Source organism: Psychrobacillus sp. AK 1817 (assembly GCF_008807035.1).
GTDB classification, from domain to species: domain Bacteria; phylum Bacillota; class Bacilli; order Bacillales_A; family Planococcaceae; genus Psychrobacillus; species Psychrobacillus faecigallinarum.
In genome coordinates, this window is record NZ_CP031739.1 from 2,710,558 (window position 1) to 2,768,228 (window position 57,671).

Annotated in this window: 62 protein-coding genes (2 of these 62 only partly in view); 51 read left to right on the forward strand and 11 right to left on the reverse strand. The window is 34.1% G+C overall.

All coding sequences use genetic code 11. From position 1 onward, the window contains the following. Nucleotides 1-367, reverse strand: the 5' portion of a protein-coding gene (locus D0S48_RS13545) for a hypothetical protein (protein WP_151112092.1). 143 nt of this gene lie to the left of the window's left edge; 367 of the gene's 510 nt are visible here — the first part of the coding sequence; it begins with the start codon at nt 365-367; the stop codon falls past the left edge of the window. 243 nt (nt 368-610) lie between these two features. On the opposite strand from D0S48_RS13545, the gene D0S48_RS13550 reads away from it, so the two are divergent. Both D0S48_RS13550 and D0S48_RS13555 read left to right on the forward strand, forming a co-directional pair. Beyond that, nucleotides 611-1,120: a Holliday junction resolvase RecU gene (locus D0S48_RS13550; protein WP_191963803.1), complete on the forward strand. Its 510-nt coding sequence runs from the start codon at nt 611-613 to the stop codon at nt 1,118-1,120. A 35-nt stretch (nt 1,121-1,155) separates the two neighbouring features. Continuing rightward, the gene (locus D0S48_RS13555) at nt 1,156-1,437 is read left to right on the forward strand and encodes a hypothetical protein (protein WP_151112096.1); all 282 of its coding nucleotides are present in this window, start codon (nt 1,156-1,158) and stop codon (nt 1,435-1,437) included. Between the two features lie 35 nt (nt 1,438-1,472). On the opposite strand, the gene D0S48_RS13560 is transcribed toward D0S48_RS13555, so the two are convergent. Continuing rightward, nucleotides 1,473-1,658: a hypothetical protein gene (locus tag D0S48_RS13560; RefSeq protein ID WP_151112098.1), complete on the reverse strand. Its 186-nt coding sequence runs from the start codon at nt 1,656-1,658 to the stop codon at nt 1,473-1,475. Nucleotides 1,659-1,922: 264 nt separating this feature from the next. Between D0S48_RS13560 and D0S48_RS13565 the strand changes: the two genes are divergently transcribed. The 3 genes from D0S48_RS13565 (at nt 1,923) to D0S48_RS13575 (ending at nt 3,920) form a co-directional block, all read left to right on the forward strand. Beyond that, entirely contained in the window at nt 1,923-2,351 is a 429-nt protein-coding gene (locus D0S48_RS13565) for an NUDIX hydrolase (RefSeq protein ID WP_151112100.1), read from the forward strand. Nucleotides 2,352-2,428: 77 nt separating this feature from the next. After that, nucleotides 2,429-3,343, forward strand: a complete 915-nt coding sequence (locus D0S48_RS13570; RefSeq protein WP_151112102.1) for a tetratricopeptide repeat protein — start codon at nt 2,429-2,431, stop codon at nt 3,341-3,343. 121 nt (nt 3,344-3,464) lie between these two features. Next, nucleotides 3,465-3,920 (forward strand): hypothetical protein, encoded by a 456-nt coding sequence (locus D0S48_RS13575; protein ID WP_151112104.1) that lies wholly within the window; start codon nt 3,465-3,467, stop codon nt 3,918-3,920. A 118-nt stretch (nt 3,921-4,038) separates the two neighbouring features. On the opposite strand, the gene D0S48_RS13580 is transcribed toward D0S48_RS13575, so the two are convergent. Beyond that, on the reverse strand, nt 4,039-4,353 hold the full coding sequence (locus D0S48_RS13580) for a hypothetical protein (protein ID WP_151112106.1): 315 nt from the start codon (nt 4,351-4,353) through the stop codon (nt 4,039-4,041). A gap of 335 nt (nt 4,354-4,688) precedes the next feature. Here D0S48_RS13580 and D0S48_RS13585 point away from each other — a divergent pair, with 335 nt between their 5' ends. Both D0S48_RS13585 and D0S48_RS13590 read left to right on the forward strand, forming a co-directional pair. Beyond that, a complete protein-coding gene (locus tag D0S48_RS13585; RefSeq protein WP_151112108.1) occupies nt 4,689-6,245 on the forward strand; it encodes a restriction endonuclease FokI C-terminal domain-containing protein in 1,557 nt (518 codons plus the stop codon). Between the two features lie 111 nt (nt 6,246-6,356). Beyond that, on the forward strand, nt 6,357-7,544 hold the full coding sequence (locus D0S48_RS13590) for a DNA cytosine methyltransferase (protein WP_151112110.1): 1,188 nt from the start codon (nt 6,357-6,359) through the stop codon (nt 7,542-7,544). Nucleotides 7,545-7,588: 44 nt separating this feature from the next. Here the strand turns inward: D0S48_RS13590 and D0S48_RS13595 are convergent, their stop codons facing one another. Then, on the reverse strand, nt 7,589-8,008 hold the full coding sequence (locus D0S48_RS13595; RefSeq protein WP_151112112.1) for a very short patch repair endonuclease: 420 nt from the start codon (nt 8,006-8,008) through the stop codon (nt 7,589-7,591). Between the two features lie 175 nt (nt 8,009-8,183). On the opposite strand from D0S48_RS13595, the gene D0S48_RS13600 reads away from it, so the two are divergent. From D0S48_RS13600 to D0S48_RS13620, 5 genes are read left to right on the forward strand one after another with little or no spacing between them, the layout of a single operon-like run. After that, a complete protein-coding gene (locus tag D0S48_RS13600; RefSeq protein WP_151112114.1) occupies nt 8,184-10,061 on the forward strand; it encodes a KAP family P-loop NTPase fold protein in 1,878 nt (625 codons plus the stop codon). Between the two features lie 7 nt (nt 10,062-10,068). Next, on the forward strand, nt 10,069-10,782 hold the full coding sequence (locus D0S48_RS13605; RefSeq protein ID WP_151112116.1) for a hypothetical protein: 714 nt from the start codon (nt 10,069-10,071) through the stop codon (nt 10,780-10,782). Next, nucleotides 10,775-12,229, forward strand: coding sequence for a Qat anti-phage system QueC-like protein QatC (gene qatC / locus D0S48_RS13610; RefSeq protein WP_151112118.1), 1,455 nt, complete (start codon nt 10,775-10,777; stop codon nt 12,227-12,229). Before D0S48_RS13605 ends, qatC begins: the two co-directional genes overlap by 8 nt. Further along, nucleotides 12,213-12,968 (forward strand): TatD family hydrolase, encoded by a 756-nt coding sequence (locus tag D0S48_RS13615; RefSeq protein ID WP_151112120.1) that lies wholly within the window; start codon nt 12,213-12,215, stop codon nt 12,966-12,968. The genes qatC and D0S48_RS13615 overlap by 17 nt, the downstream gene beginning before the upstream one ends. Nucleotides 12,969-12,993: 25 nt before the next feature. After that, complete coding sequence (locus D0S48_RS13620; protein ID WP_151112122.1) at nt 12,994-13,806, forward strand: hypothetical protein; 813 nt, start codon at nt 12,994-12,996, stop codon at nt 13,804-13,806. 65 nt (nt 13,807-13,871) lie between these two features. Here D0S48_RS13620 and D0S48_RS13625 read toward each other — a convergent pair whose 3' ends face one another. Continuing rightward, nucleotides 13,872-14,108 carry a hypothetical protein gene (locus D0S48_RS13625; RefSeq protein ID WP_151112124.1) on the reverse strand — a complete coding sequence of 79 codons (237 nt, stop codon included), beginning with the start codon at nt 14,106-14,108 and terminating at the stop codon, nt 13,872-13,874. An 850-nt stretch (nt 14,109-14,958) separates the two neighbouring features. Between D0S48_RS13625 and D0S48_RS13630 the strand changes: the two genes are divergently transcribed. From D0S48_RS13630 to merA, 28 genes are all read left to right on the forward strand, one after another. After that, entirely contained in the window at nt 14,959-16,659 is a 1,701-nt protein-coding gene (locus tag D0S48_RS13630) for a hypothetical protein (RefSeq protein ID WP_151112126.1), read from the forward strand. A 1,176-nt stretch (nt 16,660-17,835) separates the two neighbouring features. Then, nucleotides 17,836-18,129 (forward strand): hypothetical protein, encoded by a 294-nt coding sequence (locus tag D0S48_RS13635; RefSeq protein WP_151112128.1) that lies wholly within the window; start codon nt 17,836-17,838, stop codon nt 18,127-18,129. Between the two features lie 24 nt (nt 18,130-18,153). After that, complete coding sequence (locus D0S48_RS13640; RefSeq protein ID WP_151112130.1) at nt 18,154-18,555, forward strand: four helix bundle protein; 402 nt, start codon at nt 18,154-18,156, stop codon at nt 18,553-18,555. Nucleotides 18,556-18,919: 364 nt separating this feature from the next. Further along, on the forward strand, nt 18,920-19,174 hold the full coding sequence (locus D0S48_RS13645) for a hypothetical protein (RefSeq protein WP_151112132.1): 255 nt from the start codon (nt 18,920-18,922) through the stop codon (nt 19,172-19,174). Nucleotides 19,175-19,237: 63 nt separating this feature from the next. Then, nucleotides 19,238-19,735 carry a hypothetical protein gene (locus D0S48_RS13650; RefSeq protein ID WP_151112134.1) on the forward strand — a complete coding sequence of 166 codons (498 nt, stop codon included), beginning with the start codon at nt 19,238-19,240 and terminating at the stop codon, nt 19,733-19,735. 232 nt (nt 19,736-19,967) lie between these two features. Beyond that, nucleotides 19,968-20,348 carry a hypothetical protein gene (locus D0S48_RS13655; protein WP_151112136.1) on the forward strand — a complete coding sequence of 127 codons (381 nt, stop codon included), beginning with the start codon at nt 19,968-19,970 and terminating at the stop codon, nt 20,346-20,348. Between the two features lie 206 nt (nt 20,349-20,554). Next, entirely contained in the window at nt 20,555-21,133 is a 579-nt protein-coding gene (locus D0S48_RS13660; RefSeq protein ID WP_151112138.1) for a DUF2442 domain-containing protein, read from the forward strand. Then, entirely contained in the window at nt 21,120-22,121 is a 1,002-nt protein-coding gene (locus D0S48_RS13665) for a hypothetical protein (RefSeq protein ID WP_151112140.1), read from the forward strand. Before D0S48_RS13660 ends, D0S48_RS13665 begins: the two co-directional genes overlap by 14 nt. A 38-nt stretch (nt 22,122-22,159) precedes the next feature. After that, on the forward strand, nt 22,160-22,342 hold the full coding sequence (locus D0S48_RS13670; RefSeq protein ID WP_151112142.1) for a hypothetical protein: 183 nt from the start codon (nt 22,160-22,162) through the stop codon (nt 22,340-22,342). 101 nt (nt 22,343-22,443) lie between these two features. After that, nucleotides 22,444-22,716, forward strand: a complete 273-nt coding sequence (locus D0S48_RS13675; RefSeq protein WP_151112144.1) for a hypothetical protein — start codon at nt 22,444-22,446, stop codon at nt 22,714-22,716. 209 nt (nt 22,717-22,925) lie between these two features. Continuing rightward, nucleotides 22,926-23,126 (forward strand): hypothetical protein, encoded by a 201-nt coding sequence (locus D0S48_RS13680; protein ID WP_151112145.1) that lies wholly within the window; start codon nt 22,926-22,928, stop codon nt 23,124-23,126. A gap of 408 nt (nt 23,127-23,534) precedes the next feature. Further along, on the forward strand, nt 23,535-24,344 hold the full coding sequence (locus D0S48_RS13685; RefSeq protein WP_052126233.1) for a recombinase family protein: 810 nt from the start codon (nt 23,535-23,537) through the stop codon (nt 24,342-24,344). Further along, a complete protein-coding gene (locus tag D0S48_RS13690; RefSeq protein WP_151112147.1) occupies nt 24,334-25,179 on the forward strand; it encodes a TnsA endonuclease C-terminal domain-containing protein in 846 nt (281 codons plus the stop codon). The genes D0S48_RS13685 and D0S48_RS13690 overlap by 11 nt, the downstream gene beginning before the upstream one ends. Further along, nucleotides 25,163-27,349, forward strand: coding sequence for a Mu transposase C-terminal domain-containing protein (locus D0S48_RS13695; protein WP_151112149.1), 2,187 nt, complete (start codon nt 25,163-25,165; stop codon nt 27,347-27,349). Before D0S48_RS13690 ends, D0S48_RS13695 begins: the two co-directional genes overlap by 17 nt. Continuing rightward, complete coding sequence (locus D0S48_RS13700; protein ID WP_151112151.1) at nt 27,333-28,997, forward strand: ATP-binding protein; 1,665 nt, start codon at nt 27,333-27,335, stop codon at nt 28,995-28,997. The genes D0S48_RS13695 and D0S48_RS13700 overlap by 17 nt, the downstream gene beginning before the upstream one ends. A 5-nt stretch (nt 28,998-29,002) precedes the next feature. Then, nucleotides 29,003-30,877, forward strand: a complete 1,875-nt coding sequence (locus tag D0S48_RS13705; protein ID WP_151112153.1) for a TnsD family Tn7-like transposition protein — start codon at nt 29,003-29,005, stop codon at nt 30,875-30,877. A 210-nt stretch (nt 30,878-31,087) separates the two neighbouring features. Further along, nucleotides 31,088-31,210, forward strand: coding sequence for a hypothetical protein (locus tag D0S48_RS21125; protein WP_255475359.1), 123 nt, complete (start codon nt 31,088-31,090; stop codon nt 31,208-31,210). Nucleotides 31,211-31,341: 131 nt separating this feature from the next. Next, the gene (locus D0S48_RS13710) at nt 31,342-31,554 is read left to right on the forward strand and encodes a hypothetical protein (RefSeq protein ID WP_036178223.1); all 213 of its coding nucleotides are present in this window, start codon (nt 31,342-31,344) and stop codon (nt 31,552-31,554) included. Nucleotides 31,555-31,590: 36 nt separating this feature from the next. After that, nucleotides 31,591-31,779 carry a hypothetical protein gene (locus D0S48_RS13715; RefSeq protein WP_151112154.1) on the forward strand — a complete coding sequence of 63 codons (189 nt, stop codon included), beginning with the start codon at nt 31,591-31,593 and terminating at the stop codon, nt 31,777-31,779. Nucleotides 31,780-31,905: 126 nt separating this feature from the next. Beyond that, nucleotides 31,906-32,037 (forward strand): hypothetical protein, encoded by a 132-nt coding sequence (locus D0S48_RS21130; RefSeq protein ID WP_255475360.1) that lies wholly within the window; start codon nt 31,906-31,908, stop codon nt 32,035-32,037. After that, the gene (locus tag D0S48_RS13720) at nt 32,034-32,225 is read left to right on the forward strand and encodes a hypothetical protein (protein WP_036178230.1); all 192 of its coding nucleotides are present in this window, start codon (nt 32,034-32,036) and stop codon (nt 32,223-32,225) included. Before D0S48_RS21130 ends, D0S48_RS13720 begins: the two co-directional genes overlap by 4 nt. A gap of 188 nt (nt 32,226-32,413) precedes the next feature. Further along, nucleotides 32,414-32,650 (forward strand): hypothetical protein, encoded by a 237-nt coding sequence (locus tag D0S48_RS13725; protein WP_044394562.1) that lies wholly within the window; start codon nt 32,414-32,416, stop codon nt 32,648-32,650. A gap of 322 nt (nt 32,651-32,972) precedes the next feature. After that, nucleotides 32,973-34,109, forward strand: a complete 1,137-nt coding sequence (locus tag D0S48_RS13730; RefSeq protein WP_191963804.1) for a hypothetical protein — start codon at nt 32,973-32,975, stop codon at nt 34,107-34,109. Between the two features lie 139 nt (nt 34,110-34,248). Further along, the gene (locus D0S48_RS13735) at nt 34,249-34,575 is read left to right on the forward strand and encodes a YnfA family protein (protein ID WP_062686379.1); all 327 of its coding nucleotides are present in this window, start codon (nt 34,249-34,251) and stop codon (nt 34,573-34,575) included. Nucleotides 34,576-34,687: 112 nt separating this feature from the next. After that, a complete protein-coding gene (gene merR, locus D0S48_RS13740; RefSeq protein WP_044394564.1) occupies nt 34,688-35,086 on the forward strand; it encodes a mercury resistance transcriptional regulator MerR in 399 nt (132 codons plus the stop codon). A 16-nt stretch (nt 35,087-35,102) separates the two neighbouring features. Beyond that, nucleotides 35,103-35,333: a mercury resistance system transport protein MerF gene (gene merF, locus D0S48_RS13745; RefSeq protein ID WP_151112158.1), complete on the forward strand. Its 231-nt coding sequence runs from the start codon at nt 35,103-35,105 to the stop codon at nt 35,331-35,333. Between the two features lie 16 nt (nt 35,334-35,349). Next, nucleotides 35,350-35,655 (forward strand): mercuric transport protein MerT, encoded by a 306-nt coding sequence (gene merT, locus D0S48_RS13750; protein WP_151112160.1) that lies wholly within the window; start codon nt 35,350-35,352, stop codon nt 35,653-35,655. Between the two features lie 223 nt (nt 35,656-35,878). Next, nucleotides 35,879-37,519, forward strand: coding sequence for a mercury(II) reductase (gene merA, locus D0S48_RS13755; RefSeq protein ID WP_151112162.1), 1,641 nt, complete (start codon nt 35,879-35,881; stop codon nt 37,517-37,519). 85 nt (nt 37,520-37,604) lie between these two features. On the opposite strand, the gene D0S48_RS13760 is transcribed toward merA, so the two are convergent. Next, the gene (locus D0S48_RS13760; RefSeq protein ID WP_151112164.1) at nt 37,605-38,246 is read right to left on the reverse strand and encodes a class I SAM-dependent methyltransferase; all 642 of its coding nucleotides are present in this window, start codon (nt 38,244-38,246) and stop codon (nt 37,605-37,607) included. A 193-nt stretch (nt 38,247-38,439) separates the two neighbouring features. On the opposite strand from D0S48_RS13760, the gene D0S48_RS13765 reads away from it, so the two are divergent. From D0S48_RS13765 to D0S48_RS13800, 8 genes are all read left to right on the forward strand, one after another. After that, the gene (locus tag D0S48_RS13765) at nt 38,440-38,808 is read left to right on the forward strand and encodes an ArsR/SmtB family transcription factor (RefSeq protein WP_044394569.1); all 369 of its coding nucleotides are present in this window, start codon (nt 38,440-38,442) and stop codon (nt 38,806-38,808) included. After that, nucleotides 38,801-40,915 (forward strand): heavy metal translocating P-type ATPase, encoded by a 2,115-nt coding sequence (locus D0S48_RS13770; RefSeq protein WP_151112166.1) that lies wholly within the window; start codon nt 38,801-38,803, stop codon nt 40,913-40,915. The genes D0S48_RS13765 and D0S48_RS13770 overlap by 8 nt, the downstream gene beginning before the upstream one ends. A gap of 1,335 nt (nt 40,916-42,250) precedes the next feature. Then, nucleotides 42,251-43,090 carry a TnsA endonuclease N-terminal domain-containing protein gene (locus D0S48_RS13775; protein ID WP_144541089.1) on the forward strand — a complete coding sequence of 280 codons (840 nt, stop codon included), beginning with the start codon at nt 42,251-42,253 and terminating at the stop codon, nt 43,088-43,090. Further along, nucleotides 43,087-45,237 (forward strand): Mu transposase C-terminal domain-containing protein, encoded by a 2,151-nt coding sequence (locus D0S48_RS13780; RefSeq protein ID WP_151112168.1) that lies wholly within the window; start codon nt 43,087-43,089, stop codon nt 45,235-45,237. The genes D0S48_RS13775 and D0S48_RS13780 overlap by 4 nt, the downstream gene beginning before the upstream one ends. Next, nucleotides 45,212-46,903, forward strand: a complete 1,692-nt coding sequence (locus tag D0S48_RS13785; RefSeq protein WP_144541091.1) for an ATP-binding protein — start codon at nt 45,212-45,214, stop codon at nt 46,901-46,903. The genes D0S48_RS13780 and D0S48_RS13785 overlap by 26 nt, the downstream gene beginning before the upstream one ends. Nucleotides 46,904-47,000: 97 nt before the next feature. Next, a complete protein-coding gene (locus D0S48_RS13790) occupies nt 47,001-48,836 on the forward strand; it encodes a TnsD family Tn7-like transposition protein (protein WP_144541093.1) in 1,836 nt (611 codons plus the stop codon). A 55-nt stretch (nt 48,837-48,891) separates the two neighbouring features. After that, nucleotides 48,892-50,757 carry a TnsD family Tn7-like transposition protein gene (locus D0S48_RS13795; RefSeq protein ID WP_225321624.1) on the forward strand — a complete coding sequence of 622 codons (1,866 nt, stop codon included), beginning with the start codon at nt 48,892-48,894 and terminating at the stop codon, nt 50,755-50,757. A gap of 594 nt (nt 50,758-51,351) precedes the next feature. Further along, nucleotides 51,352-52,203 carry a hypothetical protein gene (locus D0S48_RS13800; protein ID WP_151112170.1) on the forward strand — a complete coding sequence of 284 codons (852 nt, stop codon included), beginning with the start codon at nt 51,352-51,354 and terminating at the stop codon, nt 52,201-52,203. 187 nt (nt 52,204-52,390) lie between these two features. Here the strand turns inward: D0S48_RS13800 and D0S48_RS13805 are convergent, their stop codons facing one another. From D0S48_RS13805 to D0S48_RS13820, 4 genes are all read right to left on the reverse strand, one after another. After that, nucleotides 52,391-52,807: a GNAT family N-acetyltransferase gene (locus D0S48_RS13805; protein ID WP_151112172.1), complete on the reverse strand. Its 417-nt coding sequence runs from the start codon at nt 52,805-52,807 to the stop codon at nt 52,391-52,393. A gap of 280 nt (nt 52,808-53,087) precedes the next feature. Next, nucleotides 53,088-53,828 (reverse strand): hypothetical protein, encoded by a 741-nt coding sequence (locus D0S48_RS13810; protein ID WP_144541097.1) that lies wholly within the window; start codon nt 53,826-53,828, stop codon nt 53,088-53,090. An 89-nt stretch (nt 53,829-53,917) separates the two neighbouring features. Further along, entirely contained in the window at nt 53,918-54,175 is a 258-nt protein-coding gene (locus D0S48_RS13815) for a hypothetical protein (RefSeq protein ID WP_144541099.1), read from the reverse strand. An 88-nt stretch (nt 54,176-54,263) separates the two neighbouring features. Further along, the gene (locus D0S48_RS13820; RefSeq protein ID WP_144541101.1) at nt 54,264-54,599 is read right to left on the reverse strand and encodes a ribonuclease E inhibitor RraB; all 336 of its coding nucleotides are present in this window, start codon (nt 54,597-54,599) and stop codon (nt 54,264-54,266) included. Between the two features lie 198 nt (nt 54,600-54,797). On the opposite strand from D0S48_RS13820, the gene xerA reads away from it, so the two are divergent. Further along, nucleotides 54,798-55,637 (forward strand): site-specific tyrosine recombinase/integron integrase, encoded by an 840-nt coding sequence (gene xerA, locus D0S48_RS13825; RefSeq protein WP_144541103.1) that lies wholly within the window; start codon nt 54,798-54,800, stop codon nt 55,635-55,637. Nucleotides 55,638-55,985: 348 nt separating this feature from the next. Here the strand turns inward: xerA and D0S48_RS13830 are convergent, their stop codons facing one another. Then, a complete protein-coding gene (locus tag D0S48_RS13830; protein WP_144541105.1) occupies nt 55,986-56,867 on the reverse strand; it encodes an AraC family transcriptional regulator in 882 nt (293 codons plus the stop codon). A gap of 237 nt (nt 56,868-57,104) precedes the next feature. On the opposite strand from D0S48_RS13830, the gene D0S48_RS13835 reads away from it, so the two are divergent. After that, nucleotides 57,105-57,374, forward strand: coding sequence for an Atu4866 domain-containing protein (locus D0S48_RS13835; RefSeq protein WP_144541107.1), 270 nt, complete (start codon nt 57,105-57,107; stop codon nt 57,372-57,374). Then, on the forward strand, nt 57,374-57,671 hold the 5' end (the start) of the coding sequence (locus tag D0S48_RS13840; protein WP_144541108.1) for an SDR family oxidoreductase. The gene runs 434 nt beyond the window's last position; the window shows 298 of its 732 coding nt (coding positions 1-298); its start codon is at nt 57,374-57,376; the stop codon falls past the right edge of the window. The genes D0S48_RS13835 and D0S48_RS13840 overlap by 1 nt, the downstream gene beginning before the upstream one ends.

Below are 57,671 nucleotides of genomic sequence, written 5' to 3' on the forward strand. Positions count from 1 at the left end.
CGTATTTTGCCTTAGAATTGTATATCTCTTTATCTAAGACAAGAGTAGGTTTTTCGTTTACGGTAGACACTAAGCTCTTCAAGGTTTCTAAATTCTCTTTTATAAAGGTTAGTTCTTCCTGAAAGCCAGTGGTTGCTTTATCAGATGGTTTCGTAGTTCCTAATAATTCTTTATCCCGAATAAACTTGAAGTATTGATTCTCTCTGGCTATAAAAACGAAATCTTGCTTCTGCATTTCTTTTGTGAAGCTGGAATAGGCGATTCCTAACGTTTCTGCAACTCCTTTTAAATCACTATTTACAAGCATTTTGTTTATTTCTTCTGCACGTTTGTCTACATCCATTGTAAAAAATCTATCTTTATTCATGTGTGCTTTGCTCCTTTCTATTAGTTTTTTAATATTATAGTAGACTTGCTTTTTCTTTATAACTGCACTGTGTCGGGGCTACTTCATGCAAGGTGTTGTAAGGTTGGAAGGAGCTAAAAACAAAGAGTGGCTTATGATTATGTAATCGAAGTGGCTCAAAATTAAATATTCACACTGTCCTTTTGGTTCGGCAGGATTAGCGTTATAAGATTGCTCCTGAATTACTATCATATACAAGTGAACATGAGAGAGGAGGGAAGTCTCATAGTAATAGCAATAGAGAACAAGAAGAAAGGCAGTTGTAGTAAGAATCCTGGGAAGGCATTTGAAAAAGATTTTTATGATTCTATTCCAGAAAATATATTTGCTTACAGAATGAAAGATGATAGTTTAGGATTCGCCAACGTGAAAAACGCCTGTGACTTTATTCTATATAAAACTCCTAATATCTACCTCTTAGAGCTTAAAAGCCATAAAGGTAAATCAATTCCTTTCGGAGCTTTACAGCCATACCAAGTTGAATCATTGCATCGTTACAGTCAAATGGATGGAGTGGTTGCTGGATTTGTATTCAATTTTCGAGATATGAACGAAACGTATTTTGTCGATGCGGTAACAGTTTATCAGTTTTACCATGACGGTGAACGTAGGAGCTTTTCATTAGAATGGACTAAAGAAAATGGAATTTTTATTCCGCAAAAGTTAAAGAGAACTCGCTATCAATATGATTTATGTAAACTACTAAATTATTAGATTCAGTCTGATTTTAAAGAAACGGAGGAATGAAAGTGAGGAAAATAATTGAAATTGAAAGAAATTATGAAGGGGAGTTTCACCATAATTTATGGACAATCCTTAAAAGAGAAATAGACAAAAAGCCAGAATTTGTGGGCTGGTATCGAAAGGAGATGGTCATCAAGCTAAATGGAGAGCTGTATAGGCTTACAGAGTTTAAATGTTATCAAACCCAAGTGTGGCTTACGCTAAATCCATTTACAGTCGATTTGGGCAAGGTAAAAGAAAAATACGAAGGAGAAGTCAAATATGTAAATGAAAGAGAAATAGGATAGTACCAGAAGCCCTGTGGAGGGCTTCTATTGCTTTCTTAGGCATTCTCTGTTGCACGTATTGAACTTTTTACCATGTTTTTGTATCGACTTGTGTACAGTTCTAATACCTTCAAAATAACATCTTCTTCCTTTGCTACATAAATGCCATAAGACTTAAGTTGTAAAATTTCACCTATTTCCCGTTCTAACGCTTCTGTAAGAATTATCTCCACCTTTTTCATGCTCTGCATCCTTTCCCAATGTAAAATGATTACTCCTGCTGTGTAAAACTATTAGATTATAGATTGGAAGTGGGTATCCTATTACAAAGCCAATAGATTTTGAAAACAATCAACATTGATGTAAGGATACTGTTAGACAAATTTTGATAAGCTGAGTTCACATCTTTTTTTTGACATGACTTTAGTAATTCTTAATAATTCAAAGGTGAAATTACATAGTGTAAAGAATTATTTAAGGTAAATTCCAATATTTGAGGTGTAAATATGAAAGTCTCATTTTATTCTTTAGGTTCTGTAAATGAAACGGAGTTAGAATTTGCGGTAATTAATGCTATTTATAAGGGTAAGTGGGTTTATGTTAGACATAAAGAAAGAAAAACTTGGGAGATTGCAGGTGGTCATAGGGAACAGGGTGAATCAATTGAGGAGACAGCAAAAAGAGAGTTTTTTGAAGAAACGGGCTGTACAAATGTTGATTTAATTCCAATTTGCGATTATTCAATGGATGATTCTGTTACTAAAACTTTTGGAAGGTTATATTTTGGGAGGATAAAGGAGTTTGGTCAATTGCCAGTTTCAGAAATTGATGAAGTAAAACTATTTGATAGTCTTCCCGATAGTCTTACTTATTCAAAAATTCAACCAAAGCTATTTGAAAAAACACTTGTTTTTATTCAGGATAGTTATGTGTAGATTTATGTTTGTTAAAATTGAATTTGGCTATGATGTAGAGAAGTGTGTAAAAAAGAAGATATAGTGAGGGAATTCCATTGAATATTAATCAAAGAGCGATTCAAATGCTGGAAGAAAATAAATATGATGAATCGTTAAAGTTATTTAAAGAAGCTGTAGAAATATCCAGAGATGTCCAATCTCTAAATAACCTTGCTTGGATTTATTGTTATGAGGAATATGATGACACAAAGGCTCTTCCTTTATTAGAGGAAGCAATAAATATGAATTCAAAATCATATTTTCCCTATAATTTGTTAGGGGAGATTTATTGTAGGCAGGAAAAATGGGAATCTGCAAAAGATATATTGGAAAAGGCAATTTTTATCCAGTCTTCAAAAACTGCCTATAACAACTTGGCGGTTGCTAATTATCATTTGAGGAATATAGAAGATGCTAAAAAGTATTTCCTTTTAGCTTCTGAACCGTCTGATTTCGCATTGTATAGCCATGTTAAGTGCTTGACTGAAATAGGAAATAGCAGTGAGGCAAAACGTAAACTTGATTCATTTTCAGAAAATGATAATGAACTTGTCGGAGAAGTAGATGTGGCAGATTTATATGTTGAGTTAGGCTGTTATGAAGAAGCGATAAAATGGTTTGAAAAAGGTTGGAATAGTTACTGGAAACAACCAAATTGGATTGGTCGATATATCCATTCATTGCTAAAAGTGAACAATCCTACTCGGTCTCAAGAACTGTTGAATGAAGCAATTAACGAAAAAATAGAAGAAATTAAAGATGCACATGAAGAAGAATGCGATGAAGATTGGACAGAGAGTGATAAACAAGCCCATATTAAAGAATTGCTCAATGAAAAGAAAGGATATGAGCAAATGTTTGAAAAAGTCTCGTCTGGCTATGTTCCTGCTATGGAATTCGATATATCTATCCAGACAGCGTGTTATCTCTATGGTTGCAATCGCCATAATCACCCTGAATATAAAGATTAGGTTAAAAGGTATGAAAACACTATTGAATAATATGGGAATAAAGGATAGACAAAACAATTAAATTATTTCAAAATATAACCAACTATAATTTTTGAAAAATTAATAAAGGGAGATATACATAATGGAAAAAAGCTGGTTTAAAGTACATAGTGTTGACCGTAAGGGAAATGATATTATGATTAAATGTGAAGGTGTAGATGACCAAGAATTGGCTCATTTTGGCGGATTGGATTTACATGTGAAAGCTACAAAAACGCTTATTAGTGATTCTCAAAACGGGATGTCTTTTCCAGAAAAAGAAGGGGACTATAATATTGGCAATAAAGTAGTGGCTCTTTATTTAAATGAAATTGGCGAGTTGCTTAGAAATCTATCCATTGACTCGGATTATCTAACAGAATACTCTAACATAGATTTAGTTAAAATGTATCTTGAAAACGAATTGAAGAATCCTGAGATAGTAAGAGTAATTGAAAAGGATAATGCTGAAATTCAACAAGAACGTGAAGAGATTGAACAAGAAGAGAAAGAAATGTGGAATGGCTTTGTTGAGGGATTGAAAAATAGAGATATGTAGAGAACGCCATTTTTATGGTGTTTTTTTAGTGAGTTAAATAAAATGACATTTTAATAGAAAAAGACTGCATAATGCAGTCGAAAATTGTTTGTATTGAGTAAAGCATAGTTTATTTTAATTACACAATAAGTTCTTTATTTAATTCTTTACGGAGCAACTCATTTGCTTTTCCTTGAAATGAATGTACACTCGGATGATTGGATTCTACAATAATTTTTAGTGCTTCTATTTGTTTTCCTTCAACGAATATACGCTTAGCTTTTGCAGTTCTTGAATTCTTAGACTTTTGTGTGAAATCCTCCTGAATCTTTTCAACAACTACTTGGTTTGGAACATTCTTCGTTTCTAATTCCTTAAAATCTTCATAGTATTTTACAAAAATTCTTTTCCCCACACGATTTAATAAATCCTCAACTTGCACTGTATTCGCCAAAGCTACCACCTCAACTATATTTTATAGCTCTAACATAGCATAAAAAATGGCAGCTGTGTTTTAGCTATTTTTTCGGTTAAACACTTTCTCTTTACTCTCATTAATTAAGTGTGGCTGCAGGGTAAAAGAATATTCTGTGCACCTCACATATAGTATCTATTACAAATACCATACCTACCCTTGATTGAATTTAAAAACACACTCAAATCCATTAGAAAACTTTGATTACAGTTTTTTTAATGTTTGTTATAATTTTGACTATAGTATATATAAGATTTTTTAGTGTGGGTTAGGCATTTTACATATAAGAAAACTTTTGCATTGGAGTTGCAACTATGATTAATAATTGGCAAGTTCCTCGAAACAAGCGAAAACTGTACCCAGTGGTTGATGTTCTTTCGCTTTTTACATTACAAACTTTAGGAGACAATTGGAGAAGTAACTTAAATCGCCAACTGGATTTTGAAGCAGAATTAGAACGATATGGATTAAAAAGAACAGGGCAAAGAAGAGATAGACGAGCGGGTGGAGCAAGAACTTATGAATCATGGCTATACAATTTGGGTCTTATTTTTAAGGAAACAAATACAGATATTGTCCGAACAACATTAGCAGGAGAAGCGTTATTAGCTGGTCAGCCTCCTGTACCTATTATCACAAATCAGTTAATGAAGTTGCAGTATCCGTCTCCATATTCAGTTAGAGGAAGAGTAAATATTCATTATCGCTTTCAAGTAAGACCGTTTAGATTTTTACTAAGACTACTTGCTGATAGCCGAGTCCAGTCTTTATCTAAAGAGGAAATCGGTCGGTTTGTAATCACAGAAGGTGAGAATGAATCACGTAATTGTTTTGAACATGTTGTGCAGAGAATAATCAGCTACCGTTTAAATGGAGATGCAATATTACCTTCTGATTTTGAAGAGCAGTACCTAAGTAGTACAACTGGTTTGCGTTCAAGAGAAAAGACCTTATCGTATTTAGAGGATATTGCGAATACATTTATAAATTATTTAGAGTACACGCAACTTATCGAAAGAAATTCAAATGGTATTTATATACCACAGGACAGAATCAGTGATGTAGATTCAATTTTAAATGATGGAACTAATATAAGACAGCTTGACACGAACCATCCTTATGGTATTGAAAACTTTCAAAGGGGATTTGGTTTAGCACCTGGGCAAAACAGAGATAATCGCAATTTTGGCGGTCAGACAGTTACGGATAATTTATATAGGGAGAGAAGGATTCGCAGTGATTTGCTTCATATTGCGGGTACGAGACCTATCACAAACTTTACAGTGTCTTTAGTCAGAGAAATTGCTGATTCAACAGGCTATAGTATTCGTGAAGTGGAAGATGCGTTGGATGGATTCCGACCAGATACCTTTAGCCAATTTGAGGCAAGTTATCTTAATATGGCAATAAGCGGAACGGAACTGGCAACAGAATTTGAAATTGCGACTCGTGGTATTTTTGAACAATTAGGATTCCATGCGGAGCATGTCGGTAATCATGCTTTACATCCTGACATATTTGTGGAGTCGCCACAAAATTACTCTGGAATAATAGATACAAAAGCATACCGCACCTATACGATTAATAATGACCATAGAAATAGAATGGTAAACAACTATATACCAACTTATCAAAATCAATATGGCAATGTTGAGTTTTTTATGTATGTTGCTGACGGTTTCGGAAGCAACATCGCTTCTCAAGTTCAGAATATAGCCGACCGAACAAATGTAAATGGCAGTGTTATTACTGCAAGAAATGTTATTAGGCTGCTTCAACGTTACCAAGCTACTCCAATTGACCATAATTCACTTAGAATATTGTTTGCAAATAACTCTGTAATCACGATGTCAGAAATAGATTCATTATAGACTCCTTTATTTGGAGTCTTTTTTTAGTAAGTCTTGATTATTTTCAATAAAACTTGTATAGTGTATAATTTGATATGTCGAACAAAGAACGAACATTTGGAGTTGTCGTAAATGATATTTAAAAAAGGAGAGCTATTTTGCGGACCTGGCGGTTTAACGCTTGGTGCAAAAATGGCTGAAGTTGAAAAAGACGGGGAACTTTTTAAAGTTGAACATGCTTGGGCAAATGACTACGATGAAGCAACTTGCGAGACCTTTCGTCATAATATTTGTCCAGACAACCCCGAAACAGTTATTTGTGGTGATGTACGGAAATTGGATATTACCAAACTTCCTGAAATTGATGCCTTTGCTTTTGGTTTTCCATGCAATGACTATTCAATTATTGGAGAATCAAAAGGCTTAGAAGGAGAGTATGGTCCTTTATATACGTATGGAATAAAAGTCTTAAAACATCATAAACCAAAATGGTTTATTGCTGAAAATGTTGGAGGGTTAGAATCCGCAAATGAAGGACAGGCGTTTATTAAAATCCTACAAGAGATGGAAGAGGCGGGATACAATATTACACCTCACCTATATAAATTCCAAGAATATGGAGTACCACAATCACGTCATCGTATAATTATTGTTGGTATCCGTAAGGATTTTGGATGGACATTTAAAGTGCCGAAAGCACCTTTCAAAGATTCTTCTTTTTGGAAAACTTCTCGTCAAGCATTGGAAGAACCACCGATTCCAGAAGATGCTTTTAATCATGAATTAACGAAGCACCAAAGCAAGGTAATAGAAATGTTGGAGCACATACCTCCAGGAGAAAACGCATGGTTTGAAGGGCTTCCAGAACATTTAAGGCTGAATGTCAAGGGTGCAAAGATGTCTAATATCTATAAGAGATTAGACCCTACTGCACCAGCATATACTGTTACTGGAAGTGGTGGCGGTGGTACTCACATGTATCACTACAATGAACCAAGAGCTTTAACCAGTCGTGAACGGGCAAGGCTACAGACGTTCCCAGATTGGTTTGAATTTATTGGAGGCAAAGAGGCGGTTAGAAAGCAAGTAGGGATGGCTGTTCCGCCAGATGGAGCAAAAGTAATCATTGAGGCTATTTTAAAATCCTTTGCTGGAATAGAGTATGAAACCGAGTCTTCTAAATGGGAAGAAGAGTTAAGTGAAATGCTATCAACAGGTAAAACGAAGAAAAATAGAAAAGGTTCAGCAACAAAGCAGAAAAACAAAGAGAAAAATAATGACGTAGCTCCAAAAGAAGAGCAGGTCGAATTTACGATATAGTGTTGAATCAGCCTTGGGTCAGCAATTTGACTGCCAAGGCTCTTTTAATTTGATTTTTTTACATTTTCTATGAAATCCGCAATATCTTCTACCACTCCATATAAATCCTTTTTAATTTCGTGTTCCCATATTCTTTTTACATTCCAACCGTTACTTATGTAATAATCATTTACCTCATTATCGCGTTGCTGGTTACGTAGAAGTTTCTTTTCCCAATATTCTTGATTGCTTTTAGGTTGATTGCTGTGTAAGGGGCAGACATGCCAAAAGCAAGAATCGATAAATATAGCTATTTTATACTTTTGTATAGAAATATCAGGTTTACCAACCAAGGTTTTTGAGTTTTTTCTAAATCTATATCCTCTTCTCCATAGTTCTTTTGATATTCGATTTTCAAGTTTTGATTGAGAGCGGATGGCTTTCATAGTTTTGCTTCTATTTTCTTTGGACATGTTATCAGGCATATTATTCTCCCTTCATAATCCTTTCTATATTTATACCCAACATAATAGAGTAAATAAGCTACAATAAGATTAGACAATAGTGTTTGAAAAGTAAATCTATTGTAAGTTAAAATATTTGAGAACATATGTTTTATTTTTGTGGAAAACCTCTTTTAAAATGAATGGAGTGTTATGTATGTGGGCTGATGATGCTTCAAAGATAGATATGTTGGCATATGAACCTTACGCAAATCTTATTAGTGAAATTGCAACAAGCGAACGAATGAATCCCCTGACAATTGGATTATTTGGCAATTGGGGAAGTGGAAAATCGACTTTGCTTCATCTGATTGAACAGAATACCATGAATCAAACTGAAAAAAGAATTGCAGTTGTTACAGTAAATGCTTGGATGTTTGAGGGGTATGATGATGCAAAGACAGCATTAATGGAGTCAATTCTGCAAAGTCTCCAAGAAAATCAAACATTTTTTAAGGAATCAACTGATAAGATTAAAAACTTAATTAAACGAGTTGATTGGATAAGGGTAGGTAGTACAGCCTTAAAAAAGGGCATTCCTTTATCTTTGAGTCTATTAGCAGGAAATCCTTTGCCAATGCTTCTCGGAGGTTTCAATCCTGAAAATTTTGATTCAGAAAAAGAGATTGGACAGCATTTGGACAAGGCATCTCAAATGAAAAAAGACTACATCAACGCCCCGCAACAAGAAAATATCATTGAAAATGTAAGAAAATTCAGAGAGGATTTCGTAAACATTATTCGTACATCTAAGATAGATAATTTAATCATAATGATAGATGACTTAGATAGATGTAATCCCGACAGAATAATCGAAACACTTGAAGCTATTAAGCTGTTTCTTGCTGTCGAAAAGACTACTTTTGTTATTGCTATGGATGAGAACATCATCACCTATTCAATCAAGAGAAAATATCCTCAATTGGATGATGTAGATATAGATGTATCGACTGATTACATTGAAAAAATAGTTCAGCTTCCTATCAGAATAGCTGAGTTAGCTGAGACTGATATAAAAAATTATATGCTTCTTTTGATAAGCGAAATGTACTTAAGTGAAGATGTATTAAACCAATTAATCAATAAGCTAAGGGATAAGGGTATTTTTGTTAAAGGGGAAATTATAAGCGGGAAAGAGATAGTAGAAATAATCAATGGTGTAACAAGTGCGAATGGAAACAAGTATAAACAGGGCTACAGCCAATCGGATTTTGAAGAACAAATTCAAATATTCAATAGTATTGGAAGTGTAATTGCGGCCACTCTTAAAGGGAATCCAAGACAAACCAAACGATTTTTAAATACATTCTATATGAGAAAACGTCTTGCTGAGATACAAAGAATAGAACTGAATTTATCAGTTTTAGCAAAGTTGATGGTTCTTGAATACACCGATAGGGATTTATTTAGAGAATTGTATCAGTGGCAGTTTGAAAATGATGGAATTCCAAAACCGTTATCAGATATTGAAAATCAGGTATTAAACGAAGGATTAAATGATGAGGAAAAGCCTAAAACAAGTCAAGAACAGAAAAATAGTGCTTGGTTTGGAGACAAAATAAAAAGATGGATTGGTGTTGAACCAACTAATTTATCTGAAGTTGATTTGTCGCAATATTTCTATTTAGCTCGTGATTCCGTTTCAGATAAAAAACTATTCTCTATAAACTTAAATCAGGAAGAAAGAAAAATAATAAATCAAATATGTAATCTAACCGTCTCTGAAATTATTAGAAAGAAAAAGATTGAAGAACTAAAAGTGATGGATGAGGTTACTCGAAACGAAATTATAAAAGGAATTATTAGTAAATATAATCAGGACAAGAATCATTTATGGGTGTTAATTGAACTCTATAAGATGTTCCAGCAATATCAGCCAAAAATACTTGAAGAGTTAAAAAAGTATAAGAGAGGCTCAATCACTCCAAATGAAATATTGTTATTTAAGCAAATGGATAAAGAAACATTCGATAAACTTAAAGATTATTATATTAACGAAAAAAACTCGTCTAAAAAGCTATGGGAGATAGGGTGATAAAGGAATGGGAACATCTAAAGGATATTTACCGCCAACAGGATATTTATGGCCAGAAGCTAAAAGAGATGTAACGGGTATGGTGAAAAATGGATTTACCCCATCTTCAATAGGTAAAGCAGTTTCAAGTTTTTCAAAGGCAATGGGTGATGGAGGAAAATCTTATTCAGGTTCAGTTGCTAAAATAGGAACAAAGGCAGTCAATTTTATTGAAGCTGTTAAGAGTTATGGATTTTTCGATGCTTTAGAGAAGGTTGGGCTATCGCATTTGCGAGGTCAATCTTCAGAAGGCCTTCGTTCAGGTCTCTTAGAATATTTTAATGATAGCGGAAGTGATTTTTACGGTAGCGTTGCTCAGCAAAGTATGAGTGAGCTTATGCGTGAACTATTAAAAAGTGCTGAAGATGAAGATGATTATAATAATATAATTGGTTCGATTAACACTGGTGAATTCATTAGGGAATTCATTGTAAAATTTATTCAAAACTGTTTCTTTGCTAATTTTGCGGAGAAAATACTTACAATGTTTGACAAATTGGATAAATATGATATTGCAGAAAAAAGTGTAAAGACGTATATTCGTACATCCTTAGAGTCTGAGTTTACAATAGTTGACATTCAAAAAGTTGACTGGAATGGACAGCAAGGCAATCAAATTATTGCAGAGAAATGTAACAAGGCATTTGAAATATTATCTGTTTGGAGTGAGACACTTGTTTAACATATGGATTAACAAGCAAGATGATGATTTAGCAAATAGCAGAAACCAAACTGAAAATCTTTTAGTGTTTAATCTTTTCGATAAGAACAACAAATCAAATGTTAAGACTGATGCAGAACAACTATGGAGAAGATTTGGATGTCAATCTCTATCGGACATTAGTGAGGACTTGTTGGTAATAGCCATAAGTGTTTTTTGTGCAGATAAAAGAATACCTCGAAAAAAATCAACTGATAATTGGACAAGACGTATTAGACTCCACTTGCCTGTTCTTGAAGTAGAAAAATGGACTGTAGTAAAAAATGAACTGGAAAAAACTCTTAGATTTTTAAGTGGCGATAACTGGACATTTGAATTCAGACAATCAACAAGCAAGTTTAGGTCTAATAAGAAAAATACAAAGTATAAACTTATCGACAAACAAAAATATGATTCAGTAAGTCTATTTTCTGGTGGTTTGGACTCATTCTGCGGAGCTTTAACCTTATCTGAAAAACAAAAAAACACATGTTTTGTGGGTTTCAGGGAATACAATCTTTTGACAAGCAGACAGCACGAACTTTTTAATGAGATTGATAAGGCATATCCTGCGATAAACAAAGAGCTAATTTTATTTAATGCGAATCCCTTAGCTCCGATTCAATGGAATGGAGAAAAGGGTAGATTGGGTGCTGAGAGTTCAAGTAGAAGCAGGTCATTTTTATTTTTAGCTGGAGCAGTTGCGATTGCATCGATAATAGGAGAAGGAACGCCCGTGTTTATTCCAGAGAACGGATTTATTGGCATTAATGTTCCTTTAACTGATAGCAGAAGTGGAAGTTGTAGTACGAGAACGACCCACCCTATCTTTTTGAAAACACTGAATCAAATCCTGCAATTGGTCGGGTTAAAACATACAATCAAGAATTTTTATTGGGATAAATCTAAAGGAGAAATTGTAGCAGAGCATACTGAGAAACTTGTTTTTCAAAATAATGCACATAGAACTCTTTCATGTTCCCACCCTTGTTTATCAAGATACGATAGAAAATACGATAAAAGTATTGAAATTCCTTGTAATTGTGGATATTGTTACCCTTGTCTTATTAGAAGAGCCTCATTCTTAGCAATCGGTAAGGATAACACTGTTTATAATTCGGTATATAAATTAAATAGTGAGTTTTTAACCCAATATAGCAAATTGCAAGGTAGGGCAAGTGATTTAAAGGCTGTGCTTTTTAGCTTAAGGAGATATTTCAAACATAAAGATGATAAGGAATACATTAGAACGCTTTTGGTTCGGCAAGGTCCATTATCTATGGATGAAATTACTTCCTACGAGCGGTTGTATCATAAATCTATGAATGAATTATTAGAAATGTTGAAGTTTGAAGATGCACAAAGTGGAGGCGGTTTAATAGAATATTTGGGGCTAAAGGATTTAATAGAAGATGCCCAGCTTAGTTGATTTTCATATTCATATAGATTATTACAAAAATTATAGAGAAATGTATGATTACTTTAATCATAACAAAACGTATGCTCTTTTTGTTACGAATTTACCTGAAATATTTGAGAAGTGTAAGAGGGAATTTCCTGATAATAAGTATGTGAAGATAGGTTTGGGTTACAACCCACAATTAGCAAAGACGCATCAATTCAACATGAGGCTGTTTGATAAATGGCTTCCTCATACTAAATATATTGGTGAGGTTGGTTTAGATTATTCTAAAGAATTTATAGCAACTAAAACAGAACAACAAAGAGCATTTCAATACATTTGTAAAAGAGCAGGAGAGACAAACAAGATAATGTCGATACATTCCAGAATGGCTGAGAAAGACACCTTAGAAATTTTAATAGATAATAGGGTTAAGTTTGCAGTATTTCACTGGTATTCTGGCAGTAAAAGCCTTTTAGAAGAAATCAATAGAAATGGGTATTACTTATCCGTAAACTATTCAATGCTTACCTCAATAAAGGGTCTAAACATCATAAAAGCTGTACCTTTGGATAAGTTGCTTATTGAAACTGATGCTCCTTTTGGAAAATCTGATATAAAAGGAAAATCATATAACTTACCTGTAATCTACGAGGAGTTTGAAGAAAAGCTCCAGATAAAAAACTTTAGCTCTATTGTATTAAGTAATTTAAAAAGACTGTTAATTGAGCAAAAACAGTATGGATTAAGAAATGATTTCAAATAAGGATATTTGAAAGTGGTGAACAGTAATGGATGATTCATTTAAGCATTTACGAAAATGGCAAAAGATGATGAATAAAATAAATAGGAATCAAGAAATGATAAATCGTATGACCAGAGCCAGTGAGTTAGCCAATAAAATGGCGAATAGTAGTGTTGTTGCAAGTTATATGGAACATGCGAGTGCGTTTGAAAAAGCAAATACAATGGCAAGTACACTAATGAATAGTGATGCATTTGCTATCTATAAGCAGTCTAATATCTTAGAATTGATGAACAGTGATGTGGTTGCTCATTTAATTAATAATCCTATGCACACAATGGCTAACATCCCACGTCATGACCTTTCTCAAATGGCAAGTGCTGTAGCAGGTATGAGCAACCAAGGTTTAGCTTTTTCAAATGCTTATCAATTTGCTCCCTTTTTAAATTATATATCTTCTGCAATCAATAGTTCTTTTGTGGACAATTTAAGTGAATATATTCAGGATACAGATGGTGATAACTTAGATGAAGTAGAGGAACTTCATGAGGAAGATGTTCAATTTGAAATAAAGCGGCCGTACTTTTTCGATATGGCCATTAAAATCAATATTATTGTTAATGCGACAAACGCTGAAGTTCAGGAAGGGAATTTAAACAAAGAAGAAGTAAGCACTTTGAAAAAGGTTTTAATCCCAATTCTGACTATTCTTGGCCAAATTTTCCTTGCTTGGTCTATGAGTGCTACGCCTATATATGAAACAAATATTTACAAGAGTATTGAGAGTATTATTCATTACATGGATACAATAGATATAGATTTCGATGAAGTTGAACAGCCTGATTTGGAAGCTCAATAATCAACAGTGATAAGACTGGGGCTTTAGTTGTCTATTTCAATTTTGAAACAGAGACGGATGAAGCCCTAAGCCTCACCTTGAATCAGTTTATACTCTTGAAATGGGGGAAGCATAATCACTCCACCTTTTTTTGTATTGCAATCAATAAAATCGACCATGACCTCTTTATCCCCCTCCGAATAAAAAACGTCTTCTTCAATTTCTACCACTTTAGTCACCTTATTCTTCCTTGCATGATAGGAAGCCATCATTTCCAATTCGATTATCATTCCTGCCTTCAAGTCCTTTGCTTTAACGAACATGAACAGTTCCTTTCCTCCCCCTAAACCTTTTACCGACTTCTTAACAATGCTTATTATACCAAGACCTACTTACCGATACTACGTTTTCAATGTTCGATACCGTCTGACTAAGAAGTGGGATAATTAAAAAGAGTTTAAAATGCAACTCCATTTGAGAAAAAGAGGGAAGAAAAGCAAGAATAAAAATTTTGGATTCTTTCTGTTTTGAAACTTCTCATTCCCTTGAGGCTGTAAGGTGAACCAGGCTTTGTAACTTTCGGAATACATAAACCTATATAGTCCTCAATAAAATCTAAAATTGATTTGAATATTGCAGGGAAAAGTTATTACGAAATGTCAAAAGACTCTTTTAAAAACCTCGACTATTTTAAAAAATCTAAAGTGTAATTGCAAAAAAATAACTTTTATCAACAGCCAAGCTGTAAAGGGAAAAATTAAATCTATCATTCTTATAAAACGAGGGATGAAAAAAGTCATACATCTTACAAAACGTCAAAAGCCTTTTGGGAATACAACATCTATTGAAGTTGTCGTCACTACAATGTAAAGGATAACTTTTACATTTGAATCGCCAGTATGCGATTAAATTAGTACAAATCTAAGTTCAATAAAACCAAGAACAGTTTAACGGATTATCTATCTATATGAAAAAACCAGTTGAAGCCGAAAATTGCTAAATACCAAAATTTCCAATTTGGAGATGGACATCTTTTAAAGAAGTAATGAGTAGTTGTTATTTGTAAAATATTAGGTAAGACGTTGTTCGACAGAAGTGCTATATTTTCAATTGACTTTCCGAATTATACTTTTTTCAACAAGTGACATTAGTCAACAAAGGAGGAAGTATAAATTGGAAAATGTAGTATCAACAAGCGTATTTTATGATTTAAAAAATCAAATATTCGATAGAAACAAATGGAATAGCAAAGTGTTTTCAGTTTATGGATACGAGGCTGGAGCTGGAAAGAGCAGGAGTGCACAGCAGTATTTAGCGGAAACAGAAGATAGAGCGTTATACGTGCAAAGATTTTCAAAGGATGGGGAACTGGATGCTACTGCAAAGCGGATTAATTCACTGGCTGGGAAAGAAATTGCGGTGGCATTTACAGGTGAAGATACGAAAAAGAAAAGGGCAAGAAAAAGAGCAATCGAGGCAAGGACTCTTTGTATTACCCATAAAATGTATTCTAATATCTGCAGAGGAGACCATCAGGATTTAATAGCGGATAGAAGGATTTTAGTAATAGACGAATACCCAGACTTGTTAGAACAGATTTCCGTAACAAACAAAGAGATAGGGCAGTTATGGACTGAAATATTCCAATATGGATTTACGGAAACAGATGACCTTGCAAGTCTTTTAAGGGATATGGCGAATAAATACTCGAATGATTCTGAGGTTCTGAAAAATAAGGAAATGGTATTCGTAAATTTCCAATCAGAAAAATATGACAAATACAAAGAGGTCATCGAGCAATTGCTAAAAAAGGTTGGGCAGACAAAGAGGAATGAGCAAAAGGAATTGTTGTTCAAGTTCCAACAGATTCTGAACAATGGTGCTTATTACTACGAAGGGGGATTTCACACTTTTGATTCTACACCTAAATTTGCAATGTTAGATTGCAATATCATATTGGATGCAAATTGGTTCGACTATAGATATTCTCTTTCGACCAAATTCAACGTTATTAAACAGCCTAAAATATTTGATTACTCACAAGCAGAATTTTACCATTACGATTTAAATACCAGTAAAAAGGCATTAAAAAACTATATAAATCTTACAGAAAAGGCATTAGAACGAATAGATTTGAAAGATAGTAGTGGTGTGCTGTTCGTTACGGAACTGGGGCAAAAGGAGCAAGTAGAGAAAGGGATTGAGACATATTTCAATGACACCTTGGAGGGAATGCAAGAAACATTAGGCATCCCAATAGTTACTGATTACTTTGGTAACTTAATTGGAAAAAATAATTACCGCAAGTTTAATACGGTCATCGTACAGAAAACCCCGAACTTTGACTATGGGACATATGCCCTCACTAACTTCTTTTACAAATGTCATGAAAACCTTCCAATTGCTACTATTTCCATTTTCCAAGATGAAGATATTGAAAAAGTTAGATTATCAACAATTGCTGGGGAGATATATCAGGCAATCAGACGAATTGCTCGTGATAATCTAATAAATGCCAAGATTCATGTATTTAATAGCAATCAAGATGTGATAAATACGGTTCTGGAGCAGATGCCAGGTATTCAATATCATAAATGCAAAATCGAAGTGAGTAAGGTAGGGAAAGAGGCGGGAGCAAAAGAGCAAGGAAAAGAGAAGAAGCCAAGGCTGACTGATAAAAGAGTTGAAGAGGTTAAATCCATCCTTACAAATCTTAAAGAATCAGGGAGAGCTGAGATTACAAAGAAAGAGATTCGTAATCAAATTGGAATAAAGAGTAGTGGGAATTTCACAAAGTTATTGGATGATTTACTTCCATTTCTACAAGTCAATCAAATTACCAGTAAAGGCCAAAAGTTCATTTTTAAATCATAGGGTTAGAGGGCGTCTTTATGGACACCCTTTTCTGATAAATCGGTAATAGTTGTATTGCGTGTTCATTCGGTTCAAGAGTCAGAAGAAAGTGTCATCGGTATCAAGTGACTATAGTCGTCTTTGTCTGCAAAAGTAAAGTAAACCTTTATTACTAAACCACTGGATGATTTAAAATGAAAACCGACTTTTACATAAGCCAAATGGATAAAGAAAAACAACATCTAAACGTAAGGTCAACAGTGCTATTATCCATTTGCTTTGTATTATATAGCTCCTTTGTAAAAACATATAGCACTGGTATTACACAAATATTCATTGAATGTTTTGTTTATAGTTAATTGTTTAGGGGGTGTTTCAATTGCACTATGGCGATTCGATAGATGGTTTTGGTTCTTTTGGTAACAAAAGAGCCTTTTTCAATGTCTCTTGACTCTTTTGTAGATGCAGTTGTCAAGGTATTTGTTAATCTTCAGTGGTATTTACAATATACCATAGCTTTACGGATATCTGCTTTAGGTGCTACTGGCACATTGAATTATATCTGTTGAACCTCATAGTTCCAAATCATAGTGATGTTTTGATGTATCAGTGTTTTGTTATATGTGAACTTTTGCCTTAAGGTGCTTGATTATTGCATTAGATGGTTTTGCCAAATCCCTTTTTCAATAGATATGGACTTTTTTAAATCATAGAAAAGCGAAGGCTTTATGTAAAAGTTTCCTGTTATTTAAAGACCTTAGATTTTTCGGAAAAGCAGAATTTTATTTGTGCTATTGGCACATTAAAAGTAGTTCTGTATGATGCTGGTTGATTCATTTATGAGAAAGTCCCCAAAAAGTTGTATAAAAATAAATATCCCCATTATACAAGAAAAGGACTAATACAACTTTTCTGAAAGTATTTCGACATAATTCAACTCAAGGTTTTCATCAAGCGAACGTGCAAAACAATATTTTAGTGATTTAGTCTAATAAAGTATCTATATGTAAATTTTTAACAAATGAATAGTGTTTGAAACATATTTTATAAAGTTGTTGCAGTGGATAGAAGGGAAAGAAAAGTAGCTCACAGGGTTGAAGGTGCTCGAACATCATCCGACCACTTTTACCCCAAAAAATCCTTGTCAGTTGCTACAATTGAATTATAAGGAAACAAGCAATGAAAGGAGCTAATTGAATGTCCATAGACCAAATTAAATGGAGCTTGAATCAGGTTGAAAATTTCATGTTTTTTGATTCATTATACGGACTCGATGTAGAAGAATTAAAGATACAAAAGGTGAACGTTGAAAAATTGATAGAATCCTTTTTATGGCTATCGTATAAGGATTTGGATATAGAGGAACTGGAGCATATTCGATTTCGGTTATTGGAAACATCCGCAAATATTGAAATTAGGTTAAAAGAGGAGTTAAAAGAAGACGCAACAGCGGATGTTAGAAAACTTGAAAGTCTATACAGAACTGCTTAATAGAAAAGAAGGGAGAGAGAAAAAGTGAAAAAGGATATGAACGAACAGGACCTTTTCGCAAGAGACTTTAAACAATTAGGGGTTTGGAAAAAAGCAGTGTCATTAACAGAAAAAATCTACTTGCTGACAAAGAGTTTTCCGCAACACGAACAATATGGTCTAAGGTCTCAAATCGAGAGAGCATCGGTGTCTATTTCAAGCAATCTCGCTGAGGGACAAGGTTATGCAGGTCTCTTTCCTAATCAGATGTTGCATTTCTACGCAATTGCGAACGGTTCTGCATACGAGGTAAGAGCACAAATTGAGCTAATTTATCGGGTTGGCTACGTAAATTTAGAAACCTACCAGCAGTTAGAAAAGGAAATTTGCGAAATAATAAAGATGCTTATTGCTTTAATTAAAAAGGTAAAGAGAGAGATTGCTTAATATAAAGAAGCCATTTTCCCCAAAAAATATCCACCATGATATATTTAGTAAGACAATAGTCGATAAAAAAGTTATTGACATATAATAAATAGGGGTGTAAATTATGAATACAGGCAATGCAAATTAATTTGTTGCCTAAAGAAGATTTTTTGAGACTAATTAATACATTTATTCTATAAATGTATTATCATCTGATGTTAGTAAGAGGCTAACGTATTTAGTTTAATACAGCTATATAGTTTGACTTAATTTGCGAGGGTTTACTCTACGCTAAATTCTGTCAGTCTATGTGGGTGTGTAGGCTAAATAGGTTAGCCTTTTTTGCGTTTTCAAAAACATAAAAAATGAAAGGATGGGAATTAAAGTGAAAAGAACTCAAAGAATTTTAGAAATTGTAGAAAGATATTTTGAACGGGACTCCAATTATATTGGAGCACAAATTGAAGGAATTGTAGACGAACAAGAACCGAGCGGTTTTAGAGAAATTGTCATGCTGTATGTAGAAGATATTAATAATGAAGAGTACCATCAAACGTTAATACCATTTCTGCGTAAAGCAACAAACGATGATACGGTCGGATTCTTTTATGGGTTTGGACATACGTTGTGGATTCTTTAAATTTAAGTCTTACAGATTTTGATTATTATATTGAGAAAACAAATGTTAAGGAGGAAGTAAAAAATGCAAGATGTAGTAATTGAACATGAATTTAAAATGGATTTTCTTGATTTTGAACCTGAGTGGTGGGGATTTAATCAATTCCCTATGGAAACAGAGCTTGACGATTATTCCTTCAAAGCTAAACAGATGGTGTATATGCTGAATGAAGTTTATCAAGGTACAAAAAGAGAACTAAAAGGATTTTTTGATTTAAATGAAGCGAGGCTTATAGTCAATGCGTTTAATGGACACTTATATTCCCCTGAATTGCCCAATAAAATAGTGTTAGTTGCTAATGTAGAAGACGATATTCAAATTAACGTAGCTGATGAAATATTTGGTGTTGATGTCGATAAGCTATTGAAGAAATTAAATCAACTATCAGAGTTCCAGGCCTTTACTGTAATAAGAATGGCTTATGAATTTTTGTATTCACGATACAGAGAAGCGATTGATACGGACAATCAAAATGGAAAATTACTAAGTGCGATTTTTAATGTGAAAGATGAAGAGAGATAATTCCACTCTCCTGTAGTGATTTACAAATAGTATGGAGCTTAAATGTTGTCAATGAGTCAGCAATGGCAGTTGCATTTCCTTAAATGTAGAGATATTCTTAATACAAGAGTTGTTAATTTTTTAGAAAATTAATAGAGTTAAATAAATTTGTAGTGAAATACGAATAAAAATATAGCTTATAAGATAAGTTTGTAAAATATCAATCATGCTATGATATATAGGAGGATGGAAAATGAGTAGAAATGTTCATTGTTCAGTTTGTGATTATGAATATACACACATTCTTGGAACAATTCAAGTAAAAGATAATGATGACTACCAAACAACAGAGCTTATTATCAATCAAGTACACTCTATTCCAGCAAAGGTAAAATATAAATTTCGCTCACAAGGAAACTTTCATATGCTATTCAGATGTGAAGACGGACATTTCTTTATCAAGAGCTTTGACGGTCATAAAGGCATAGTAGTTGTTGATGATAATCCATTGATGGAAGAATTAGCAGAATATCTAAATAAGGTATATGAAAACCAAAAAAAATTGACTCTTTCTATTGATTATGAGTTATTAGGTAATATTGATAAGTTTTTAAAATTAAAACAGATTGATTAGTTCATAATTTGTTGTAATGTATAGCAAAGTTATATCGACTAATTGCTTTTAAGAGTAATTCTGCGGTGTAATCTGCATTTGCATTTTCGTAATTTATAGAGGCATCTTGCAATAGAGGTTTTTCTTTTAAAAAAAGGAAAAATTTTGTCTATTGTCAAGATGCCTTTATTTTTTTCCTATAAGCAATAACAAGAGGAGGATTAAAGATGCCTGAAAAATTTGAAACTATAAAACATGCGGAGAAGCCAGAATGGTGGAAATGGGAAGGAACATGGGTATCAAAATTTGGATGCCATCCTGATATAGTTGATGCCCAGATTGAATCTAATAGGAAATTGTATGCCGAACAGGGATATGAAATCCTGGACAGCAATATTGAAAAAGGCAGTATGTTTGCAAGAGTAAAGCTATTGCTAAGACCGAAAAGAGTGGAGATAGAGAAAGGAGAGCCAAAGTTAAGAGAAGGAACAGATTTAGAGTGTATTTACCAAAATAATTTGGAAATTACTTCTGTTCTTGCAACCGTCAATTTTAAATTGATACTTGAATTTGATAATCGGGAATATCGGCTCTTGGATATGAAAAGATTTTTGAAAAGGGATAGGGGTGTGTTAAAGGAAATTTTAGATATTGATTTGTTCCGAACTGCAAGGGTAGATGGAATAGCACGAACGGTAGTGTTCGAGAATGGGGTGGATTTTGACCATGATGTTTTATTTGCAGAAAGTGTAAATATTGACCATGTTTTAGGGAATGAAGGTGAAGTAAAGCATGAGAAATTCTGAACCATACAATATTGGATATAATGAAGGTTTTGAAGCTGGATTTGTTGAGGCTTTAAAAATTATTTCAGCAAAAGTATCTGATGAAAGCAGGATGCAATTAGCAGTAAATTGTTTGGATTATTTGCCACTGCCAAAAATTATAGAGCACTGTCGAATTTGTTATCATCGAGCTGTGGAGGTAGTGGAACAGTCGGAATTCGTAGAATATGTGAAAGATAAATTTGATAGTTATGTAGAAAATGACGGATTTTTTGACCAAGAATCAATGGGAAGGATTTATCAATGTCGTGTGGAATCTGCAAAGAGAGATATCGAAGACACACCTCCCCAAGAAATAATAAGCAGTTCTAAGATTTTATCGAAGGACTTGAAAAAGATGCTGATTGAATATATAGAGGAGAAAGAAAAGGCAAGTAGTAAGGCTGAAGGAAAAGGGGAGATAATAATGGGACAATATCTTCAAATGGGAATTTGTTATAGATTGGAAGTTGATAAAAAAAGATTGGACAAGTTAGAGGGTACATTAGAGGGAATGATAAATGAGTTAAATAAACACTTGGATATTACCTTGTACGAAATAAATGAAACTCATGAAGAAGTGATTATCGAGATTAAAGAAACGGTAGCATTAGAGCAATTGCTGGAATTTACGCAGTTTCTGTATTCGCTGTATCCTCAAGAGCAAAGGGACACAGATTGTTTTGTATCGGCTTCGGAAATGATTGGTGAATTATCATCATTAAAAGAGTTAGTTGAACTGGCAGAAGAGGGGAGATTTCCTTGTTTTCAATCTAATAAGATAGTTGATGAAATAAAGGTATCAGCTTGGAGGTCATTGGAAATTAAAAATTTTTTGTTGGTGTTCTTTGTTGAAGGCAAGATATTTATGGAAGGATATGATTCCTTCTTAAGATTTATTGAAAATAATGTAAGGGAATCGAGTAAGAGATGGTCAATTGCTGGAGCATTTAAATGTTATATTGATTGAGATATTGAGAATATATCTGGGTAAATGGAGGTGTTAATATGTTTGATGATGATTTGGATATTGATGATGGTGTCTATGCTGTTCCATCACATTACAAAGTCAAAGTTCGGGCATTGCAGGAGTATTGTAAATCGAAAAATGTCGATGTAGAAGACTTAACGGAAGAGGAGATAAAGCAATTTGTAGTTTATAAGAAAAATCCCCTATTAGAAGATGATTAATCAGGGCTTAGTAATTCTCCTTCAATTTCCATTATTTTAGATTATAGATATCTTCGCTAAATCTATAATAAAATACAACGACAAAAAAGGAGGCAGAGAAAGTGCTAAATATGTTAGGGTCAGTCCATCGAATAAATAGTAATCTTGAAGATGATAAAAAGAGCATGAGAATATTGAAAAGCCATCGGAGAACAATATTTGCCCTTATCATTCTTATTATGGTAATAAATATTAGCGACTATATTACAAAAGAAATGACATTTTTGATGGGTTTGTTTACTGGTTTGATTGGTGTGATGTGTATAGGAGGTCTGATTATCAATATAAAACTAAGTAAAAGGATTGGAATAAGAATAAAGAAGAACTTGGGTTAGGACAGTCTTAGAAGAACTGCGAGTTAATTATTGCAGTTTTTTCTTTTTGCCTGTTATTTGAATAGATTTTCTTTCATATTTATTGAGGTATGATGACTTCGGAATGTGAGGGTCGGTTTAAAGAACAAGGCTCTTGTATAAATGAATCCAGATTTATAAAATATAACATATATAATAGAAGAAACTCGGAATAAAGGGATGAAATTAAAATGGAAAAGAATTGGGCTGTCGAGTGTTGGGGGAATATGGGGAACACAGAAATATTCTACACAAGGAGAGAGGCAGAAACCTATTTCAAAAGCATTGGGAAAACACTGGATAGTAGCAAATACATTTTTACCAAGGACTCTATTGTAGACAAGAACGATAGCAGTAATGCTGTTTATCTTACTAACCTGAGTGAACTTTGAACGTGAACACAATAACCGCCTATATCCTCTTATGAATTTGTTAAAGTGAAGATTTCAGTTAATTTCTGCTTGAGTTTTGTTACTTCTTGAGATAAGATGATGACAAACGAAAAACATCTAAGGGCGGAGGACAAGATTTAGCCCTTTTGACTTTTATAAAAAAATTAGAATAGCCAGTAGTCTTTCCAAAAAAAAACATTTGGATTGACTACTGGCTATTTTTTATGCCCAATGACTATATTCAAGGAGGTGATACCGAAAAGGGCTTTGCAATTAACTAATAAATTGACCAATTCACTAACATACGACTTAAAGAGCAACTGGACATTGATAGTCCTATATTTTTTCAGCTTTTAAGTCAGACATTATGAATAATAATTGACTACATATAAGTGGGGGAAGAACAAGTTGGATGTTTTTGGATATATAAGGGTTAGTACAAAAACTCAAATGGATGGGTATGGGTTAAAAACGCAGGAATCAGCAATTATAGACTTTTGCCAAAAGAATGGATACGACCTAATTGAAGTATTTCGAGATGAGGGAATCTCTGGAACGATTGCAAACAGAGACGGATTAAATGATTTAATTAGTTCTTTTGGTGAAGTAAAGAAAGTTGTAGTATTAAACACCTCCCGACTTTGGAGAAGTGATACAGTCAAAGTTTTAGTTCACAGAGAATTTCAGAAGCATTCGGCTGACGTTATCAGCATTGAACAGCCTAATTACAGCGGAATTTACACGAAAAATCCAAATGACTTTTTGGTTAATGGGATGATGGAATTGCTCGACCAATATGAGAGAATGAGTATCGCTATGAAGCTCAACAAAGGCCGTAGAACAAAAATTAAAATGGGCGATAAAGCATGTGGGAATGCTCCTCTTGGCTATAAGTGGAATGATAAAGCAAAGATTATTGTTGATGAAGAAACAGCGGCCATTATCGAATTGATTTTCAAAAAGTATTTGGAGTTACGCAGTCTTGGGAAACTTAAAAAGTATTTAGACAACTCTGGGGTAAGAAGCAGTAGGGGGAACAGATTTAGCAAACAGGCCTTGGTTGGGATACTAAAGAATGATTTTTATAAAGGTGTTTTAAGACACAGTGATTTGATTATCGAGGGGAATCATAAACCGTTGATAAATAAGGTCGTATTTGGGAAAGTACAAGCTCTAATTAATAGAAACAGAAAAGCTGGTGTAAGAAATGAGAAGTGAGTGGAACGAGGAAAAATTACAAAGGTATTTAAAGGAAGGTAGAGGACAGGGAGAATTTGAATCCTATAAAGGATTTATTCGAGTGCAGGACTTCGGCTCGGTTGGCAGAAGCAGTCGTTTAAGAACTTGGCGATGTAATCGGATTGTCCACCTACTGTCGGATATAGAAACACGATTCTTCTACCTAACTGAGTTTGACGATTCAATTTTACAAGTGAAAGAGCATGTGCCTTTATACGATTTTGAAGAAGTAGTTGGGGAGCAAGAAGATATAGATATAAGGAAATTTAAGGATAAACAATCGGGATTTCCCTACATTTTAACCACGACCTTTCTAATTACAGTTAGGGGAAATGACGGAAATACCTATGATGTTGCAAGGAGTGTTAAAGCAAGTCATGAATTGGAAAGAAAGGCAGTGATTGAACGCTTCGAGTTAATAAGACGTTATTTTTGGAAAAAAGGTATTGATTGGGCGTTATTAACCCAAAAGGAGCTTCCAATAGTTAAGGCGAAAAACATCGAGTGGATACATCCAGCGAGGTTTTTAGAGGAAACAACGGATTTTACTAAAGGTGATATTTCGTATATTTCAGGAATTCTTTTGGAATCACTCTATAAAAATAAAAGACCAGTTCGGGAGATAACAAGTTCAGTTGATTCTCAACTAAATCTTGAAGCTGGTTCAGGGTTGTTGCTATTTAAACATTTATTAACAACAAAACAGATAAAAATAGATATGAATAAGAAGATTGAATTAAACCAATCGGCAGAAGTTTTAGAGATTGTTCCGCAAGAAAGGCAGGGTGAAATAAAAATTGCTATTGACCGTTAATACGTTAATCGGTTATACGGGAGATTCGTTAAAGGATACCGTTGAAAGAATATTGTGGATTAGCAGTGATTATACAGTTGCAGTTTTGATTGATATTTATGCTAACAAGAGCACTCCAATATATAAAAATGTAGAAGACATTGTTAATGATATTGAGATTAAAGGTGCAACCGTTATTAAAGATGACCCTTTCCAAATTTTTAGAAATGATAATGAGATTAGTGAAAAAGAGAAGGAGATTCGGAATAAAGCATGGGAGATAATAAAAGCCATTGCGGAGAAAGAAAATGAACCAGAAGTTTTTAATGCAAAGAAACGTGCAGAACTTGTTAAAAAGGCAAGTGGAAAATTTGGAGTAAGTAATAAAACAGTCTACAAGTATTTAAGGCGATATTGGCAAAGGGGAAAACACATGAATGCCCTTTTGCCAGATTACAAGAATATAGGGAGGTCTCAGGAAAAACAAGCAACAGGTAAAAAAAGGGGGAGACCAAAAAAATATAAGGATATTGTGGGTGAAGGTGTAAATGTCAATGAAGAAACGAAACGGATATTTAGGATAGCACTTAATAAATTTTACTATACAAAGTCTGGTAACTCCTTAAACACTGCATACCAGTTAATGAGGAAGGAATTTTATGCAGATGGTTACAGGATAGATGGAGGGATTAGGAAGCCAATATTAAAACCATCCAGTGCAGTTCCAACCTTTGGACAGTTTAAATACTTCTTTTATAAGGAGCGAAACTTGAAGAAGGAAATATACTCAAGGCAGGGGTCGAAAGAGTATTTGCAAAATCATAGAGCATTATTGGGTAACTCTACAGTAGAGGCTTATGGACCAGGTTATTACGAAATTGATGCCACCATTGCTGATGTTTACTTAGTCTCCAGATATAACAGAAATTGGATAATCGGAAGGCCCGTCATCTACCTCTGTGTGGACAAGTTTTCCATGATGATTACAGGACTATATGTGGGCTTAGAAGGACCTTCTTGGAATGGGGCTATGAGTGCTCTTGCTAATTCGGCAAGTAATAAAGTGGATTTTTGCAAAGAGTACGATATTGAGATTATAGAGGAGCAATGGCCATCCCGCCATCTTTGCGATACTTTGATAGCTGACCGAGAGTTGCAGGGTAAGATGGTTGAGACACTTGTTAGTTCCTTACATGTTAAAGTACAGAACACAAGTCCCTATAGAGCCGATATGAAACCTTTTGTAGAAAGAAAATTTCAAATTATTAATGAGAAATCCGTACAACCATTTTTACCTGGAACTGTGAAAACTGATTTCCGTAAGAGAGGAAGCCGAGATTATCGTCTTGATAGCGTTCTCGATTTGTTCCAATTTACCCAAGTTATGATTTATTCGATTCTCGAATATAACCAAAGTTGGCTTTCCAACTACAATCGTGAGGAAATGATGATAGCAGACGATATAGAGCCGATTCCAATAAAGTTGTGGAACTGGGGAATAAAAAATAGAGCTGGTTTGTTACGCTCCGTTTCAGAAGATATTGTGAAATTGAATTTAATGCCAACTGCAAATGCTTATATAACTGGAAAAGGAATTAAATTCAAAGGATTATTTTATACTTCTTCAAATCTTATTAGAGAAGGTAGTTTTGAACGTGCTCGTATAACTGGTAGTGGAGAGAAGATTCAGATATCCTACGAGCCACGAAATTTAAACTACATATATATAAAGAAGGAAAACGGAAAAGATTTCGAGAAATGCCATATCCTTGACTATCAAGAAGCTCATAAAAACAAGAGCCTGGAAGAGATTGAATACTTACAGGAGTATGAAAAGTTGCTGAAGAAGCAAAAAGAGGATGAACAGTTACAGTCAAAAATTGATTTGATTTCCGAAATAGAGAATATAGTTCAAGAGGCAGAGAAGATGACAAAAGAACAGCAGGATGGAACAGAAAGCAAGACTCAGAAACTAAAGGGAATCCGCAAAAATAGACAAATAGAAAAAATGATTAATAGAGAAAATGAGGCATTCGAGCTGGATAAGAAAGTAACAAGTGAAAAGGGGCAAGTTGTTTCCTTTAATAGAATGATTAATCAAGATTCTGAACAGGAGCAAGAAGAGTTAGAAGATGAAATAGCCCTATTAAGAAAGAAACAGAAGGAGAGAGCGTATGGAAAAACAGAATAAAGTAATGATTCTTAATGGTTCAGAGGCTGTAATGGCAGAGTATAGAGAGCAAGAAGTTATGGAGTATCAAAATAATCCGTTTATTGAGGCTCTTCCTCCTATTCTTACTAAAGAGGAAGCAATTGATAAATTAGCTTATTATCCACCTTTTGATGAAAATGAACGAAATCTGGATAGTAATATAAGAGTCCATCTCGTTCAGCGTTTGTTTCAATACTACCAGCCGATTTTTCAATCTCTTGATTTGGAATCGAGAGTCTCCAGAATGATTCGTATGGGGTATGTTCATAGAAATCCTATTAAACCAGAATTCGCTCAAGGATTGCATGAAAACTACAAGTCGATTCTAAACGCAAACATAGATATGTACAATAGCAATTTCAAAAGCACGTCATCTGCAATGACGATTTTGGGTCCATCTGGTATTGGGAAGAGTAAAATGATTAATATGATACTCTCAACTTTGCCACAACTTATTGTTCATTCACGCTTTAAGGATAATGATTTTAATATGTATCAGTTGGTCTGGCTTAAATTAGATTGCTCGTTTGACGGAAATATAAAGGGTATTTGCATTGACGCATTTAGAAGTTTGGATAGTTTGCTGGGTACATCCTATTATAAGCGATTTGGTTCAGCGAGAATGCCGATTGCCTCTATGCAACCTGCCTTATCCCAAATGCTAAAGGTTCATGGTGTTGGACTACTGGTAATAGACGAGGTACAGTCGTTGAGTGTAGCCAAATCTGGTGGAGCTGAAAGAATGATGAACTTCTTCCATTACCTATCTAATATGGGGACTCCCATTCTTCTGATAGGAACACCAAAGGCACTGCCTTATTTAAGAGGCGACTTCCGTCAAGCACGAAGAGGCAGTAGTCAGGGGGATATGATAATGGAGCGGATGAAGAAGGATTCAAATTGGGATTTAATTCTTGAAGGAATGTGGGATTATCAGTGGGTGAGAAAACCCACTCCACTTACTCAGGAGATAAAAGATATTATGTTCGATGAATCGGGGGCAATAACAGATATTGCTATTAAACTTTTTATGATGTCCCAGGTGAAAGCCATTTCCAGTGGCAAAGAGGAAATAACTCCTTCATTAATTAGGAAGGTAGCAAGAGAGAATTTACAACTAATCCAACCAATGATTAACGCTTTAAGAAGTGGAGATATTAAAGCCATTTCAAGATATGAAGACATCACCCCAATTGATATAGAGGGTTTTATAAACAAAGAATTTGCTACTACCTCAATGAACCATAAAATAAAAGAGCTTCAAAAAGCGAAGAAAAAGCAGGAGAAGGATTGGAAGACGAACGTGAAGGAACAAGCTATTTTAAAGCTGATTGAACTGGATGTTGAGCCAAGTAGGGCGAAAAAATGTGTTGATTTAGTAATTGAACAGCAAGGAGAAGACTTAGATGTAAGGGGAATTGTAAAAGAGGCGTTTAAGCTGTCTATTAGTATAGAAGAAAATAGTCCTCAACCCACTAAGAAACTAAAGAAAATGGAGTTGCAAAACAAACAAGATTTAAGATTGATTGTTTCAGAAGGAAAAGAAAATGGTCTATCCGCCCATGAAGCTCTTAACGAAAAGGGAATCATTAAATCCGTAGAAAATGATTTCTTTAATGTGGTGTAAGCATTATGATTTCCTTTTTCCCAACAACGTATCCGAATGAATTGCTATACAGTACGTTAGCAAGATTCCATGTAAGAAGCGGTAATATCAGCCCAAAAGCAACCGTTGAAGAATTATTTGGTTTTCGTTCTGTCACTGCTGTTGTGGATTTACCATCCAACATAGATAGCTTGATAAGCAATTTGCCGATTGGAAGTAATTATACTGCGGAAAGGTTGATAATGGAGAACACGTTATATCCGTTTTATAGTGCCTTTCTTCCTCCAGAACGTGCAAAAACAATCTTACAATCTATGAAAGGAAACAGCGGTGGAAGCATCCATAATCGAATAGGAGTTATGGCAAGTACGATTGTAGAAAATAAATTTATCCGTTTTTGTAAGGATTGTGCATTGGAATCGCTAAAAACATATGGCGAGATATATTGGAAACGAAGCGACCAAGTTCCTTGTGTTATCATTTGTTCCAAGCATAAGACATTGCTTTATAACAGCAAAGTTTTTGTGCATCCCTATAATAAACATGAATTTATTCCAGCAACTACAGATAATTGCATTTTTAATGAGGAACATATAATTTCTCCGAATATAGAAACGGTTATAGGAAGTAAATTTATCTCCAAATATATTCAGGTTGTGGATAATGTGGATAAGCTATTAAACAATCGTTATCCCAATAAACCACCTGAATGGTTTTTCTCTCAATACATAGAGAGGTTAAAGTTGATGGGATTAGCAAATACGAATGGAAGTGTAAGACAAAAGGAACTTAGACAGCAGTTTATTGAGTTTTATGGAGAATCACTTTTGAAAATAGTGCAATCCACTATTAATGATAGTGACAGTTCTTGGCTTAGTATGATGGTTAGAAAGTCACGTAAAACGGTTCATCCAATTCGACATCTACTGTTGGTTCAATTTTTAGGAATTACTTTGGAAGAGTTATGGAATGAGGAAACAGATTATCAGCCATTTGGTGAAAGTCCTTTTCTATGTTTGAATGCTGGAGCAGACCACTATTTACAGCCAGTAATAACTGAAGTGTCTATACGGTATGACAGCAAAATTAAACGGCCAGTTGGGACATTTATCTGTTCTTGTGGGTTTGTTTACGCACGAAAGGGGCCTGATAGCAGTGAAGATGATAGGTACAAGGTTGGAAGAATAAAAGAGTTTGGAGAAGTATGGGAATCAAAGCTAAAAGAACTTTTTCAAATGAATTTAAGTATGAGAGAAATCGCAAGAAGATTAAAGGTAGATGTAAATACGGTAAAGAAATATGGTCAGAATTTAGGAGAAACCGAAGCGGAACTCGGTTATAAAAGAAAAGACAATCTTATTAACAAGGATAGTTTTCGTAATGAATGGCTGGATTTGCAGAAGCGATATCCCGAAAAGAGTAAAACGGAACTGCGGAAGGTTAATAGTGGTCTTTATACTTGGCTATATCGCAATGATAGGGAGTGGTTAAATTCAAACTCTCCAAAAAAGAAGCAAATTACTATGGTAAATAATCGGGTGGATTGGGATAAAAGAGATGTGGAAACTCTTGAGTCCGTAAAGGAAATTGTAGAAGAAATACTTAATTCCCCTAATAAGCCTGAAAGAGTAACGATAAGTAGAGTTGGGAAGAAAGTAGGCAAATTATCCTTGCTGGAAAAGCATCTATTCAAGTTGCCTCAAACCAATGAATACTTGCTACAACATATTGAATCGGTAAGAGATTTTCAAATTCGCAGAATCAAATGGGCGATTAAAGAATGCCAACGAGAAGGATATGATGTGCAATGGTGGAGAGTAGCGAGGGTAGCTGGTATTCGGGGTGAATGGATAGAGGAATTAGAAGTGGAGTTTGAAAGGATAAGTAGCATTATTTCATAAGATTAGTTTAGCAAGGTTTGGCTTGATATTGGGAAGAGCTGTAGGTATCATAAATTTATAGAAAATAATAATTATTTGAAATGAGGAAACAAAATGGCGACTTTTTATATTAATCGCAAAAGTCCATATTGCATAAATTAACGCTCAGTCATAGGACTGGGCGTTTTTAATTGTGTTTGTTTCCAAACTGTATCGAAAGGAGGAGAGAGAATGTTGTTGGAAAAGTTGAAAGGGTCTTTACAAAATCTTTCTATTGAATTAATTGGAGACGCACTTACTATTGCTGTTTCTTTAGTCATTGGCTACTATGTGAAAGTTTTCTTTCTTATGTAGTTAGCTTTATTAAAGACTGTAATCAAAAGGAGATGACTAATTTGTGAATGAAATGAGTTTCGTGGATGTTATAAACAGGTCAGATTACAACTTAAAGAACGATGATGAATAGGAACAAGGAGGATATAAGAATGAATAAGGGATTTAAGCAGGAAAAGGAAATTGATATTACCGAATTGATGGAGGTGTTATCATTTAATGCTGAATTAGAATTGGATAATGATATTCGAGAATGGTTACAGACACCGCCTGTTAAATTGCAGAATTATGGATATGAGGTGGAAAGGGAAGAGGAGTATTTTGCAACACTAAACGAGATTTCAGAATATCTATTGGAGAGATGATGAAATAAGAATCGTAAATAAAGGAGGGAAGTCTTAATGGAACAAGATTGGAAGGAAAAGTTTAGAGCAGAACTTCTGGAGGATATGAAAAAGGAAGCAAGGCAAGAGATAGCGGAAGAAATGGCAAGAATTTATCTGGAGACCACTGATTATGATGATGAACCAATATCTGAAAGGTTTGGAGTGCCTATTTACAAAATAGAGCAATTTAGAGAAGACCATTAAAAGTGGCAGTTCGCAAAACAATTAGAGATAACAGAAGAACCAGCTTTTCTTGAGGACAATGTGATTTCATTGTGCTTACCAAAAGACATGTTTCTAAAGAAGGGAAAACTGGATGGGGCTGAAAATATGCTTTTGCTCGGTTTACATGCCACAGGATTAAAGCGATTTTTAGAACTCATCTCCGATGATACAAGGAAGACATTGCGAAAGATGCTAACTGAACAAGATTTAGACGTTAAAGAGGAGGGGGAAGAGTGAATTACTATCAAATGTTAGAGAATTTGCATGTTGTTTCTAATAATAAAGATAGAGATGATGAGAACTTCTGGTCACAAGAGGTATATAGCCAATCTGATTTTTCCAGTGCGTGTTTAGATGCCCATCTACTGGTAAGGAAAAATATTTGTAAACAAGTTGAGTGGGGAAAAGAACAAAATGAAGAATGAGCAAGAAATACCAAAAGAATATTGTCCGTATTGTGGCAAGAATTTGATAAGAATTCTTTCGGAACAAGAGCAAAAGAAATACAAACTTCGATACGTAAGTGAGAAAATTGGCGTTTCCAATTGGGATTCTATCTTTGCATGGAAATGTCCTTATTGTACTAAAACCTGGAGGAGGTAGTTATGACCTTATGTTAATCCCAAAGATAGAAGCTCAGCTTATTAATTATAAGATTTACGAAGAATATACTCCTGCATTAAACAAGTTAGAATTCTTTCAAGGAGTTTTCCTCCCTTTTAACAATGAAAGACAAAAAATGTTGATGTTGTGCTTATTCAATATGGGCATCAGAGAATTTATCAGTATTCTTCCACAGGAATCAAAAGAAGAATTATTGTGTTTGCTTCAACAAGATTTGAAAGAATGATTTAATTTACACAACTTTCCTGCATTTACTTTCTGTTTGTTTAGAGTTTTGGTAAAATATGATAGCGGAGCTTTGGGTTTTCGTGCATCGAAAGGACATTTTTATGAGAACGAGCACCCTTTTTGCTTTACGAAACAACCACCTTTTTTGCGGAGCTTAAAGGTGGTTGTTTTCATTACTGTGTGTATTAATGCAGGAAGTAAAAAATTCCCTTTTTGACATAAAAATAGGGAGGAGTATTTATTTTACCAAATTGAGTAAAGTTGCTAAGGTAACTCTTTTCTTCGATAGTCTTAATTGAAATATGTAAGGAGTACGGTAAATGTCATTGACGAGATTACTAAACCATAATAAGCAGATAAAAGAACTTTTCAAGTCAATTCCAAATATGAAACAGTTTTTTCAGACACTTAATGAAGGTCCTGCCTTTCCTGTGAAAGCACCAATTATTGTGAAATCAGATGGTAGAGCAAACCCCATTGTAGGACACGCATATGATTATTGGTTAAGAGCGTTTATACAACGAATAAATAACCGCTTACAAGAAAATGATAGTTTAGTTGCTTATCAGGGTCTATCCTTGCTTTTTACAGAGAAAAAATTTTTCGATAAAGATGCTTACAAATATCACCTTCCATTCATAAAAGAAGAAGAAAAAGAGTTCGGTAATTATTATTATGAGACCTATTTGAAAATGAAAGAAGAGAATAAAACATCTGATGAATGGTTTGAAGCAGTCCTTGATTACATACATGAAAAATACACAGATGAAATCCTTGAAAATATGGAGCTAAAGTTTTTTGGGGACTTTACAATAACTACCCATTATTCTGAAGGGGAAATTATTTATGTTAATATTATTGAAAGAAGAAATTCTTACATTTTAGGGGAATCAGTTGATGATACTCAACTGATGGAAGATTGTATGATTCTGGGGAATTTGGATGCTTTCTATCGTTCTAATTATATACATGAACAAGGTGTTTTTTATGTGTCAGAAAAGGATATCACAGACTTGTTAAATTTAACAAGAGAGACTCAAAAGTTTTCTTCTCTTTTCATAATGAACCATACTCTTATATGTAATCCTTCATTTGAAAAAGCATCTATTTTAGTAGGAGGAGCAGATGCTGATATTTTAATAGATAGCACGTTGATTGAGATAAAAACTGAGTCCCAGTTTGGATATAAAGCAGACCATATGAGTCAACTTATCGGATATTATATTTTATCTCTCTTTACACCTTCCTTTCCTAAAATAGATAAGTTGGCTATTTATAATTCAAGATTTTGTCGATATGTTTACATAAATATTGATGATATATTTGATTACTTTGATTTGATTGGTTTTGCTAAAGAATTTATTGAGATTCTCCTTGAAAGAAATTCGCTGTTAAACAAAGATAAAGACGTAATTCAGCAGTCTTTTGTAACCAAAACGAAAGATTTCCAGAAGTGAAAATAATATTATTTCATTTAAATATTTTTCAACAGGGATTTCAAAACTTCCTTAAAATAGGAAGTTTCTATAAATATTCAAGTAACTGGGAATGTTAAAAGGTTATTATTCATTAAATTGTTCAAGGGAGTGTTTATATTTGTTTTATACAATCGCATTATTTCTGTTTGCAGGAATTGCTGAGATTGGAGGAGGTTATCTTATTTGGCTGTGGCTAAGGGAAGGTAAGCCGTTTTATTGGGGTATATTTGGAGGTGTTGCATTAGCTTTATACGGTGTTATTGCTACATTTCAAACCTTTCCATCGTTTGGAAGAGTCTATGCGGCCTATGGAGGAGTATTTATAATACTTTCCGTATTATGGGGATGGGGTATTGATAAAAAGACACCAGATTTATATGACTGGGTGGGTGCAGGTATATGTTTAGTTGGTGTTTCAGTGATGTTGTTTGCACCACGCCAATAACAATTCCTTTAATAGAAGGGTATTGCTTTTTTAGTCTTAAGAAAAATGTATAACACTATCCTTGACCGTGTACTATAGTACACGGTTTATACTTTTATATGGGGTGAATAATTTGAGTTATCGTATTAGTGAATTTGCGGATAAGTGTAGGGTTAATAAAGAAACCATTAGATACTACGAACGCCAGAATTTATTACAAGAACCTTCTCGAACAAATTCAGGTTATCGGATATATTCAGAGGATGATGTTAAGCGTGTAGGGTTTATTAAACGAATGCAAGAGCTGGGTTTTTCTTTGAATGAAATTTATAAATTACTTGGGGTTGTTGATAAAGATGAAATTCGATGCCAAGACATGTTTGAATTTGTATCAAAAAAAGAAGAAGAAGTAAAAAAACAAATAGAAGATTTAAAGCGGATTGAACGTATGTTGAAAGATTTAAAGAAAAGATGTCCAGATGAAAAGGAATTACATGAATGTCCTATTATTGAAGCGTTGATTGAGGACTAATAAGAAGGAGATTTTTATGAAACATAAAAAGAGCTTTATTACAGGAATGGTAGGTATATTTGTTGTTCTACTATGTTGTGCTACACCGATATTAGTTATTTTATTAAGTGCTATTGGATTAGGGGCGATAACTGGCTATTTAGATTACATTCTAATTCCAGTTTTAGCAATTTTTCTTGCCTTAACATTCTACTCTTATGACAAGTTAAATAAATCCAGCTCTAAGAATGATTCTTGTTGCTCTTAATATATAGGTGGTGATAGTGCTGAAAGAGAAAGTTTCACAAGTAGCAACGTTATTCTCTGGATTTGTGATGGCAGGTTGTTGTTTAGGACCCTTCATTTTGATTCCTTTTGGTTTAACAGGCTTTGCTGGAGGATTGGCTATTTATGCAACGAAATATCAAACGATGTTAATAACAGTTACATTGGTTTTATTGGCATACTCATTTTATTTGATTTATGGGCGAAAGTGTAAAAAGAGAAGCTCTATTATTGGATTATGGATTACAACGGTTTTGGTTTTAGGGATGCTTGTTTATACGCTAATGGCTGAAGGATACCTATAAGAACTGGGTATTTGGTTATACGTTAAAATAGCAACAGCAAGATTTTATATCGTTTCTGCTTGTTTTTGTGTAGAAATGAGAAAGATGTAAAAACTGTTAGTGATATTTTTAGTTCATTTATGGTAACAGCTTTTGTAGGGTTTCGAGGCTGAGATTAAAAAAGAGTAGATGGTTAAAAGGCTATTAAAAAATTAAAATAAAAGGATTAAGGAGGATAAAACACATGAAAAAATATCGGATACAAATTGAGGGAATGACTTGTACAGGATGTGAGGAGCATGTGGCTGTTGCACTTGAAAATATAGGAGCTAAAAACATTAAAGCTAATTTTAGTCGTGGTGAAGCTCTATTTGAATTACCTGATGATAAAGAGGTTGAAATTGCCAAAAGAGCTATCAATGAAGCAAAATATCAACCTGGTGAAATAGAAGATGTGTTATCAAAGGAAGATGTGGATTTAGGTAATGAAGGTGATTATGACCTGCTTATTATCGGTTCTGGTGGAGCGGCCTTTTCGGCCGCCATTAAAGCAATAGAATATGGGGCAAAAGTTGGGATGATTGAGCGTGGAACGGTTGGGGGAACATGCGTAAATATTGGTTGTGTTCCTTCAAAAACCCTTTTACGAGCTGGGGAAATCAATCATTTAGCAAAATCAAATCCATTTATTGGGTTACAAACATCTGCTGGAGAAGTAGAATTAGCACCGTTAGTAAAGCAAAAGAATGAATTGGTTAGTGAACTCCGCAATCAAAAATATGTTAATTTAATTGATAAATATGGATTTGATTTAATTGAGGGTGAAGCTAAATTTGTTGATGAAAGTATAGTTGAGGTAAATGGAAGAAAACTTTCAGCAAAACGCTTTTTAATCGCAACAGGTGCTTCTCCATCTTTACCACCGATTGCAGGACTTGAAGAAGTAGATTATTTAACAAGTACAACGCTACTTGAATTAAAAAAAGTTCCAAAACGCTTAACGGTAATTGGTTCAGGGTATATTGGAATGGAACTTGGGCAACTTTTTCATCATTTAGGTTCGGAAGTTACACTTATGCAAAGAAGTGGGCGTCTATTAAAAGAATATGACCCTGAGATTTCTGAAGCAGTGGAAAGAGCTTTAACAGAACAGGGTATAAACCTAATAAAAGGGGCAACTTTTGAGCGTGTGGAACAAGAAGGAGAAATAAAAAAGGTTTATGTAACGGTTGAAGGAAAACGAAAAATAATTGAATCAGAGCAACTCCTTGTTGCAACAGGTAGAAAACCAAATACAGATTCTCTAAATTTAAGTGTAGCAGGTGTTGAAGTGGGAAACCGCAAAGAAATAAAAATAAATGAATATGCTCAAACAAGTAATGAAAAGATTTATTCTGCTGGGGATGTAACACATGGACCACAATTTGTGTATGTAGCGGCCTATGAAGGTGGAATTGTCGCTGATAATGCAATTGGTGGGTTAAATAAAAAATTAGATTTATCGGTTGTACCAGGTGTTACATTTACAAATCCTTCGATTGCAACCGTTGGTTTAACAGAAGAACAAGCAAAAGAAAAAGGATATGATGTCAAAACATCTGTATTACCTTTAGAAGCTGTTCCAAGAGCAATTGTGAATCGTGAAACCACAGGTGTATTCAAAATAGTGGCAGATGCGAAAACATTAAAGATATTAGGAGTCCATGTTGTATCTGAAAATGCTGGTGATGTAATTTATGCAGGAACATTAGCTGTGAAATTTGGTCTAACTGTTGAAGACTTAAAGGAAAGCCTTGCACCATACTTAACAATGGCAGAAGGGTTAAAGTTGGCTTCTCTTATGTTTGATAAAGACGTTTCAAAATTATCTTGTTGTGCAGGATAGAAGGTCTGTACATGTTCTTCTTAAACAAATGGTGCTTTACTTCAATAAGGAGTAAAGCATTTTTTATTCAATTAACCTTGAGTATTTAATTCCTTACTTTTTTATCATTTTGGATTTTAATTCCAATAATTTTTCTGTACATACCATTTAGCATAATTGGTGAATCCATTTGTATGGATAATTGCTTAGAAAATGGATTAGCCACTTGTTCAAATCTCAATCCAATATCTGTACCCAACAAGGAGATAAGCGGTCTTATTCCCCTTTTGAAAAGGGATAGTTCTTGGTTCTCAGGAACGAATTTATCAAATATCAATATTCTCCCTTTAGGTTTCGTTACTCTAATCATCTCTTCCATACACTTATGAGGATTTGGGACAACAGAAAGAAGTAAACTTGCTATTACAATGTCAAAAGATTCATCAGGAAATGTTAAATCCTGTGCATCCATTTGCAGGAATGTAATATCTGTATGATGAAACTTTTCTCTTGCTTTATCCAGCATGTCACTGGAAAAATCAATGGCTGTTATGTCGATATCATTATGAGGGACATACTCTAAATCTGCACCTGTACCACAACCTACGAAGAGTACCCTTTCCTCCTGAATCCATTCTATATCCTTAAATACCTCTCTTCTTGCTTTTAAAAAAATTCCTTTATTGAAAAATTGGTCATAAAATGGCGACCATACTTTATAGATAATTTGATTCCATGTGCTATTCATTTTAGAACTCCTCGTTTAAAAACTTTATTGTGTATCTGTATTCTTTGGAATATTAATAAAATCCTTTAATTTGTGGGATTTTCATAAAGATAAGAATAATTTTTCGTTTCATTCAAATATATATTTGAATAACAAAGGGGTTAGAGTTATAATATATTCAAATAAACATTTGAATGAGAAAGGAGAAGTGAATTTGAGTAAAAAAGATACATGTGAAATTTATTGTTACGATGAAGAGAAAGTAAATCGAGTTCAAGAGGAAATCGAGAAGGCAGATATCAGTAATATTTCCAAAGTATTTAAAGTAATAGGTGATGAAAATCGTACTAAGATTGCGTATGCTCTTTGTCAAGAAGATGAACTATGTGTTTGTGATGTAGCCAATATCTTAGGTACATCTGTAGCGACAGCCTCCCATCATCTTCGTACTCTTCATAAACTTTCTATATTAAGGCATCGAAAAGAAGGAAAATTGGCTTTTTATTCATTAGACGATGACCATATTAAACAGTTAATCCTTATTGCATTGGAACATAATCAGGAGGTGAAAGCACATGTCTGAACAACAACAAACGAAAACTTATAGAGTACAAGGTTTTACTTGTGCAAATTGTGCATCAATATTTGAAAACAACGTCAAAGCACTTGAAGGAGTTCAAGATGCGAAAGTAAATTTTGGTGCATCGAAAGTTGATGTTATTGGAAATACAACTATTGAAGAGTTAGAAAAAGCAGGGGCATTTGAAAATTTAAAGATAAGAAACGAAAGAGAGCAAGTTGTTAAGCAAGAATCTTTTTGGAAACAAAAAGAAAATATAAAAGTATATATATCAGCAGTCTTACTATTGATAAGTTGGATGATGACCAAACAATATGGTGAGGAAAGTCTAATTCCGACTATAGGCTATGCACTTTCTATTTTGATTGGTGGCTATTCCCTATTTATCAAAGGACTTAAAAATTTAGTTCATTTAAAGTTTGATATGAATACCTTGATGACGGTAGCCATATTAGGAGCATCTGCTATTGGAGAATGGGGCGAAGGAGCAACTGTTGTTATCCTGTTTGCAGTTAGCGAAGCATTAGAAAGATACTCAATGGATAAAGCTCGTAATTCTATCCAATCCCTAATGGATATAGCACCAAAAGAAGCTCTTATTCGTAGAGGAAATAAAGAGTTTACGGTTCAAGTTGATGACATTCAAATAGACGACATTATGATAGTAAAACCAGGTCAGAAACTTGCAATGGATGGGATTGTTGTAAAAGGAACATCTACTATCAATCAAGCGGCCATTACGGGTGAATCTGTACCAGTAGTAAAAAAAGTCAATGAAGAGGTATATGCTGGTACGTTGAATGAAGAAGGATTATTAGAGGTAAAAGTTACGAAACGTGTTGAGGATACCACTCTTTCCAAAATCATTCATATGGTGGAGGAAGCACAAGCGGAAAAAGCACCATCCCAGGCGTTTGTAGACAAATTTGCAAAGTATTATACACCAGGAATTATTATTATTGCCCTATTACTGGCAGTAGTTCCTCCCCTATTCTTAAACGGAGATTGGCAGGAGTGGATTTATAGAGGTTTGGCAGTTCTTGTTGTAGGTTGTCCTTGTGCGTTGGTCATTTCAACACCAGTATCCATTGTAACTGCCATAGGAAATGGAGCGAAAAATGGTGTTTTGATAAAAGGTGGAATTCACTTAGAAGAAACAGGGGCATTAAAAGTTATTGCATTTGATAAAACTGGAACACTTACAAAAGGTCTTCCTTCTGTTACAGATATTGTCGCTTTTAATGAAGAAGAACAAAAAATAATGACGATTACATCTGCAATTGAAAAGGGGTCACAGCATCCGTTAGCTTCAGCCATTATAAGAAAAGCTGAAGCCGATAATTTACCTTATAAAGATGTGAATATAGAGAACTTCCAGTCGATTACAGGAAAAGGTGTAAAAGCAGATATCGATGGAACGACTTATTATGTAGGTAGTCCAAATTTATTCGAGGAATTATATAGCATAGAAAAGAATATTAAACAACAGATAACTAATATGCAAGAGCAAGGAAAAACAGTGATGGTCTTAGGAACTTCTAAAGAGATTATGTCTCTTATTGCAGTGACAGATGAAGTAAGGGAGAGTTCTAAAGAGGCAATTCGTAAACTTCATCAAATTGGCATTGAAAAGACGGTCATGCTTACAGGAGATAATGAAGGAACAGCTAAAGCAATCGGTAAAGAAGTTGGTGTCATGGAGATACAAGCTGAACTTTTACCAGAAGATAAGTTAGTCTATATTAAACAGCTTCGTAGTAAATATGATAAAGTAGCAATGGTCGGAGACGGAGTAAACGATGCACCTGCCCTTGCATCTGCAACAGTGGGTATAGCAATGGGCGGAGCTGGAACGGACACAGCATTAGAGACTGCGGATATTGCTTTGATGTCTGATGATTTAAGTAAACTTCCATATACAATCAAACTAAGTCGAAAAGCGTTGGCAATCATTAAGCAAAATATTACTTTTTCATTAGGCATTAAGTTACTTGCCTTGGTACTTATTGTTCCAGGCTGGTTGACATTGTGGTTAGCCATCTTTGCAGATATGGGAGCAACATTGATTGTTACCCTAAACAGTTTAAGATTATTGAAAGTAAAGGAATAATGGAAAAATGTTAGCACTCAATCCCTAATCCCTTTTTTCCTATCACCTGCTTCTATGTTATAGCAAAATCGAGTTTTTCCCAAGTCAAATTAATTGTTCCCTTGGTCAAATAAGTTGTTCCCTAAAACGAGAGAAAATCGGAGGATTCCCTCCAGTTTTCCTCGTTTTTTTGTGTCCAAAGGCAGAGGGAAAGCCAGAAAAAAGCATGAGAAAGGCAAGAACAAGAGCAAGAGGGAAAGCACGACAATGCCCGATAAATCAACTTTCACGAAAGAAAGCCAGAGAAAAAGAAAGAAAAAAGGCAGGAGAAAAAGCAGGAGAAATCCTTATCCCTGACCCATTCTTATCCCTGTTCCTACGGAACAACTTATTTTCCTAAAAAATCAGGATTCTGACAAAAAATAGGAGAAAAAAGGAGCGAACGGGGGAACAACTCATTTGCCTACAGAAAATGGGAAAATCGGAGAAAGGCAGGAATGACAAGGGTTTGAGAGAAGGGGGGAGAATACACTTCTTTTTTGCAACTACAACTAATATTTATAAAAGAACGTCAAAATCACCTCTCTAGTTTAACTGAGAGGTGATTTTTTGTTGGGTACCTATGTTAAAATAGCTATAAATTGTGAAGGGTTTCACTTAAACTAACGCAGCAGTTAAGTTCAATAAGGAATGGTAAATCTGAAGTGATTAAAATGTTTAAGGGAATAAGAAAATTTGTGCTAAAATAGATAATATAAGAGGACGTATTATTCAATAAATGGAGCCATTGTAGCTTTGTAAAAAAGATTGATCATTTATAACAAAGTTTAATTATTTATAATAAAGATTGATCGTTTGTAACAAAGTTTGATAAAAATTAACTTCTTCGGGTACTATATCCCAAAGAGTGTCCATCAATATTAATGTTAGTAACTTTACATTAATTGTTGGTAACTACATTAATTTAAAGTATAAAGAATTGTTTTGATGGAAAATAATTAAATGAATGTGATTTTACTTTTCCGGGTAAAACAACATTGTTAGCGGATAGTTTATCTTTGAAATACCAATTAACAAAAAGCTTTGGGAAAGGGTGTTATAAATTAAATAAACATTAGTGAAATACTAATGTTTATTTAATTTCACCCTTTTTTATGCTTTAAGTTGATTGGTATTTTTTTGTTTTGTATATTTCGAATAGTCAGAAGGTGAGGTGCGGAATGTCAAGATATATGAGGAAGTCTTGATTGATTGTAGGATAACTTTAAAGAATGAGAAAGAAATAATTTTGATAAAAAGAATGATATAGATTTTAGAAAAAATATCATTTATTAATTTTAGGGATAGAGGTGAGTTATGTCAAAACGTAAACGTTCAACGTCCACTGAAAAAAAGATGAAAGACCGTCGCGGACAAGGATTAGGTGCAGATTATAAGCCTTGGATAGTTATTCAAGATCTAGGCTCACTAGGACGCTCAACGCGTTTAAAAGGTTATAAGATACCGAGACAATTCGAGTTCCTCTCAGATTTGGAAAGAAACTACTTTTACTTATTGGAATATTCAGATGAAGTTGTTGATATTCGCGAACAGTATCCTTTACTTCCTCTTGGAGAAACACTTAATATCGCAGATGAATTAGGCTTAAAGCATCCTACTAATCCTAAAACCAATGAACCTATTGAAATAACTACGGATTTTCTTATAACGACCTTAAACGATGGACAGCATGAACATGTAGCTCGCACTTTAAAATATAAGAATGACTTAATGAATGAACGTATACTCGAAAAGTTTGAAATTGAACGTGTTTATTGGGAAAGACAAAGTGTTGATTGGGGAATTGTAACAGAATTAGAGGTACCTAAAACAATGGCTCATAATATAGCTTTTGTACATAGGTATACGGACTTATCGATGTTGGAGGGCTTTGAGGAATGTAGCACATACGATATTGAAGATATGAGTATTTATTTTCTTCAAGTTCTATTAGCTGAGGAAAAGACTGTTAAGCAAATTGCAAAAGAGTTGGAAAACGCTTTTGGAATGGTAGTTGGATGCGGTCTATCCATTTTTAAATATCTTGTAATGACTAAAGTAATTGAAATTGACTTAAGTGAAAAGTTAGATGTGACTAAAATTCTAAGCATAAAAGCAGTTCGAACAGACTTTTCTGAGAAGGTGAATGCAATATGATTTTTTACAATCAAGTATACCAGTACACTGATAAAGAAGAAAAAAATCGTATTCGCGTGATTGAAATAGATAGTGATGTTACTTATTTCGTAGAACTTCATGGTGTTACATCAATGCCTAAAAGAGCAACTACTATGGAATTAGAAGCAGAAATACAAAGTGATATATTATTGCATATTCCAGATCCATTTGCTAAAAATTACTCAGATAAGGATTTAACAGAAAAGCAAATTCAAAAACGCGATGAAGATTGGAGTATTGTATCTGAAGGCTGGGCTAATTTAAAAGATGAATTATTAAATAAAAAAGTGAGAGATCAAGCTTTTAATAAGCTGGCGTACCGATATAATACTTCCAAAATAAAGGTTAAACGTGTCCTTACCCGTTTCTGGCAACGTGGATTAAATAAGAATGCTTTATTACCTGATTATATGTATTCAGGAGGAAAAGGGAAAGAAAGGAATCTTACTACAGATGCTAAAGTAGGCCGCCCTAGAAAGTATCTGTCATTAGAAAATGGTATTAATATTACTGCAGAAATAAAAAAACAATTTAAATATGTCATCAATAAGTATTATCGGAAAAAAGAACAGCCTTCTCTTACGGATACTTATAATTATTTATTGAGAGAATTCTATGCTGATAAGTATTATGAGTATAATGTCCTGAAATACAATGTATGGGATGCTTCACGAATTCCTACCTACGATCAGTTTTACTATTGGTTTAAAAAATTTGAGGATCCTCAATTAGATATTCAGCTAAGGCATAGTTCGAAAGAGTTTGAATTAAAGCACCGTCCACTCTTAAGTAACTCAACACTTGAAACGGATGGTCCGGGAACACGCTTTCAAATTGATGCAACGATTGCAGATGTGTATTTAATTAGTTCATTTGATCGTTCTTTAATTATAGGACGTCCCATAGTTTATGGGGTGATTGATGTGTACTCACGAATGATTACAGGTATATATGTTGGGCTAGAAGGACCGTCTTGGCTGGGGGCAATGATGGCTTTAGATAACATGGTAATGAATAAAGTTGAGTTTTGTAATAAGTACGATATACCAATCAAAGAATCAGAATGGCCAGCTAATCATCTACCAGAGATTATTATAGCTGATCGAGGAGAATTTGAGGGTTATTCGGTAGAGAACTTGATCAATAACTTAAATGTAAAAATTGAAAATACCTCTCCTTATCGTGGAGATCTAAAAGGAATTATAGAACGATACTTCCGTACAATGAATGGCAAAATAAAACGTATGGCCCCCGGAGCAATACAGAAAGAATATCGTGAACGAGGCGACGATGATTATCGTCATGATGCAACTCTAAACCTAATTGAATTCACGAGAATCATTATTCGTCTTGTGATAGAACATAACAAGAAAATTATTGATAACTATCCATTAGAAACAGAAATGATTTCGGATAGATTAAAAGCTACGCCTAGTAACTTATGGTATTGGGGTATTGAAAATAAAAAAGGTCGACTTCAAACTGTTACTAACCAGAGTGTGCTTAGGCTGAATTTATTACCTAAAGGAAATGCTAAAATAACCCGAGAAGGCATTAAGTTCAAGGGACTTTCTTATGGAGCTGAAAGAGCATTGAATGAACAATGGTATCTAAAATATAGAAAAAAAAGTATCGAAATCGTCTATGATCCAAGGAATATGGATCAATTATATATTCCCCACACAGATGGATATAATTTTGATACATGTTATTTATTAGACACGAGTGAACAATTTAATGGAACCTTTTTTGAAGAGATTCAGTTTTTTCAAGAACTACGTGAAGAATTAAAAAAAGAAGAAACAATTAACCAGGTGGAAAATACAATTAATTCAGATGCAGAAATTGAAGCTATCATTAATAAAGCAGTAGCTGATAAGGAAAGTACTGTACCCAATAATTTAAGTAAATCAGAAACAATTAAAAATATTCGGGTAAACCGACAGGCAGAAAAAAATATGAACAGAAATAATGAGAAGTTTGATTTAGTAGATAAAGTAAACGAGCAAGTAGTCGAATTCACTTCAAAAACTTCGAAAAGTGAAGCGTTACCACAGAAGTCGAACTCACGTCTAATGGAAAAATTAAAGAAGAAGAGAGATGAAGAGTTTGAAAAAGGCAACTAACACTGTCCTTAAGGGAGATTTAGAGGATGCAAATTATATAAAACAAGCTTTATCAGAGTATAACAACAACCCCTTCATTGAAGCTCTTCCACCGATTTTCAATGAGGATGATGTACTAGAACGATTTATGGTAACCCCACGTATTACTGAGCAAGATAAACTAAGTGAGAGGAATATTCGCTATCATGTGTTAAAAAGAGTAAAGAATTTCATTCAGCCCTTGCCGATACATTTTGAAGTAGAGAGACGACTTTCAACTTTAATTCGAAGAGGTTACTTAGCTAGAAATCCATTAGATAAAAGCTTCTTAGAACGCATTAGAGTGTTACATCAATTGCGTGAGGATGAAGATGAAGCTCATAAGTATATTGATGAGCGTTTGAATTATATTCGTTCGACTGCAGATAGTTTGTCAATTATTGGTATTTCAGGTATTGGTAAAACAACAGCAATTGAACGATTATTACTAATGTATTCTCAAGTCATTAAGCATGAAACGTATGAAGGACAACCTTTTAATCGTACTCAAATTGTTTGGCTTAAAATAGATTGTCCTTATGATGGTAGTCTTTCTACATTGTGCAAAAGTTTTTTTAAGGCGATTGATGATTTACTGGGAACACGTTATTTAGAGAAATATGGCTACTTAAGTCGAGTTACGTCAACCATGCTTCTTCATATGACATCATTAGCAAGTATGTATGGGATTGGTGTGCTAGTGATAGATGAAATTCAGCACCTTTTGTATTCAAAAAATGACCAAGAGGAAATGTTAAACTTTATAGTTACATTATCAAATACGGTAGGAATTCCAACAGTGTTGATTGGTACGTCAAAAGCTCAAAAATTGTTTAAAGGTAACTTCCGTCAAGCTCGTCGAGCAGCAAGTGAAGGTTCCATTATTTGGGACCGTATGGCTGAGGATAGTGAAGAATGGGATTTTTTCTTGGAAACATTGTGGGAACTAGAATGTCTAATTACACGTTCTGAAATCACTGATGAGGTGAAAAAGACATTTTATGACGAATGCCAAGGAATAACCTCTGTTGCTGTATGCCTATTTATTTTAGCTCAGGAACGAGCTATGTTTGATGATGATAATGTTAATGAAATTATTGATTCTAAAGTGCTTAAAAAGACAGCTAAAGAAGATATGCAAATTATCCAACCTATGATGAAAGCAATTCGTACCAACAATTTAAAAGACATGATGAAATACGAAGATATCATGATTAATTTAGATGAACTGATGATCAATCATAAGCATGATACGGTGCTTGAAGGGAAGATTCGAAAAGGATTTGCTGAACGCCAAAATACACTAGATTATAAAAGACGAGATATGACTGAAAATTTGAGTGTGGAAATCTCTGCATTAGGAATTTTTGATAGTTTAAATGTAAATGATATAAGAACTCTAATAACAAAAATTGTTGAGAATAACCCGATTAATATGGAATTTAATTTATTAAAAACGGATGCTATTCAACAGGCTATTACACTAAACCAACAAAAGAAAATGAAAAAAGAGCCTAGGGTGAAAAAGCTACAATTATTGCCATTGTTAGCATTAAGAACAAAAGCATTAGAAAAAAAGAATCATCCGTATGAAGCGTTGCAAAGAGCCGGATATATTAAAAATCCATTAAATGAATTCTACAGTTAATTAACTGAATTATAAAATTTTATTGGCGAGCTGTTTAAAAACTTAGTTAAATCGACATTATATTTATAATTTCGAATAAAAACTAGGGGAAATTAAGATGCTACCATTTTTCACAAACCCATATCCAGATGAGTTGATTTATTCTGCGATTGCACGTTATCACTTTTATTCTGGCAATATTGATTTTAAAGATACGTTAGAAGAAGTGTTTCTAAGCCGCTCAGTGATTCCAAGCGTGGAAATAGGAAGTCAATTTACGACATTAGCCCAGCAACTTGGTTCTAATTATTCTGCTGAAAGACTAATAGCAAATCATACAATCTATCCATATTATTCCTTGTTTCTTTCAAAACAGCGTCAGATAGAAATCATGAACGATATAAAGGGTAATGGGCAAGGATTATATACGAGATTAGGTCTTGTTGCAGGAAGCATTTGTAAGAAGGATGGACTCTATTATTGTAATGAATGTGCAAAGCAAGATGTTGATCAATATGGAGAGCCATATATTCATCGAGAGCACCAACTGCAAGGTATCGGTTACTGCAGTCACCATGAAATAATGTTAAAAAAATATCCTGTTGATTCCAACAAGCAAAGCAGAATCGAATTTATCCGATTTGAGCTGGAGTACATGGATTTGTCGCCTATTAATGAAGTAGATGAATTTGCAAAGATACAAATTACATTAGCAAAAATGGCGTATCAGCTTTTAAAAGTGCCACTGAATCAATCAAATAGAGAAAATATATCTTTAAAATATAGAGCATTTTTACGGCGAATAAACTTAGTCACAGCTTCAAATCGTGTAAGACAGAGCAATTTGCATGAAGTGTTCCAAGCAAAAGTACCTAAAGGATTTTTAGAAAAATCTGAATCAGCAATTGATGAAAGTAGTGAATACAATTGGTTGAAGGTACTTACTCGTAATATGAAGCGGCATGTGCATCCGTTCCGTCACTTACTCATGATGCTTTTCTTAGAGGTGGATATATCGAGCTTAATAAAGAGTGGTAACGATATAGGTCCATTTGGTAAAGGGCCATGGCCTTGTTTAAATAAGGCTGCAATACATTACAAACAACCTGTCGTTACTGGTATAGAGATAACGAGAGATTTCAAATCGAAAAGTCCAATAGGGACATTCACTTGTTCTTGTGGCTTTATTTTTGCTAGAAAAGGTCCGGATAGGATAGACGAAGATCGATATCGAATAGGTCATGTGAAAGTATTTGGGCATGTATGGCAAAAAAGGCTACAAGAACTATCAAAACAAAGCTTAAGTATTCGAGCAATTACGAGAGAACTTAATGTTGATTCTAAGACTGTGAAAAAATATTTAAAGGATTTTAATGAAGTGATAGTTAAAGTAAAAGCAAAAGATTTAGCCTTAATTGATCAATACCGAGTAGAGATAGATGAAGGTATAAAGAAACTTCAAGATTTAAATCGAACACAAATACGCAGGCAGTTCCCAAAGCAGTATATACATTTATATAGAAATGATAAGGAATGGCTATTTGAACATCTACCACTAAAGAAAAAGCAAAATGAAACAACCAAAATAGTTGATTGGGCAGAGCGTGATAAAGAATATTACTACAAAATTAAGCAATTACACTCAGAATTAGTGCAATCTAAGAAGCCGATCCGAATTACAAAATCAATCATTGGGAGGAGAATAGGTATACTTGCGAATTTAGAGAGAAATTTAGATAAACTACCTCGTACAGGAAAATTACTACAAAGTATTGTTGAATCTGTTCGAGACTTTCGAATTCGTCGTTGCTACAAGATAATTGATAAGATGTTTGAACAAAATGAATCAGTTTTACTTTGGCAAGTACAAAGAGATGGTGGAGTAAGATTTTCGGCTTTTTTTGAAATAAAAGGAGAGTTAGAAAGTTATATTCAGAAAAAGATGTTGGAATAAGATTTTTTATAGAGGATGAATGGATATTTATATTTAATAATTAAGTTATTTGGGGGTGATTAAGATTCTTACATTTTTTACTGATCCATATAAAGATGAATTGCTCTATTCATCAATAGCCCGTTATCATTTCTATAGTGGTAACATTAATTTAAAGGATACTTTAGAAGAATTATTTAGAAGTCGAACAGTGGGTGCGAGTGTTTTATTTGGTAGTAGGTTTACAATATTAGCTGAACAACTGGGGAGAAATTATTCAGTCGAGAGCTTGCTTAATAATCATACAATTTACCCATATTATGCACTATTTATTTCGGTTCAGCGTCAACAAGAAGTAATATCTAAAGTTAAAGGTAAAGCTAATGGGCTATATTGGAGCCTTGGAATGGCGGCAGGAATTTTAAGAAGAGACGGTCTCTATTATTGCTCATTGTGTGCGAATGTAGATATTGAAAAATATGGGGAGCCTCATATTCATCGTGAACATCAATTGCAAGGAATTGAATATTGCGCACACCATGAGACTAAATTGAAGAAATATGTATGTGAACTAAGAACGGTTAGTACATTTGCTTATATTCGGTTTGATGAGAAAATAATGGATTTATCAGTCTCACAAAGAATTGTACATAATGAATTTTCTATGGTTGAAATAAAATTAGCAAAGATGGCATATCAATTGTTTCTAGTTCCTTTTGGAAAATTTTCTAGAGAAAACATTGTACTTAAATATCGAGCTCTATTAAGAGGAAGAAATTTAATGACTCTTAAAAATAAAGTAAGAAAAGTGGAATTACACAGAGCTTTTTCAATTAAATTTCCAAAAGGTTTTTTAGATAAATACGAATCGTCAATTATTAATGAAAGTCCTAATTGGCTAAATGTAATAACATCCAATGAAGGTAAAAATGTTCATCCCTTTCGACATTTACTACTGATATTTTTTTTAGGCCAAGACATTGACTCATTTTTAGAAATCAAACCAGACCAAGGACCATTTGGACCAGGACCATGGCCGTGCCTTAATAAAGCTTCGAAACACTTCGAGCGAAATGTAGTGAATAAACTATTTATTAAAAGTGATAGAACTGCCCAACCTATTGGCGAATTCTCTTGTTCATGTGGATTTATTTACGTTCGAACAGGACCTGATAAAACAGCTAACGATAAATATCGAATAAGATATATTAAAGTTTATGGCGAGAGTTGGCATGCTGAGATTCATAAGTTACACAATAATGGTTTAAGTATAAATGCTATAGCAAAACAACTTGGAGTTTCTAAGGATATTATTAGTAGACAACTAAGAGGTATTAGTAAATCTAAATCTAAATCTAAAGATAAAATTAAATCAGTGAGTAAAGAGGAGTTAATCAAGAAATACCGTAAAGAATTACTTGAAGTTATGAAACAAATCCCAAACTATTCTAGGACAGAGTTGTCAAAGAAATATAAAAAGATTTATAGTTATTTATTCAAAAATGATAAAGTTTGGCTTATTGGACACCTTCCCAAGAAACGAAAAATAATATCTTGTAAAACGTTTGATTGGAAAGCCAGGGATGAGGATTACTACGAGAAAATAAAAATTCTTCACAAAGACCTATTAGATCTAGATAAATTAGTAAGAATTACAAGAACATTTATTGGCAAGAGACTGGGAATTATAAGTAGCTTAGTAAGATCAGATACGGAAATAAAACTGCCACGTACAAATCAATTATTAAGTGAAATAGTCGAGTCTGTTCAAGATTTTCAGTATAGGAGATGTATAAAAATTTTAGATGAGTTTATAGAAGAAGATGAACCGTTTGGAATTTGGAAAGTACAAAAAAAAGGTGGAGTACATCCGCGTCATTTTATCGAGATAAAAACTAAATTAGAAGAGTACATAGAAAGAAAAAAGGATGAAAATTATTGATTTACCGCCTTTATCAAAGCATCTTCGTATACTTCTCGACCCTTATGTTTCCGATTCACCTGAAGGGATAATTACCCGTAGTATGAGGAATTACTTAAAAATAGCGCCTCTATTGTAAAGGAATGAACAATAGAGGGGCTATTTTTCATGCTTATTTTAGAACTTTTTGTAAGGAAGAAAATATTTCGGAAGACGAATATTCAACTAAAGCACCCATTAGAAAATTGGTAGGTTGCTTCATTATAAAAAAAATCCTTCATGGTCGTATCAAACATTATAGGTTCACACTCAAATAACGAAAGTAAATCATTTTCCTCTGGAAATCCCTGCACTTGTAATCATCCCTTTCTACTTTTTTTAACACTTTTCATATTAAACTAAACTGCTTCTTTAGTTCAATAAGGAAAAAGGCTTTACTCCTTCTTGAAGTAAAGCACCCGTTAGTTTAAGTACATTCCTTCACAAACTTTTTTATTCACTCTTGCAAATAATGGATCTTTATAAGTGTTTTTATTTATAAAACAAAGGATTATCAAATTATATTATAGAATAATGTAAAAGAGGTGTGTCTCTTCCCATGAAAGGATAGTGTGAGTGCTAATGATAAATGAAGAATGGAAAGAAGCCTATGGTCAGTATGACATTCCAAACGAAATTCACCTTTTGCATCAATTAGAAAATGAATTAAGGAACGAAGGACTATCACTTAGTCAAATTGCTTTTCAACCAATTAATCTATTCGATCCATATTCGATTACCCCTCCTGATTTGATTCCTTTTGCTAGTACTGGTGGCGATGGTATTCATTTCGGTTTTTTAACAGATTTTCATTCAGTTTCGAATTTAAGCGAAGCACCAATCGTATGTGTTTCGCCAACCAATGATCCTCCCCTGCGATATATGGCACGAAACATTCGAGAGTTTTTAAACTTAGTCTATTCTGTTCCTTATGCTGAAATGCTCGAAACCATGTGGAACTACGATGATGAAAAACAAGTAATTGGACTGGTAAAGGAATTCGAGAAATACACCTCAAGTAATTGGGAGGAAAATCGTAAGTCTATACTAACGCGTTATCAGCAAGTTTTTGGAACGAAGAAATTGGAGGTATTGAGCTATTTCCATGAAGTGAAAAAAGACAGGGCTGAATCCATCCATATGACTACATTGGATGGACTTGGGGTCCTTTGTGCAAAACCATCTATACAATCAAAACAGCACTTCAATTTCCCTCAAAATCGCAATTGCGATGAATCGGAAGTGGTGAAGATGAAATCTTTTTTGGATCAATCTAATGAATTGGAAAAACTTGCATTTGTTCGTGACGCGAATTATTGGTACATCGTGACGTCAGGTTACCATGAAGCAGTCTGGGAATTGATCCTAGAATTACTGACATCATTGAAGCTAAAAGATGAAGTGGAACGTGTTTCTGAAAGGTGCTAAGCACATTAAGAATCGTAAATATTGAGACATTATTACCTATGATAAAAAGCCTGAGAAAACTTCAGGCTTTTTACTTTAAATAATAAACCAAAAAGGTAATTCGTTATTCAACTAAACTGTTGCTTTAGTTCAATAAGAAAAAAAGCTTTACTCCTTCTTGAAGTAAAGCACCCGTTAGTTGAAGATGCTATTTTTTATTTCTCATTAAATTACTTCCATTTACATCTGTTGAAAAACCAAATTTCTCGTAGTACGGAACCAACCTATCTGGACAGTAAAGTTCTACTCTTTCTACATCTCTAACTTGAGGATGTTCCAAAATACTGTTCATCAAAATAGTTCCTATACCATTATTTCTGTAATTCTCTTTAGCAATAACATCAAATATAAACGCTCTATAAAGAGTATCTGAAATCACCCTTGCAAACCCTATCAATTCTCCTGTTTTATCATTAACCAAACCAATTACTACGCTGCTGTTATCTAGCAACTTCCTAATTTCAGAAAGTTGACGTTTCTGTGTCCACCATTCGTTTTTAAATAAGCTATGCAATTCTTCTAATTGGTTTTCATTGAATTCCTCGATTACCTTATAATCATCCATACTGCTTCATTTCTCCTTGTATTAAAAATTTATTTACACCTTAAAACATTCGTTACTCACAATCACTTTTCCTTCATCAGAGTTTAATAAGGAAATTTTTTTATTAAACTAACCTGCTTCGTTAGTTTAAGTGTAACATTTCACAATACATATCTGAGAACAACTTAATGTTTTTGACATAAAAATAGGCCATCGAAATGATGGCCATATTTTGCTAAAGCACCCGTTAGTTGAAGAAGAACAATTTCATTATCCATATCCAAATCCTTTATAATGAGATTCATTCACCCATCTTAACTGTCCACTTTTTACGGAGATTGTATCTTTGTGTAAGTGTAACCTCTCTATTTGAAATCCACTTTAATTCCCCTAGTTTTTGAACAAATGATAATTCATGAGGTCTATCTTTAAATAGTAATTCACTTTTTATCATCTCATTTGACTTTCGTTCTCTAATAATCATAGAAATAGTAATGAAGTCAATATCATGCTGGCAAAAAATTTCTGCTTTATGTTTTCTATCTGGAGAGGATTTCTGCTTCAAAGAGAATTCATTAACATAGTTTCTATCAATTATTTCTTTTGAGACTCGATTAAAAAGACTAATATCCCAAGAAAATTCATTTGCTATCAGTAATATTCCTTCGTTAATTTTTTCTAATATAACCTTTTTCTTCTCAATATTAGAAAACTCCCGATAACAATTAAAATCTAATAATACATATACCTCTGTAAATCCTTCCGTAGTTTTAGGTACAATACTATGCATAGCTAAATCAGTTACACATCTAATCATTATTTTTTTTGTTTTTTCTGTCTTAAAATTTCCTAATAAATCTAGATATAACGCTGCAATACATCTTACTTCATCACCAAACTTAACTTTATTTTCTTTCCAATTTTTCTCAAAATCTAGTCTTACTGCTTCTTCTTCAGTTAAATTGTGATTGGACATCATATTATGGATATATTCATAATTTTTTTGATATGGTAAATCTAGACCTATGTCTCTCAAATACATTAGAATTACCTTCTTTCGTTATGTATAGCGTCATTTCTTATTAAACTAACCTGTGCGTTAGTGAAAAAGCGTTTCCAGTAGTTCAATCTCTAGTTAAAGAATTTTTTATATAAATATATAATTATTCCACATATACAAGCTATCCCTACTAATGAAAAGACAAAGAAAAAGGGGGAAATAACCATACCGAATGCTACTTCATTTTGAAGATAGTCTACACTCTCCCATTCACTTGATATATCTGGCTTATAAAATTTTGTTTTTATATAACCAATTCCAATCGTGCAAACTAAATAAACTAAATAAATTATTACAGAAGCTATAAATGCTTTCATCACTAATTTCATTTATACACCTCCCTATAATTGAACATAATAATTCTAATTTGCTACTTCAATAAGAAAAAGCTACCCTTACAGGCAGCCACTTATTTAACTAATCAACCATTACTCCCCAACCATCCGTGTAACCATCATAAGGTTTACTTAATTCATCAAGTTGTTTTTGTATATTCACAATATCTTCATGATTTAAAAGCATCTTTACAAAACAATAACAAGTGTACTCTTCAGTATCTTCATCTTGTTCTAATTCACAATTAAACCCATTATCGCCTAATTCTTTTAGAACAGATTCACCACTCTCTTTATCTGGAACTGCCACAAAAAAATCTACATTTTGAAGCTGTTTAAAATCAACACCATCCTTATAAAGCATTTTTAATACCTGTCCATCTTCATCTTTAGGGAATTTTCTAGGAAATAGATTCATTTATTATTGTCTCCTTTATTCTTACCGTAGGTTCTTCTTATTTCCCATTTTAACAATATATTACTGTACCTAAAATAGTATTATTTCCCAATTTATTATTCAACTAACCTGCTTCGTTAGTCAAAATACGCCATATGTCTATAATTCTATTAAGTTGGCAATAATCCTTTTAATATTACTATTTTAGGGGGAATAAAATTGTTACTGTCAAAAGCATGGGCTTCGTTTGAAGCAGATAAGCGAATAGAGGGCTTCTCGCCACAAACGTTGAAGGCCTACCAGTTACAGTCTTTGCTACTAATTGGTTATTTTAAAGATGTAGAGATGGCATTGCTGGATACAAATCAACTAAAGGAGTATCTGGCTGTATCCGGTAAGCATTTAAAACCAGCCAGTCTTGCACATCGTATTCGCTTTATGAAATCATTTTTTCGTTGGTCTCATGAAGAAGGATACCTTAGTAAGAATCCAACTTCCAAAATTAAAGAACCCAAAGTAGGGAAGCGGATACCTAAGTATTTAACAGAACGGGAAATCGAACACCTTCGTGAATCCTGTCATTCCCCAATGGAAAAAGCTATTTTTGAATTCATGTTTTCTACCGGTTGTAGAATTGGAGAAATAGTTTCGTTAGAAAAGAACCATATTAATTGGTCCAATCAATCGGCGATCGTTCGAGGTAAAGGTGATAAGGAAAGGGAGGTATATTTTAATACACGTTGTGACATATGGCTTAAACGTTATTTAGAAAGTCGGAATGACCACAATCCAGCCATCTTTGTTACAGCAAGACAGCCACATAAAATGAGTGTCTCCCAAATGAGATATATCATCAAGCGGATCTCCAATCGTGCGGAAATTAATAAAGAAATTCATCCACACCAACTTAGGCACAGCTACGCAACTCATTTGATGAATAATGGAGCTCCTATTGAAGTCATACAAAGTCTTATGGGGCATGAGAAGAGTGAAACCACCAAAATCTATGCTCAGCTAAGCGGAAGGTTAAGAAAAGAGTATTATCAGAAGTACTTTTAAATGCAAAAGGAGCAACGTCTTAAAGGACGTTGCTCTAATTGACTAAAGCACCCATTGCGGGCATCCCCCCCTCTATGATACGACCTAGGCTCAGCGGCACTCCTGCAGCATTAGTTCAATAAAAAAGCTTTACTCCTTCAGGAAGAAAGCACCATTCAACGGAGAAGGCCGAGAAATTTCAAAAGATTGAATATGGTATATCATTTTCCTAGGTCTCTAAATAGGTATCCAAGCACTTTTTTTATATTTAAAATAGTTTTCTTTTTAGCTCATTGGATTCACTATTCCTATGCCCTTCCACTTACATAGAATAACCCCTTAAGTCTCGATAAACGTATGCTTCTTTTATTACAACATTTCCCGCAGTCGTCGTACATCTTTCAATGGGGACAGACCAAATTTACGGCTGTATTCCCGGCTAAAATGAGAGGGGCTTTCATAACCTACCTGAAACGCTGCCTCAGCAGCTTCCAGATTTTCCGTTAAAAGCAATCGGCGTGCTTCCTGCAACCGAAGCTGTTTCTGAAACTGGATTGGGCTCATACCCGTGACTTCCTTAAAATGGCTGTACAAGGATGAAGAGCTCATTCTGGCTTCTTTCGCTAATCTGTTTACCAATAAGGGCTGTGCAAATTCACGGTTTAACACCCCGATCACCTTTGCAATCCGTTGTGCCTGACTCCCTATAAGTGCAAAATACTTCATGGAATCATTCCGGTCATTCTGTAGAATCCGGTAAATGATTTCACGTTTGATACCATCGGCAAGGATTGGTATATCCTGTGGAGTCTCCAGTAGCCTAATAAGTCGTATTACCGCTTCAAGGAGAGAGTCATTTATTTGGCTGATTACCAGACCTCGTCCCGGGGAGTCATTTGAAATTACTTGATTCGTTGACTGAACGATTTCGAAAATCTGGTTCATATCAAGCTGCAATTGAACGCATAAATAAGGGTTATTAGGAGAAGCCTTTATGATTTGTCCTGTAATTGGCAAATGGACGGAAGCAGTCAGATAACTGGCAGAGTCGTACTGATAGCTTTCTTCCCCAAGCATGACTAATTTTGATCCCTGGGCCACAACACATAGGGAAGGTTCATAAACAGAGTAAACGGGTTCAGAAATCTGGGTGGTACGAACAAATCGCAATCCGGATATAGACGTATCATGCGTTCCATCCACCGCTACATTTCTCTCAATTAACTCCGCTAATTCCTTAATTTGCTCCATGAAACATTCCTCCTCTCCAGTTTCATATATGGATATCTTGCCATTATACTATAATTTATTGGAGTATTAGGCAAGAATTGTATATTTTCCGACTACCCCCTTTTTGGTTTACAAGTTCATAATGAGTTTATGGTCAGATACTTCAATTAGGTATGGGTGTTCAAATTTCTGTTTTAAAATCACTTTCTACCAAAATTTGAGTGCCATCCATCTTGTAAACATGAGAGGAGAATATACATGGAAAAAGAACTTATAAATAATTCTCATCCCTATGTGGGAATGTGGGTAACCACGGACGGCTATATTCGGCACGAACTACTTTCAAATGGCCGATACGATGAAGCCCGCGGCAACCGTGAAAGCGCATATCAAGGAAACTATATCGTCACAGAGAATCATATTGAATATGTCGATGATACAGGCTTTACTGCCAATGGTGATTTTATCAACGGGGTACTTTATCATGCAGGTATGGTGCTATATCTGGAGGAAGGGAGCAAGGAATAGTGTCCGAACTTAATGGGAAAGTGGTTGTGATTACAGGGGCAAGCAGCGGAATTGGTGAAACAACAGCCCGACTGCTCGCAAGCCTGGGCGCACATGTTGTAATCGGGGCAAGACGTATGGAAAGACTAGAGTCATTGGCATCTGACATTCAAGGGGATGGAGGTTCCGTACTCATTCAACAGCTCGATGTGACAAAACTAGAACAGATGCAGGCGATTATCGGTGCAGCCCAGAGTCGTTTTGGAAGAGTTGACGCTATTATTAACAACGCAGGCGTGATGCCGCTCTCTTCGCTGG

Coding starts and splice junctions, on each gene's coding strand:
- D0S48_RS13550 (WP_191963803.1), top strand. CDS start 611: ATGAGAGAGGAGGGAAGTCTCATAGTAATAGCAATAGAGAACAAGAAG.
- D0S48_RS13560 (WP_151112098.1), bottom strand. CDS start 1,658: ATGAAAAAGGTGGAGATAATTCTTACAGAAGCGTTAGAACGGGAAATA.
- D0S48_RS13565 (WP_151112100.1), top strand. CDS start 1,923: ATGAAAGTCTCATTTTATTCTTTAGGTTCTGTAAATGAAACGGAGTTA.
- D0S48_RS13575 (WP_151112104.1), top strand. CDS start 3,465: ATGGAAAAAAGCTGGTTTAAAGTACATAGTGTTGACCGTAAGGGAAAT.
- D0S48_RS13585 (WP_151112108.1), top strand. CDS start 4,689: ATGATTAATAATTGGCAAGTTCCTCGAAACAAGCGAAAACTGTACCCA.
- D0S48_RS13590 (WP_151112110.1), top strand. CDS start 6,357: ATGATATTTAAAAAAGGAGAGCTATTTTGCGGACCTGGCGGTTTAACG.
- D0S48_RS13595 (WP_151112112.1), bottom strand. CDS start 8,008: ATGCCTGATAACATGTCCAAAGAAAATAGAAGCAAAACTATGAAAGCC.
- D0S48_RS13600 (WP_151112114.1), top strand. CDS start 8,184: ATGTGGGCTGATGATGCTTCAAAGATAGATATGTTGGCATATGAACCT.
- D0S48_RS13605 (WP_151112116.1), top strand. CDS start 10,069: ATGGGAACATCTAAAGGATATTTACCGCCAACAGGATATTTATGGCCA.
- D0S48_RS13615 (WP_151112120.1), top strand. CDS start 12,213: ATGCCCAGCTTAGTTGATTTTCATATTCATATAGATTATTACAAAAAT.
- D0S48_RS13620 (WP_151112122.1), top strand. CDS start 12,994: ATGGATGATTCATTTAAGCATTTACGAAAATGGCAAAAGATGATGAAT.
- D0S48_RS13625 (WP_151112124.1), bottom strand. CDS start 14,108: ATGTTCGTTAAAGCAAAGGACTTGAAGGCAGGAATGATAATCGAATTG.
- D0S48_RS13635 (WP_151112128.1), top strand. CDS start 17,836: ATGTCCATAGACCAAATTAAATGGAGCTTGAATCAGGTTGAAAATTTC.
- D0S48_RS13650 (WP_151112134.1), top strand. CDS start 19,238: ATGCAAGATGTAGTAATTGAACATGAATTTAAAATGGATTTTCTTGAT.
- D0S48_RS13655 (WP_151112136.1), top strand. CDS start 19,968: ATGAGTAGAAATGTTCATTGTTCAGTTTGTGATTATGAATATACACAC.
- D0S48_RS13660 (WP_151112138.1), top strand. CDS start 20,555: ATGCCTGAAAAATTTGAAACTATAAAACATGCGGAGAAGCCAGAATGG.
- D0S48_RS13665 (WP_151112140.1), top strand. CDS start 21,120: ATGAGAAATTCTGAACCATACAATATTGGATATAATGAAGGTTTTGAA.
- D0S48_RS13670 (WP_151112142.1), top strand. CDS start 22,160: ATGTTTGATGATGATTTGGATATTGATGATGGTGTCTATGCTGTTCCA.
- D0S48_RS13680 (WP_151112145.1), top strand. CDS start 22,926: ATGGAAAAGAATTGGGCTGTCGAGTGTTGGGGGAATATGGGGAACACA.
- D0S48_RS13690 (WP_151112147.1), top strand. CDS start 24,334: ATGAGAAGTGAGTGGAACGAGGAAAAATTACAAAGGTATTTAAAGGAA.
- D0S48_RS13700 (WP_151112151.1), top strand. CDS start 27,333: ATGGAAAAACAGAATAAAGTAATGATTCTTAATGGTTCAGAGGCTGTA.
- D0S48_RS13705 (WP_151112153.1), top strand. CDS start 29,003: ATGATTTCCTTTTTCCCAACAACGTATCCGAATGAATTGCTATACAGT.
- D0S48_RS21125 (WP_255475359.1), top strand. CDS start 31,088: ATGTTGTTGGAAAAGTTGAAAGGGTCTTTACAAAATCTTTCTATTGAA.
- D0S48_RS13710 (WP_036178223.1), top strand. CDS start 31,342: ATGAATAAGGGATTTAAGCAGGAAAAGGAAATTGATATTACCGAATTG.
- D0S48_RS13715 (WP_151112154.1), top strand. CDS start 31,591: ATGGAACAAGATTGGAAGGAAAAGTTTAGAGCAGAACTTCTGGAGGAT.
- D0S48_RS21130 (WP_255475360.1), top strand. CDS start 31,906: ATGCTTTTGCTCGGTTTACATGCCACAGGATTAAAGCGATTTTTAGAA.
- D0S48_RS13725 (WP_044394562.1), top strand. CDS start 32,414: ATGTTAATCCCAAAGATAGAAGCTCAGCTTATTAATTATAAGATTTAC.
- D0S48_RS13730 (WP_191963804.1), top strand. CDS start 32,973: ATGTCATTGACGAGATTACTAAACCATAATAAGCAGATAAAAGAACTT.
- merF (WP_151112158.1), top strand. CDS start 35,103: ATGAAACATAAAAAGAGCTTTATTACAGGAATGGTAGGTATATTTGTT.
- merA (WP_151112162.1), top strand. CDS start 35,879: ATGAAAAAATATCGGATACAAATTGAGGGAATGACTTGTACAGGATGT.
- D0S48_RS13760 (WP_151112164.1), bottom strand. CDS start 38,246: ATGAATAGCACATGGAATCAAATTATCTATAAAGTATGGTCGCCATTT.
- D0S48_RS13770 (WP_151112166.1), top strand. CDS start 38,801: ATGTCTGAACAACAACAAACGAAAACTTATAGAGTACAAGGTTTTACT.
- D0S48_RS13775 (WP_144541089.1), top strand. CDS start 42,251: ATGTCAAAACGTAAACGTTCAACGTCCACTGAAAAAAAGATGAAAGAC.
- D0S48_RS13780 (WP_151112168.1), top strand. CDS start 43,087: ATGATTTTTTACAATCAAGTATACCAGTACACTGATAAAGAAGAAAAA.
- D0S48_RS13785 (WP_144541091.1), top strand. CDS start 45,212: ATGAAGAGTTTGAAAAAGGCAACTAACACTGTCCTTAAGGGAGATTTA.
- D0S48_RS13790 (WP_144541093.1), top strand. CDS start 47,001: ATGCTACCATTTTTCACAAACCCATATCCAGATGAGTTGATTTATTCT.
- D0S48_RS13805 (WP_151112172.1), bottom strand. CDS start 52,807: ATGGATGATTATAAGGTAATCGAGGAATTCAATGAAAACCAATTAGAA.
- D0S48_RS13810 (WP_144541097.1), bottom strand. CDS start 53,828: ATGTATTTGAGAGACATAGGTCTAGATTTACCATATCAAAAAAATTAT.
- D0S48_RS13815 (WP_144541099.1), bottom strand. CDS start 54,175: ATGAAATTAGTGATGAAAGCATTTATAGCTTCTGTAATAATTTATTTA.
- D0S48_RS13820 (WP_144541101.1), bottom strand. CDS start 54,599: ATGAATCTATTTCCTAGAAAATTCCCTAAAGATGAAGATGGACAGGTA.
- D0S48_RS13830 (WP_144541105.1), bottom strand. CDS start 56,867: ATGGAGCAAATTAAGGAATTAGCGGAGTTAATTGAGAGAAATGTAGCG.
- D0S48_RS13835 (WP_144541107.1), top strand. CDS start 57,105: ATGGAAAAAGAACTTATAAATAATTCTCATCCCTATGTGGGAATGTGG.